Source organism: Streptomyces sp. NPDC041135 (genome assembly GCF_055592085.1).
The window spans coordinates 170,910-226,491 of the sequence record NZ_JBVIYZ010000002.1; the positions used below are offsets into that span (position 1 = coordinate 170,910).

Annotated in this window: 47 protein-coding genes (2 of these 47 only partly in view); 21 read left to right on the forward strand and 26 right to left on the reverse strand. The window is 74.2% G+C overall.

Features of this window, described 5'->3' with window-relative positions; all coding sequences use genetic code 11:
• Both ACZ6CZ_RS05040 and ACZ6CZ_RS05045 read right to left on the reverse strand, forming a co-directional pair.
• Window positions 1–232, reverse strand: the start of a protein-coding gene (locus ACZ6CZ_RS05040; protein ID WP_469014799.1) for an FAD-dependent oxidoreductase. It extends 1,133 nt beyond the left edge of the window; the window shows 232 of its 1,365 coding nt (coding positions 1–232); its start codon is at window positions 230–232; its stop codon lies off the left edge, out of view.
• A gap of 172 nt (window positions 233–404) precedes the next feature.
• Window positions 405–1,697, reverse strand: coding sequence for a C40 family peptidase (locus ACZ6CZ_RS05045; RefSeq protein ID WP_469014804.1), 1,293 nt, complete (start codon window positions 1,695–1,697; stop codon window positions 405–407).
• A gap of 466 nt (window positions 1,698–2,163) precedes the next feature.
• Here ACZ6CZ_RS05045 and ACZ6CZ_RS05050 point away from each other — a divergent pair, with 466 nt between their 5' ends.
• The gene (locus tag ACZ6CZ_RS05050) at window positions 2,164–4,251 is read left to right on the forward strand and encodes a DUF1996 domain-containing protein (protein WP_469016533.1); all 2,088 of its coding nucleotides are present in this window, start codon (window positions 2,164–2,166) and stop codon (window positions 4,249–4,251) included.
• A 144-nt stretch (window positions 4,252–4,395) separates the two neighbouring features.
• Window positions 4,396–5,019 (forward strand): GNAT family N-acetyltransferase, encoded by a 624-nt coding sequence (locus ACZ6CZ_RS05055; protein WP_469014809.1) that lies wholly within the window; start codon window positions 4,396–4,398, stop codon window positions 5,017–5,019.
• A gap of 21 nt (window positions 5,020–5,040) precedes the next feature.
• Here the strand turns inward: ACZ6CZ_RS05055 and ACZ6CZ_RS05060 are convergent, their stop codons facing one another.
• The 5 genes from ACZ6CZ_RS05060 to ACZ6CZ_RS05080 all read right to left on the reverse strand — a co-directional run bounded on the left by ACZ6CZ_RS05060 (window position 5,041) and on the right by ACZ6CZ_RS05080 (window position 9,784).
• Window positions 5,041–5,760, reverse strand: a complete 720-nt coding sequence (locus tag ACZ6CZ_RS05060) for a lipoprotein (RefSeq protein ID WP_469014815.1) — start codon at window positions 5,758–5,760, stop codon at window positions 5,041–5,043.
• A gap of 71 nt (window positions 5,761–5,831) precedes the next feature.
• Window positions 5,832–6,476: a class I SAM-dependent methyltransferase gene (locus ACZ6CZ_RS05065; RefSeq protein WP_469014821.1), complete on the reverse strand. Its 645-nt coding sequence runs from the start codon at window positions 6,474–6,476 to the stop codon at window positions 5,832–5,834.
• A gap of 121 nt (window positions 6,477–6,597) precedes the next feature.
• Complete coding sequence (locus tag ACZ6CZ_RS05070; RefSeq protein ID WP_469014824.1) at window positions 6,598–7,053, reverse strand: flavodoxin family protein; 456 nt, start codon at window positions 7,051–7,053, stop codon at window positions 6,598–6,600.
• Window positions 7,054–7,119: 66 nt separating this feature from the next.
• Window positions 7,120–9,582: a helicase associated domain-containing protein gene (locus tag ACZ6CZ_RS05075; RefSeq protein WP_469014831.1), complete on the reverse strand. Its 2,463-nt coding sequence runs from the start codon at window positions 9,580–9,582 to the stop codon at window positions 7,120–7,122.
• A 1-nt stretch (window position 9,583) separates the two neighbouring features.
• Window positions 9,584–9,784 (reverse strand): hypothetical protein, encoded by a 201-nt coding sequence (locus tag ACZ6CZ_RS05080; protein ID WP_469014833.1) that lies wholly within the window; start codon window positions 9,782–9,784, stop codon window positions 9,584–9,586.
• A gap of 624 nt (window positions 9,785–10,408) precedes the next feature.
• Between ACZ6CZ_RS05080 and ACZ6CZ_RS05085 the strand changes: the two genes are divergently transcribed.
• Entirely contained in the window at window positions 10,409–10,915 is a 507-nt protein-coding gene (locus ACZ6CZ_RS05085) for a hypothetical protein (RefSeq protein ID WP_469014837.1), read from the forward strand.
• A 121-nt stretch (window positions 10,916–11,036) separates the two neighbouring features.
• Here the strand turns inward: ACZ6CZ_RS05085 and ACZ6CZ_RS05090 are convergent, their stop codons facing one another.
• The gene (locus tag ACZ6CZ_RS05090; RefSeq protein WP_469014841.1) at window positions 11,037–12,182 is read right to left on the reverse strand and encodes a PP2C family protein-serine/threonine phosphatase; all 1,146 of its coding nucleotides are present in this window, start codon (window positions 12,180–12,182) and stop codon (window positions 11,037–11,039) included.
• 254 nt (window positions 12,183–12,436) lie between these two features.
• On the opposite strand from ACZ6CZ_RS05090, the gene ACZ6CZ_RS05095 reads away from it, so the two are divergent.
• The 3 genes from ACZ6CZ_RS05095 to ACZ6CZ_RS05105 are packed head-to-tail and all read left to right on the forward strand — an operon-like array spanning window position 12,437 to window position 14,210.
• Window positions 12,437–13,138 carry a nucleotidyltransferase family protein gene (locus ACZ6CZ_RS05095; RefSeq protein WP_469014843.1) on the forward strand — a complete coding sequence of 234 codons (702 nt, stop codon included), beginning with the start codon at window positions 12,437–12,439 and terminating at the stop codon, window positions 13,136–13,138.
• Window positions 13,135–13,458, forward strand: coding sequence for a BON domain-containing protein (locus ACZ6CZ_RS05100; RefSeq protein ID WP_469014846.1), 324 nt, complete (start codon window positions 13,135–13,137; stop codon window positions 13,456–13,458). Before ACZ6CZ_RS05095 ends, ACZ6CZ_RS05100 begins: the two co-directional genes overlap by 4 nt.
• Window positions 13,455–14,210, forward strand: a complete 756-nt coding sequence (locus ACZ6CZ_RS05105; RefSeq protein ID WP_469014849.1) for a metallophosphoesterase family protein — start codon at window positions 13,455–13,457, stop codon at window positions 14,208–14,210. Before ACZ6CZ_RS05100 ends, ACZ6CZ_RS05105 begins: the two co-directional genes overlap by 4 nt.
• Window positions 14,211–14,249: 39 nt before the next feature.
• Here ACZ6CZ_RS05105 and ACZ6CZ_RS05110 read toward each other — a convergent pair whose 3' ends face one another.
• On the reverse strand, window positions 14,250–15,512 hold the full coding sequence (locus ACZ6CZ_RS05110; RefSeq protein WP_469016536.1) for an MFS transporter: 1,263 nt from the start codon (window positions 15,510–15,512) through the stop codon (window positions 14,250–14,252).
• 520 nt (window positions 15,513–16,032) lie between these two features.
• Between ACZ6CZ_RS05110 and ACZ6CZ_RS05115 the strand changes: the two genes are divergently transcribed.
• The 4 genes from ACZ6CZ_RS05115 (at window position 16,033) to ACZ6CZ_RS05130 (ending at window position 19,556) form a co-directional block, all read left to right on the forward strand.
• On the forward strand, window positions 16,033–17,118 hold the full coding sequence (locus ACZ6CZ_RS05115) for a YhjD/YihY/BrkB family envelope integrity protein (RefSeq protein ID WP_469014852.1): 1,086 nt from the start codon (window positions 16,033–16,035) through the stop codon (window positions 17,116–17,118).
• Window positions 17,119–17,318: 200 nt separating this feature from the next.
• Entirely contained in the window at window positions 17,319–17,780 is a 462-nt protein-coding gene (locus ACZ6CZ_RS05120; RefSeq protein ID WP_469014857.1) for a DUF6325 family protein, read from the forward strand.
• Between the two features lie 49 nt (window positions 17,781–17,829).
• Entirely contained in the window at window positions 17,830–18,132 is a 303-nt protein-coding gene (locus ACZ6CZ_RS05125) for an SHOCT domain-containing protein (RefSeq protein ID WP_469016539.1), read from the forward strand.
• A 17-nt stretch (window positions 18,133–18,149) separates the two neighbouring features.
• The gene (locus ACZ6CZ_RS05130) at window positions 18,150–19,556 is read left to right on the forward strand and encodes a chloride channel protein (RefSeq protein ID WP_469014860.1); all 1,407 of its coding nucleotides are present in this window, start codon (window positions 18,150–18,152) and stop codon (window positions 19,554–19,556) included.
• A 12-nt stretch (window positions 19,557–19,568) separates the two neighbouring features.
• On the opposite strand, the gene ACZ6CZ_RS05135 is transcribed toward ACZ6CZ_RS05130, so the two are convergent.
• Entirely contained in the window at window positions 19,569–20,222 is a 654-nt protein-coding gene (locus tag ACZ6CZ_RS05135) for an ATP-binding protein (protein ID WP_469014864.1), read from the reverse strand.
• A 134-nt stretch (window positions 20,223–20,356) separates the two neighbouring features.
• Here ACZ6CZ_RS05135 and ACZ6CZ_RS05140 point away from each other — a divergent pair, with 134 nt between their 5' ends.
• Together ACZ6CZ_RS05140 and ACZ6CZ_RS05145 are read left to right on the forward strand one after the other, a co-directional pair.
• Window positions 20,357–20,959: a TetR family transcriptional regulator gene (locus ACZ6CZ_RS05140; RefSeq protein WP_469014868.1), complete on the forward strand. Its 603-nt coding sequence runs from the start codon at window positions 20,357–20,359 to the stop codon at window positions 20,957–20,959.
• Window positions 20,960–21,391: 432 nt separating this feature from the next.
• Entirely contained in the window at window positions 21,392–23,218 is a 1,827-nt protein-coding gene (locus ACZ6CZ_RS05145; RefSeq protein WP_469014871.1) for a cation:proton antiporter, read from the forward strand.
• 34 nt (window positions 23,219–23,252) lie between these two features.
• Here ACZ6CZ_RS05145 and ACZ6CZ_RS05150 read toward each other — a convergent pair whose 3' ends face one another.
• From ACZ6CZ_RS05150 to ACZ6CZ_RS05185, 8 genes are all read right to left on the reverse strand, one after another.
• Window positions 23,253–25,091: a glycoside hydrolase family 15 protein gene (locus tag ACZ6CZ_RS05150; RefSeq protein WP_469014873.1), complete on the reverse strand. Its 1,839-nt coding sequence runs from the start codon at window positions 25,089–25,091 to the stop codon at window positions 23,253–23,255.
• 153 nt (window positions 25,092–25,244) lie between these two features.
• Window positions 25,245–26,234 carry an aldo/keto reductase gene (locus ACZ6CZ_RS05155; protein ID WP_469014877.1) on the reverse strand — a complete coding sequence of 330 codons (990 nt, stop codon included), beginning with the start codon at window positions 26,232–26,234 and terminating at the stop codon, window positions 25,245–25,247.
• 176 nt (window positions 26,235–26,410) lie between these two features.
• Entirely contained in the window at window positions 26,411–27,658 is a 1,248-nt protein-coding gene (locus ACZ6CZ_RS05160) for a cytochrome P450 family protein (RefSeq protein WP_469014884.1), read from the reverse strand.
• Window positions 27,655–28,878: a cytochrome P450 gene (locus ACZ6CZ_RS05165; RefSeq protein ID WP_469014887.1), complete on the reverse strand. Its 1,224-nt coding sequence runs from the start codon at window positions 28,876–28,878 to the stop codon at window positions 27,655–27,657. The genes ACZ6CZ_RS05160 and ACZ6CZ_RS05165 overlap by 4 nt, the downstream gene beginning before the upstream one ends.
• Window positions 28,875–29,501, reverse strand: coding sequence for a GTP-binding protein (locus ACZ6CZ_RS05170; RefSeq protein WP_469014891.1), 627 nt, complete (start codon window positions 29,499–29,501; stop codon window positions 28,875–28,877). Before ACZ6CZ_RS05170 ends, ACZ6CZ_RS05165 begins: the two co-directional genes overlap by 4 nt.
• Window positions 29,482–29,829: a DUF742 domain-containing protein gene (locus tag ACZ6CZ_RS05175; protein ID WP_469014898.1), complete on the reverse strand. Its 348-nt coding sequence runs from the start codon at window positions 29,827–29,829 to the stop codon at window positions 29,482–29,484. Before ACZ6CZ_RS05175 ends, ACZ6CZ_RS05170 begins: the two co-directional genes overlap by 20 nt.
• Window positions 29,826–30,233 carry a roadblock/LC7 domain-containing protein gene (locus ACZ6CZ_RS05180; protein WP_469014901.1) on the reverse strand — a complete coding sequence of 136 codons (408 nt, stop codon included), beginning with the start codon at window positions 30,231–30,233 and terminating at the stop codon, window positions 29,826–29,828. Before ACZ6CZ_RS05180 ends, ACZ6CZ_RS05175 begins: the two co-directional genes overlap by 4 nt.
• Window positions 30,230–31,834 (reverse strand): sensor histidine kinase, encoded by a 1,605-nt coding sequence (locus ACZ6CZ_RS05185; protein WP_469014905.1) that lies wholly within the window; start codon window positions 31,832–31,834, stop codon window positions 30,230–30,232. Before ACZ6CZ_RS05185 ends, ACZ6CZ_RS05180 begins: the two co-directional genes overlap by 4 nt.
• Before the next feature lie 533 nt (window positions 31,835–32,367).
• Between ACZ6CZ_RS05185 and ACZ6CZ_RS05190 the strand changes: the two genes are divergently transcribed.
• Complete coding sequence (locus ACZ6CZ_RS05190; RefSeq protein ID WP_469014909.1) at window positions 32,368–35,742, forward strand: pyruvate carboxylase; 3,375 nt, start codon at window positions 32,368–32,370, stop codon at window positions 35,740–35,742.
• Window positions 35,743–35,830: 88 nt separating this feature from the next.
• Here the strand turns inward: ACZ6CZ_RS05190 and ACZ6CZ_RS05195 are convergent, their stop codons facing one another.
• From ACZ6CZ_RS05195 to ACZ6CZ_RS05210, 4 genes are all read right to left on the reverse strand, one after another.
• The gene (locus ACZ6CZ_RS05195; RefSeq protein WP_469014915.1) at window positions 35,831–36,811 is read right to left on the reverse strand and encodes an NHL repeat-containing protein; all 981 of its coding nucleotides are present in this window, start codon (window positions 36,809–36,811) and stop codon (window positions 35,831–35,833) included.
• A gap of 198 nt (window positions 36,812–37,009) precedes the next feature.
• Window positions 37,010–37,462: a hypothetical protein gene (locus ACZ6CZ_RS05200; RefSeq protein WP_469014918.1), complete on the reverse strand. Its 453-nt coding sequence runs from the start codon at window positions 37,460–37,462 to the stop codon at window positions 37,010–37,012.
• Window positions 37,463–37,555: 93 nt separating this feature from the next.
• Window positions 37,556–38,332: a polysaccharide lyase family 7 protein gene (locus tag ACZ6CZ_RS05205; RefSeq protein WP_469014920.1), complete on the reverse strand. Its 777-nt coding sequence runs from the start codon at window positions 38,330–38,332 to the stop codon at window positions 37,556–37,558.
• Between the two features lie 123 nt (window positions 38,333–38,455).
• Window positions 38,456–39,682 carry a carbohydrate-binding protein gene (locus ACZ6CZ_RS05210; RefSeq protein WP_469014924.1) on the reverse strand — a complete coding sequence of 409 codons (1,227 nt, stop codon included), beginning with the start codon at window positions 39,680–39,682 and terminating at the stop codon, window positions 38,456–38,458.
• Window positions 39,683–39,892: 210 nt separating this feature from the next.
• Between ACZ6CZ_RS05210 and ACZ6CZ_RS05215 the strand changes: the two genes are divergently transcribed.
• On the forward strand, window positions 39,893–40,150 hold the full coding sequence (locus tag ACZ6CZ_RS05215; RefSeq protein WP_469014928.1) for a hypothetical protein: 258 nt from the start codon (window positions 39,893–39,895) through the stop codon (window positions 40,148–40,150).
• Between the two features lie 8 nt (window positions 40,151–40,158).
• Here the strand turns inward: ACZ6CZ_RS05215 and ACZ6CZ_RS05220 are convergent, their stop codons facing one another.
• Complete coding sequence (locus ACZ6CZ_RS05220) at window positions 40,159–41,181, reverse strand: Ppx/GppA family phosphatase (protein ID WP_469014932.1); 1,023 nt, start codon at window positions 41,179–41,181, stop codon at window positions 40,159–40,161.
• A 203-nt stretch (window positions 41,182–41,384) separates the two neighbouring features.
• Between ACZ6CZ_RS05220 and ACZ6CZ_RS05225 the strand changes: the two genes are divergently transcribed.
• The gene (locus ACZ6CZ_RS05225) at window positions 41,385–42,650 is read left to right on the forward strand and encodes an FAD-dependent oxidoreductase (RefSeq protein ID WP_469014935.1); all 1,266 of its coding nucleotides are present in this window, start codon (window positions 41,385–41,387) and stop codon (window positions 42,648–42,650) included.
• A 271-nt stretch (window positions 42,651–42,921) separates the two neighbouring features.
• A complete protein-coding gene (locus tag ACZ6CZ_RS05230; RefSeq protein ID WP_469014940.1) occupies window positions 42,922–45,480 on the forward strand; it encodes a discoidin domain-containing protein in 2,559 nt (852 codons plus the stop codon).
• A gap of 103 nt (window positions 45,481–45,583) precedes the next feature.
• Here ACZ6CZ_RS05230 and ACZ6CZ_RS05235 read toward each other — a convergent pair whose 3' ends face one another.
• Window positions 45,584–46,537 carry an AraC family transcriptional regulator gene (locus tag ACZ6CZ_RS05235; protein WP_469014945.1) on the reverse strand — a complete coding sequence of 318 codons (954 nt, stop codon included), beginning with the start codon at window positions 46,535–46,537 and terminating at the stop codon, window positions 45,584–45,586.
• Between the two features lie 193 nt (window positions 46,538–46,730).
• Between ACZ6CZ_RS05235 and ACZ6CZ_RS05240 the strand changes: the two genes are divergently transcribed.
• Window positions 46,731–47,156 (forward strand): ANTAR domain-containing protein, encoded by a 426-nt coding sequence (locus ACZ6CZ_RS05240; protein WP_469014949.1) that lies wholly within the window; start codon window positions 46,731–46,733, stop codon window positions 47,154–47,156.
• Between the two features lie 11 nt (window positions 47,157–47,167).
• Here ACZ6CZ_RS05240 and ACZ6CZ_RS05245 read toward each other — a convergent pair whose 3' ends face one another.
• Window positions 47,168–48,391 carry an amidohydrolase gene (locus ACZ6CZ_RS05245; RefSeq protein WP_469014952.1) on the reverse strand — a complete coding sequence of 408 codons (1,224 nt, stop codon included), beginning with the start codon at window positions 48,389–48,391 and terminating at the stop codon, window positions 47,168–47,170.
• Between the two features lie 213 nt (window positions 48,392–48,604).
• On the opposite strand from ACZ6CZ_RS05245, the gene ACZ6CZ_RS05250 reads away from it, so the two are divergent.
• From ACZ6CZ_RS05250 to ACZ6CZ_RS05265, 4 genes are all read left to right on the forward strand, one after another.
• Window positions 48,605–50,068, forward strand: a complete 1,464-nt coding sequence (locus ACZ6CZ_RS05250) for an aminotransferase class I/II-fold pyridoxal phosphate-dependent enzyme (protein WP_469014955.1) — start codon at window positions 48,605–48,607, stop codon at window positions 50,066–50,068.
• Between the two features lie 453 nt (window positions 50,069–50,521).
• Window positions 50,522–52,795: a catalase gene (locus tag ACZ6CZ_RS05255; RefSeq protein WP_469014962.1), complete on the forward strand. Its 2,274-nt coding sequence runs from the start codon at window positions 50,522–50,524 to the stop codon at window positions 52,793–52,795.
• A gap of 108 nt (window positions 52,796–52,903) precedes the next feature.
• Entirely contained in the window at window positions 52,904–53,146 is a 243-nt protein-coding gene (locus ACZ6CZ_RS05260) for a chaplin (RefSeq protein ID WP_469014968.1), read from the forward strand.
• 159 nt (window positions 53,147–53,305) lie between these two features.
• Window positions 53,306–53,794: a MarR family winged helix-turn-helix transcriptional regulator gene (locus ACZ6CZ_RS05265; RefSeq protein ID WP_469014972.1), complete on the forward strand. Its 489-nt coding sequence runs from the start codon at window positions 53,306–53,308 to the stop codon at window positions 53,792–53,794.
• Between the two features lie 105 nt (window positions 53,795–53,899).
• Here the strand turns inward: ACZ6CZ_RS05265 and ACZ6CZ_RS05270 are convergent, their stop codons facing one another.
• Window positions 53,900–55,582, reverse strand: the 3' portion of a protein-coding gene (locus tag ACZ6CZ_RS05270; protein WP_469014978.1) for a PP2C family protein-serine/threonine phosphatase. It continues 27 nt past the right edge of the window; only the last 1,683 of its 1,710 coding nucleotides appear in the window; its start codon lies beyond the right edge, outside the window — the gene reads right to left on this strand; it ends in the stop codon at window positions 53,900–53,902.

Genomic DNA, 55,582 nt, shown 5'->3' on the forward strand with positions numbered 1-55,582 from the left:
GCCGGATCTGCGGCTTGTCCAGCACCTGGTGCAGGGCGGTGATGATGCCCTTGATGCGGGGGTGGTCGGGCGCGACGCCGTACCGGATCAGACCGAAGGGGGCCGGCATCCGCTCGAAGAGGTCGATGGACACGCCGGGCTCGGCGGCCACCGCGGACTTGAGCAGGGCGTCGGCGGCGTAGATCCCGGCGGGGCCGGCTCCGACGATGGCTACCCGCAGGGGGCGCGGCATGATCAGGTTCCCTTCGAGCGATGACAGGTAACTCGAACGGGAAGCCTAAACTGAGGCTGTCCTAACTTGCTACGCGGGTCGGGTCTATGACCCCATAAGCGGAGCTTATGAGCCGCGCCGCACCCGGCTCACGCGGACCCTGCCGCCCGGTCGTGCGGGTGATGCCACTGGGTCACGCGGGTCGCACCACCCGGTGGATGGCCGACTCCCCGGCGCCGAAGACCGACTCCTCGCGGATGGTGGCCCCGGGGCCCGGCGCGTGGATCATCAGACCGTCGCCGGTGTAGATGCCCAGGTGGTTGCCGGTGTCGAAGAAGAAGACCAGGTCGCCCGGCTCGATGCGGTCGAGGGTGACCCGCGTGCCCGCCTCCGCCTGCTCCCGCGCGGTACGGGGCAGGACCACCCCGGCGGTCCGCCACGCGGCCCGGGCGAGGCCCGCGCAGTCGTAGGAGTCCGGGCCCATGGCACCCCAGACGCACGGCCGGCCGATCTGCGCCCGGGCGAACGCGATCGCCTTCGCGGCACGTGCGGCGGACGACGACTCACCGGCCGCGGCGGGCCAGGCATACGCGGGAGCGTCCGCCGGGGCGGGCCAGGGATACGCGGCGGTCACTGCCGGGGCGACCGGTGCCTGCTGGGCCGGTGCGACGGCCGTGGCGGGCGGGATCTCGGCGGTGGGCAGGGTCTCCGGGATGAACAGGGTCTCCGATATGGGCAGGGTCTCCGGGGCGGGCAGGGCGAGACCGGCCGGGATGGCGGGAGGGAGCGGCGCCGGCGTGGCCCACTGGGCCGTCTGACGGAGCAGCAGCTCCCGGGCCGCGGCCAGCTTGCGCCGGTTGCGCTCCTTGGCGGTGGCGAAGGCCGGGCGCCGGTTCTCCGCGTCGGGGACGGGGGCGGGCGCGGGCAGCGCCTCCAGCGCCGGGCGGACCGGTTCGGCGGGCGGCGGCGCGGAGGGTGCGGGCAGGGCGGGCAGCGCGGGGGACGGGATGGACGGGGTGGAGGTGGTGAACGGGGCGGAGGCGGCGGGGAGGGCCGCGAGGGCCCCGTGCGGAGGCAGTTCGGGGACCGGTCCCGCGGTCGGCTCGGCGACCGGCCGTGCGGACAGCTCGCGGGCCGGCACCTCGGGCAGCAACACGCCCTCGATGACCTCCGGTTCACGTGCTTGACGCTGTTGACGCGGTTCACGCCCGCGCCCCGGGGCGGGCCGGCCCGGCAGCCGGTCGGCCGGCAGCGCGGCGGGAACGGTCGGGCCCACCTGGGCCCGGACCACGTCGAACCACTGCCGGGCCATGTCGTCGAGCGCCGGATCGACGCTCCCGCCCGGCCGCTTGGCCAGCGGAACCCCGCGCCGGCGGGTCCCGGCCGTCATGGCCCGGGTGGCGTTGAAGTTCCCGGTGGCGTTCTCGGCCCGGTCGTAGAGCGTGTCGATCAGCTGCCGAACCTCGTCGCGGCTCTCCGGCGCCATAGGAGGCGTACTCCTTCCGTGCTCCGCCTGCCGGCAGCGCTGAAGGTCCCGCGGAACTGCCGCGGAACGCCGGGGTTCCGGCGGGGGAGCGGGGCGGCTGCTCCGGGCGTCAGGACGGGCACCGGACTCGGCGGAGGCCACGCGGCCCGGCGGGGTTCGCCGGGGGAAGCCGGGCGGCCTGGCCGTCAACCTAGCCAACGTGTGTCCCTCGTGTGAAGGTCGGGGCGTGATATGTCCGTTACGTAGGTGTGATGTTCGCCGAGACGTTCGGCGTGCCACGTCGTTCCCGTGAGATTGCCGTGAATCCGGGCGGCCGTTGAACACCTTCGCGCCCGGATCCGTACCTGTGCGGGGGAAGTCCATGTCCGCTCGCCCGCACACGACTCGCAGGGGTACGACCTTGGTACGCAACAGGCGCAGACGACCGACCGGCGCACAGCGCGCGACCTTCGCGGCAGTCGCCCTGATGCTGGGCGGAGGAGGGCTGGTCGTGGCGAACGTCTACGCCTCGGCCACCGAGAGCGGATGGGACGGCTCCGGCGGCACCGACCGGGTGCTGTCCGCGGGCGCGGCCACCGTCTACTGCCCCGACGTCGGCAACCGGCTGACCGCCGTGCCCGAGGCGGCGCGCGCGGACGTCGACCGTGAACTCGCCCAGCTGGACCAGCAGACGGCGGGCGCCTACCAGCAACTCCAGCAGTCCGCGGACGCCGTTCGGCAGGACCCCGCTTCCGCCGACAGCACGATCATGAACCCGCTGAAGGAGAAGCGGGCCGCGACGATCGGGCGCATCGCCGACGCCATCGACCGGGTCGGGGACCGGCCGCAGGGGCTGGACACCCTCGCCGCGTGCACCCTGCACTCCACCGGCGACGGCACCGGGCAGGACGCGAACGGCGCCCAGGGCACCGCCTCGCCGGGCACCGGAGACCAGGGCGGCGCCGGACAGGACCAGAACGGCGGCGGCGAGAACGGCGGCGGCCAGACCGGTGCGGGACCGGCCGGTACGGGGCAGGGCGGCAACGGGCCCGTCGCCTCCGACTACGCGGACATCACCACCGTCCAGCCCGGCGCCGCCGCCCCGGCCCAGCAGGACGGCGCCTCGCGGGGCAGCTTCAGCTCCAGCTGCGGCGTCAACGCCAACGGCCGGTTCAACTCCGACAACGTCATCGTCGCCCCCGGCGTCACCAACGGCGCCCACCACTTCCACGACTACATCGGCAACCAGGCCAACAACGCCTTCGCCTCCGACGACGACCTGGCCCGGGGCGACACCAGCTGCGTGGACCGGGGCGACAGGTCGACGTACTACTGGCCGGTGCTGCGCCTGCAGAACGGTACGCAGGAGCGGGACGCCGGTGCTCCCGGCGGCGGCACCGAGGGCAACGCCGGGCGGATCGTCACGCCGAAGGAGGTGACGCTCACGTTCGTGGGCAACCCGCGCGGTGAGGTGACCGCGATGCCCCGCCTGCTGCGCATCATCACCGGTGACGCCAAGGCCTTCGTCAACGGCCCCGCCAACGCCAACGCCTCCTGGAGCTGCACCGGGTTCGAGGACCGGCAGCTCAAGGACAAGTACCCGCTCTGCCCGTCCGGCAGCAAGGTCGTGCGGACCTTCAGGTTCCAGAGCTGCTGGGACGGCCGGAACATCGACAGCGCCAACCACCGCACCCACGTGGCCTTCACCGACGCCGACGGCGCCTGCCCCCAGGGCTTCAAGCCCATCCCGCAGCTCGTGCAGCGCATCGTCTACGACGTCGCGGCGCCGAGTCTCGGGGACGGCGGGCGGACGGTTCCGCTGTTCGCGGTCGACTCCTTCCCCGAGCAGCTGCACAAGCCGGTCACGGACCACGGCGACTTCATCAACGTGTTCGACGAGAAGCTGATGCGCGAGATGGTCGACTGCATCAACAGCGGCCGGACCTGCGGAGCCGGCGGCGGCGACGACGCCACGCCCCCTCCCGGCGACGACGGCACGCAGAACCCGGGTGACGACGCCACGGCGAACCCCGGTGACGACACCACGGCGAACCCCGGCGATGACACCTCCGCGGGCCCGGGCGACGACGGCACGCAGAACCCCGGCGACGACGCTTCCGCGAACCCCGGCGACGACGGCACACAGCCCGCGCCCTCCGCCTCCGCATCCGTCCCCGCGTCCTCCGCCTCCGCATCCGCATCCGCCTCCGCCGAGCCCACCGCACGGCAGCCGCGGGTGTACGTGACCTCCTCGCCCACCCAGGCGGCCGGAGGGGGTGAGCCCGCCGAGTCGGCCAAGGCGGCGAAGCCGGCCCGTGGGACCGGCGGATCCGGTTCCGCCGCGGCCTCCCCGGAGGCCACCGTGGGCGACGCCGCCACCGGTGAGCCCGCCGAGTCCGCCCAGGCCGGCGGGGCGGGCGGGCTCCCGCAGACCGAGCCGCGGACCGAGCCCCAGGCCGCGGCCCAGGGCGGCCTCGCGGAGACCGGCGCCCACCTGTGGCCCGCCGCCCTCGGTGCCGTACTCCTGACCGGCGGTTTCCTGCTCCTGCGCCGCACCCGGCGCGCCTCCCGGTAACCGGCGGACCGGGGGAACCGGTCGACCGGAGCCTCAGGAAGAGGGGTTGCGGAGAATGGGGGACCCGCGCGGGTCCCCCATTGCGCTGCCCGCCGGCCCCTCCACCCCTTGTGGGAGCGCTCCCACCTGCCGCAGGATGTCCGCATGGAACCCCAGCCCGGCATCCGCCCCTACCGCCCCGCCGACCGCGCCGACGTCGCCGACGTGTGCGTCCGTACCGCGGACAACGGGGGTGACTCCCGCGCCCGCTACCCCGACCAGCGGCTCATGCCCGCCCTCTTCGCCGAGCCCTACTGCCACCTGGACCCGGACCTCGCCTTCGTCCTGGACGACGGCCGGGGGCGCGCCGTCGGCTATGTCGTCGCCACGGCGGACACGGAGCGGTTCGTCGAGGAGTTCCGCCGGACCTGGCTGCCCCGGGTGGCCGACCGCTACCCCGAGCCGGTGGCGCCGCCGCGCACGCCCAGCGAGGAGATGATCGGCCTGCTGCACCGGCCGGAGCGGATGCTCGTACCGGAACTCGCGTCCTATCCGGCCCACTTGCACATCGACCTGCTGCCGCAGTGGCAACGCCGCGGCTACGGACGCCGGTTGATGACCACGCTGCTCAACCGGCTGCACGAGCGCGGTGTCCCGGCCGTGCACCTGGGCATGGTGACCGCCAACACCGCGGCCCGTGCCTTCTACGACCGCGTCGGCTTCCACGAGATCGCGGTGGCCGACGCCGGGCCTCTCACCTACCTGGGCCGGCCGACCGGGTCCGGCTGAGGTGTCCGCCCCCGTCGGCGTTCACGCCACCCGCAGGGTCCGCCTGGCCAGTTCGTACGCGGGGCGCATCTGCTCGTGCTCCTGGGTGTCCATGCCCCCGAGGTGCACGACGACCGGGCCGTCCGGGGTGACGACGGCGAAGGCGCTCTCCGCCTTGGTCTCGTCCAGGAGCGTGCTGGTGCAGAGGTAGTCGACCTCGGCACCGGTGAGTCCGCCGGCCGTGAAGGTGCGGTACTTCGCCTCGCTCGTATGGTCCTCGGCGGTCACGAACGCCTGGAGGACGGCACGTGCGTCGTCCGTGCCCGGAGCACCGGTCCACACCCGCAGGAAGCCGATGTTCCCGGCGGGCTTGGCGTCGATCTCGCACACGGCCGTGACCGGGCCCTGGCGCAGCAGGGCGTCGGCGACGGCGTCGGACAGGTCGTCGCGGGCACCCGAACCGCCACCGGTACCTGTGTCGATGGCCTCCGCCTTCCAGTCCTCGGCGACGTCGAAGGTGACCGGCAGTGCGCAGGCGGAGCCCTTCGCGCCCAGGGTGCCGCCGCTCACGGCGACCGGCCGGGCCCCGGAGGAGGCGCTCGGGGCCGCCGACGGCGTGCTCCGTCCGGTGGGTTCGGCGTGTTCCGCGTGGTGCGCGGGCGACCGGGTACAGCCGACCAGCAGACCCGCCAGCACCGCCAGCACCGCCGGCACCGCCACCTGAGCCACTCTCGCCCGCACCCGTCCCACCCCTTGCTGCATCGCTTGCCGCACCGCTCGCTGTCCCCGGCCCCCGCCGGCGGCACAGCGTAACCGGGCCCGCCTGCCGTGCCTCAGCCCGCCTCCCGCCGGCAGTGCAGGAACAGCTGCGGCTCGGGCCCGCCGTCGGGATGGTCCGGGGTGAACAGGACGTGCTCCTCGGCCAGTACCGTCAGGCCCGCTCCGGCCGCGAGTGCCGCGAAGTCCGCGGCGGCGAAACTCGTCAGCCGCACCGGCTGCCCCATGAAGACACCCGCCACGTCCTCCACGTCGAGGGGGACGGTGGCGAGGACGGCATGGCCGCCGGGCCGGACCGCCCGCGCCAGCTCGCCGACGACGGCGGACTGCTCCGCGCGCGTCATCTGCAGCAGCGTGAAGTACACGCACACCGCGTCGAACGAGGCCTCGGCGAGTGGCAGTTCGCGGATGTCGGCGCGGCGGAACTCCGCCTCCGGCACCTGCCGCGCGGCCAGTTCCAGCATGACGGGGGAGACGTCGACCCCGACCACGCTGTGCCCGGCCCGGGTCAGGGTCGCGGCGGTGGGCCGGCCGGTGCCGCTGCCCACGTCCAGTACCCGGCTGCCGGGCTCCAGCCGGCCCAGCAGCCAGTCCAGCGACGCACGGTGCGCCTCGGACCCCGCGAACGCCCGCTCGTAGGCGAGCCCCAGCGCGTCGAACACCGCCGCGGCGTCGGGCACCTGCTGACCGTCGTCGGCCACGGCCTGTCCTCCCGTCGTACCTGCGTCCCCTGCCTCACGCGGACGGGTGGGCGCATCCTCCCACCGCGCGCACCGCTGCACCATGCCGTCGCGGCGGGCCGGGTCCGCGCCCGGGGGCCGGTCAGGCGTCGGCCAGGCCCGCGGCGACCGTGGCACCCAGCTCCCAGCACGCCTCCAGACCGGCCCGGCCCGGTTCGCCGGTCAGGGTCACCGCCTCGGCCGCGCGGCGCCAGCCGAGGCCGGTGGTGACCGCCTCGATGCCGCGGACCGCGCCGGTGACGTCGTTGCCGCCGTGCACGTAGTAGCCGAACGGGCGACCGCGGGTGTCGTCGAGGCAGGGGTAGTAGACCTGGTCGAAGAAGTGCTTGAGGGCACCGGACATGTAACCGAGGTTCGCCGGAGTGCCCAGCAGATAGCCGTCGGCGCCGAGCACGTCGGCGGCGGTGGCGGCCAGGGCGGCCCGCCGCACGACCCGGACGCCCTCGATGTCCGGGGTCGTCGCTCCGGCGACGACCGCCTCGAACATCGCCTGGCAGTTCGGCGAGGGGGTGTGGTGGACGATCAGCAAGGTAGGCACACCCCGAACCCTGCCGTGCCGCCCCGCCGCCCGCAAACGCCACCCGCCCGGCGGCGCCGTACGGCGTCAGGTCCACCTCATGCCGAGCGCGGTCAGCTGCTCGGCCCGCTCGGGCGCCAGCGAGGCGGCCCGGCTGCGCTGGTTGCTGATCCAGGCGCCGAGCCGGACCGGCCGGGGTCCTCCCGCCCCACCCGCGTCGACGCTCTCCACATGCCCGCGCGGCACGCTCAGATGGCCCTCGCGCGCCCGGAACTGCCGGGCGGCGGCCAGGTTGAGCGCCCACCTGTCGGCGTGCGGGACGCGGGGCGGGGGCACCTCCCGGGCGGAGGCGGGCCCGGCACCCAGGACGTGGGCGCACAGCCACTGCTGCCCGGCGCTCAGCCGGTCCCAGCCCAGCCGCTGCGCGCGGACCCAGCGGCCGAGGTCCTCGCCCTGCCGTACGGCCGCGCCGGGCGCGGTCGGCAGCCGTCCGCCCTCCCGCAGGTGGAGCCGGGTGAGGTGGAAGCAGCGCTGCCACTCCACCGGCCAGGCCGGGCACCAGGACGGGTCGATGTCGTCCAGCGCCTCCCGCCGCTCCTCGGACAGCCCGCCGGCGGCACCGGTCGCGTGCGTCCCGGCCCGGCGCGCGGCGGCCCGCTGGTTCTTCAGCCAGATGCCCACCTTGAACCCCTGGTGCGTGGCGTCGTGCGGGGCGAGGAGGTGGCCGTGCTCGGCCGCCCAGGCGCGCGCCGCCGCCAGTCCCTCCTCCCAGGCGACGTCGAAGTGGGACCAGACCATGCCCAGGTCCTCCAGCCGGCGCACCCGGTCCGCGGCGAGGGTGCCGCGGGTGTGGAAGCGGCGGGCGTCGGCGATCCACTGGCCGAGCGGGAACCCGGCGAGCGCCGCCGGCCAGCCCGCCTCCCGGGCCTCCTCGCCGCCCGGCACCCGAAAGGTGAACGGCACCCGCAGACCGCGGTGGACGCGGGCGTACAGGGTGGCCGCCTCGACACCGCGCCGCCAGTGCGCCCGCTCGGGGTTGATCACCCGCAGTTCGATGAACGCGGCCAGCTGGGCCGGGTCCCGGGGGGTGGAGAACTTCAGCAGGGCCCGTGCCGGGGCGCTCACGCCGGGCGGCCCCCCGGCGAACTCCTCCTCGTCCCCGGCCTCGTCCCGCGCGGTGCGTCCCTTGGACGCGCGGCTCGGTGCCTGCGGCTCGGCGAGCCGCTCCACCAGCCGCGCGTCGTGGGCGCGCAGCGCCTCCAGCAGCCGGGCCAGGCCCGCGTAGGCGCGGCTGGTCAGCAGGGAGCCGGGCGCCTCGCCCGGTCCCAGCAGCACCGGGACGACCAGCGACGCCGTCTTGCCCTCACCGGGGTGCAGCCGCAGGGCCCGGCCCACGGCCTGGACGAGGTCCGGCATGGAGCCGCGGACGTCGGCGAAGTACACCGAGTCGCAGTGCTTGGTGTCCACGCCCTCGCCGAGCACCCGCACCGAGCTGAGGAACGCCCGGTGCCGGGTGCGGGCGAACGCGTCCAGCACCACGCGCCGGTGCGCCGGAGGATGGTCGCCGCACAGCCAGTCCGCCCACACCGCGCGCGGGTAGCGCCGGGGGGACTGTGCGCGCAGCCGTGCGGCCACCTCGGGCAGCCCGGCCGCGAAGGCCTCGGCCTCCCGCACCAGGTGGTGGAAGACCAGGGTGCGCCGCAGCCCCTCGGCGCCCGCCGCCTTCACCAGGGCGGCCTGCAGCGCGGCCAGCCGCGCCCCGCGCACCTCGTCCGTACGGCCCTCGACACCGAGCAGCTGGGCGGCCTGGAGGTGGGTGTCGGTGACGTCGACGCACACCACCTGGTAGGGCGCGCAGATGCCGCGGTCGATGGCCTCGGACAGCGTCAGGGTGTGGCAGCGGGCGCCGAACGGGCCGGCCGGGTCGTCGTCCATGGAGGCGACCAGCTCGCCCGGCGCTCCCGGCGCGGCCCCCTCCTGCTCCTCCTCCGGCTGCCACAGCCGGGGGGTGGCCGTCATGTACAGGCGGCGCAGCGAGGGGATGCGGGCGTTGTCGTGGACGACCGCCCACGGCTTGCCGATCCGTCCCGAGGTGCGGTGCGCCTCGTCGACGACGATCAGGTCCCAGCCCGGCAGCCCGGCGGCGTGCGCCCGCTCCAGAGTGCCCAGGCCGAGGGAGGCGTACGTCGCGAAGACGGTGACCTTGTCGAAGGGGCGTACCCGGGCGACCAGTTCGGACACGTCCGTGGTGTTCGGGAAGCCGGCCTGATCGCCGCGCAGCGACGACACCCCGATCACCGGGCCGGCCCGGCCGCCCGCGCGCCAGGCGGCCTCGGTCTGGGCGAGCAGGTCCAGCGAGGGCACCAGGACCAGGACGCGGCCCGCCCGCAGCTCCTCCGCGCTCCGCACGGCGACGAGGGTCTTGCCGGACCCGGTCGCCATCACCACCTGGGTGCGCAGCCCCCGCGGCGGCAGGGTCCCGGCGGCGGGCAGTCCGAGCGCTCGGACCACCGCGTCCACGGCTTCTCGCTGGTGGGGGCGGAGTCTCACGTCACAGACGATAGACGAGCGGGGTCATGGCGTGTTCCGGCCGCGGATCGGGCGACGGCTGTGTGTGCGGCACGGACGCGGTGACGGCGGTGCGGCCCGTGCGGCGCAGCGCGCTCGGCGGCACGCCGGGGCCGGGTTTGGGGCGGGTACCGGTCCAGGAGGGATCGGCGGCGGACGCGGGGCTCGGAGGCGGTCGGTCCATGGGGAGGGCATCCTTCGGACGAGTGGGGGACGGTCCGGGGCCGGGTGCGGGGGGAAGCGGGTGCGGAGGGCGGCCGGGCCGGGGCCGCGGCATCCGCGGGGACGGTCCGGTCGGCGCTGCGGCGGGGGGCCGCGCGAAGAAGGAGGGGGAGTCGTCGTCGTGGGCCTCCCGTCCGGCCTCGCGTCGTGGGTGTCGGGCGGTCCCGGAGCGCGTGGGGGGAAGGGACGGCGGATCCCTCGCGGACGAGTCCGGACAGGGCCCGGACGCGTCCGGGCACGGCCCGGTCCGGCCCCGACCGGACCGGTCGCCGCCCCAGGGGCCGGGCGGAGCGGCCGTTCCACTGTGGCATCCGCCGACAGCGCCTCGCAACGGGGCAGTTGAACATTGCAGGAGACGCCGCGCGGCGGACCGGTACCGGTCCGAGCACGGGGAATTCCCGGCGACGAGCGTCCGGTGACCGAAAGGAAGCGGAAAGGCGTCCAGAATTCGGCACAACCTTTTCCCTGTTCGGGCGGGGCGGAAATTCCCCTGAATGGGACGGAACCGGCGCGGGCGCACCGCGGTCTTAGGGTCCGCCGACGGCCGGGAATCAACCCGGCCGCGAGACAACGGGGGAAGATCCAGATGTCCGACCGCATCCGCACCCGCAAGACCCTGCTCACCGCCGTCACCGTCGCCGCCGGCCTGTCGCTGGCCGCCGTCACGCCCGCCCTGGCCGGAACCGGGGCCGCGCCGAGCACCCGCACCGCCGCCGTCTCCACCACGCAGGGCGACCCGCGTGACGTCACCCAGCGCGTCGCCGACTTCTACGGCGCCTACATCGACTCCGTCTGGGACAACGAGGACCCGGCCGCCGGTGCGAACGGCGACGCGCTGCGCGCCTTCTACCTCTCCGCCGCCGCCCGTCAGAAGGTGGCCGCGTACGAGGCCAAGGAGCACGCCGACGGCATCCTCTTCGCCCAGAACGTGCCGGTGAAGTGGAAGGTCACCTACACCGGCTCCGGCGCCGGCCACGCCACCAGCCGGGTCACCCTGACCTGGAGCGACGGCAGCGGCGCCGAGGTCAGCAAGATCGACGTCCAGTCCGACCTGGCGACCCGCAAGATCACCGACCTCAAGCCGGTCGGCTGACGCCGGGTCACCGCGCCACGCCGCCGCCCCGGGTCCCGCCCCGTCCCACTCGGGGCGGGACCCGGGGCGGCGGCGGCTCCGGAAGCGGCCGGGAGACGGCCGGCGGCCGGTGTCCGCCGGGTCAGTCCCGGTGGCCTCCCGCCGCACGCGGGTGGTGGTGGCGGGGGACGGCGGCAGGGCGGTGGAGGGCGACCAGGGCCGCGTCGTCGCCGAGCCGGCCGCCGACGTGGGCGAGGAGGTCGCGCCGCAGGTGGTGCACCAGCGCCTCCGGCGTGTCGTCCGTCCACCGCGCGGCCCGCTCCGCCAGCGGATAGAAGCGGCCGCGGGCGTCACGGGCCTCGACGACACCGTCGGTGTAGAGCAACAGGGTGTCGCCGGGCTGGAAGGAGACCACGTCCAGCGGATACTGCGCGGGACCGGCCACCCCCAGCGGCGGCGCCGGGTGCACGCCCGGGACGGTCACCACGTGACCGGGGCTCAGCAGCAGCGGGGGCGGGTGACCGCAGCTGGTCATCCGGGTCACCGGGTCCCGGTCCGGCACCTCCACCAGCAGCGCGGTGGCGAAACGCTCCCCGTCCTCCCCGGTCCCCTCGGGCGACTCGCAGTCGACCGCGTAACGGGTCACGCTCTGCTCCAGCGCGGCCGCCAGGTCCGGCAGGCCCACCTGCCGGTGCGCGCTCTCGCGGAACCCGCCCAGCAGCAGCGCGGCCTCGCCGACGGCGGCGAGCCCCTTGCCGCGCACGTCGCCGATCAGCACGCGTACCGCGTCCGCGCAGCGGGTCGCCGCGTACAGGTCGCCGCCGATCTGCGCCTCGTCCTCGGCGGCCAGGTACAGCGAGGCGATCCGCAGCGGCCCGATCCGCTGCGGCAGTGGCCGCATCAGCACCTGCTGGACGGCCTCCGCCACCATCCGCACCTGCGCCAGCTGGGCGGTGCGCCGGTCGCGGACCGCGCAGTAGACCACCACCAGCACCGACAGCAGGGTCAGCACGATCAGCTGCACGATGTGGTTCACGGTGCCCAGCCCGCCGTGCAGCGCGGCGATGACCAGCTGGGCGGCCACCGCCAGCGCCCCGATCAGCGCGGTCGTGCGCGGACCGGCGAACGACACGGTGATCGCGGGGGCGATCACCAGGGCGGGGCCCAGGTGGATGTCCTCGGGCGAGCGGACGTCCACCAGCGTGATCACGACGATGAGCAGGACCGGGAACAGCAGCAGCGCGCGGCCCGGCTGCCACGGACCGGCACGGCTCTCCCGGGGCCCCATGGAAACAGGGTGCGCCCCCGCCTCCGGGCGGGCCACTCACCGTCGGCGTACCGGGTGACGGCCCGCCGCCGTCCGTGTCTCCCCGCCGGTGGCCGGGCCGCCGTACACGTCCGCCTGCCGGTGGCCGGGTCGCGTACCCGCCCGTCGGCCCGGCCGGTGTGCCGTGTCGTCGCGCGGGCCCGGGGTACCCGCATGGTCCCGGCGGGTCCGAGCCGCGCGGGAGTGATGCCCGATGGGCGGTGAGGGGAGTGGTGATGACGCAGAACGGGGAGGAGACCACGCTCGCTTCACGGGCGGAGGTGACCGGCCTGCGCCTGGCGCGCGAGGACCAGGGGAGAGGACCGGACGCCACTCCCGAGCTGCCGCAGGACCGCAGCCAGGCGATCCTGGAGGCGGCCAAGCACGTGGGCGCCATCCTGAAGAAGCGGCACCCGTTCGCGCTGGCCGGAAGCGTGGCCGTCTACGCCCACGGCGGCGGCCGCTACCTCCAGCACGACGCCGACTTCTGCGTGCTGCCCGAGGACGCCCAGGCGGTGGCGGACACCCTGCGCGAGGCCGGCCTGAGCGTGCGGACACCGCCCGAGGACTGGCTGCTGAAGACCACCTCGCACGGGCAGGACGTCGACATCATCTTCGAGCTGGGACACCGGCCCGTCACCCGGGACATGCTCGACCGGGCGCGGTACATCTCGGTCGACTCGGTGCAGATGCCCGTCCTGGCACCGACCGACCTGCTGCGCAGCCTGATCACCGCGTTCTCGGAGCACCACTGCGACTTCGGGTCCGTGCTCCCCGTGGCCCGGCTGCTGCGCGAGAAGGTCGACTGGGACGCCATCCGGGACAGCTGCGGCGAGGAGCCCATGCCGGCCGCCTTCCTCTTCCTGCTCGAACGGCTGGACGTGATCGGCCCGCGCGGGACGGCGGGGACGGGCGACGACCGGGAAGGACAGCCATGAGCGAGGACGACACGGCACGGCCGCCGGCCGGCCCGCACGCCCCGGACACCGCACCGGCGGCCCCGGCGGCCGAAGCGGAGAACCTCGACTACCGGGTCGCCCACCTGGCCGACCGGCTCGCCTCCGGGTCCCTCGCGGAGCTGGGGGTGCGTCTGGTGACCCACGGCGACTCGGTCCTGCTGACCGGTACCGTGCCGTCCGCGCAGTGCCGTGACGAACTGCTGGCCATCGCCCGTGCGGAGCTGGCGGGGCACCCGGTCCACTCCGACATCCTCATCGCCGGAACCTCCTCGCCCGACCACGCGGAGGACCTGTCATGATCCGGATCGCGGCCGTCGGGGACATCCACATGGGCCCCGAGAGCCAGGGCACGCTCCGCCCCTCCTTCGAGACCCTGCCCGAGCACGCGGACGTGCTGCTGCTGGCCGGTGACCTGACCCGGCACGGCACCCCGGAGGAGGCCCAGGTGGTCGCCCGGGAGATCAAGGACCTCGCGGTGCCCGTCGTCGCGGTGCTGGGCAACCACGACCACCACGCCGAGGTGCCCGAGGAGGTCACCGCGATCCTCCGGGACGCCGGCGCGCACGTGCTGGAGGGCGAGGCCGCCGTGGTCACGGGCGACGGCGGCCACCGCATCGGGGTGGCTGGCACCAAGGGCTTCGGCGGCGGGTTCGTCGGGCGCTGCGCCGGGGAGTTCGGCGAACCGCTCATGAAGGAGTTCGTCCGCTACTCGCGCCGGCGCGCCGACGGGCTGCGCGCGGCCCTGCGGGAGCTGGACGACGCCGACTGCGACGTGCGGATCGCCCTGACCCACTTCTCACCCGTGCCGGACACCCTCGCCGGGGAGCCGCCCGAGATCTACCCGTTCCTGGGCAGCTACCTGCTGGCCGAGGCGATCGACACGGGCGGCGCCGACCTCGCCGTGCACGGCCACGCCCACGCGGGCACCGAGCACGGGATGACCAGCGGTGGCGTCCGCGTGCGCAACGTGGCCCAGCCGGTGATCGGGCAGGCCTTCCACGTCTATCAGCTGCCCTCGCGCGAGCGGGCCCGAGGGGCACCGGCCGGCTGAGGCGGTGCCGGGCGCCGGGCCCCTCGGGGCCGCAGCGGCTCACGCAGCCGTACCGAGCGCCTCCCGGCCCGGGACGCCGGCCTCCAGCGCGGGCACGGCGACCGGTGCGGCGGCCGTGCGGGTGCGTGCCAGCAGCCCCGCGCCGATCGCGCCCGCGATGAGCAGCCCGCCGGTCACCAGGGCGCCCCGGGCTCCGGCCAGCTCCATCAGCAGACCGAGCGCGGGCGGGCCACCGAGGCTCCACACCGTGCCGACGCTGCTCCACACGCCGAGCACCCGGCCCCGCAGCCGGGCCGGCGGATCGGTCTGGAGGACGGCCGTACCGGCGGTGTCGGACACCGACTCCACGACCGCCATGGGCAGGACCAGCACCAGCAGGACGGCCAGCGACGGGGACAGCCCCGCCACCGCCTGGAGCAGCCCGCCCGCCGCGGCGAGCAGTCCCACGGTCCGCACCGAGGGGCGGCGCAGCCGGGCGCCCAGCACCGCGCCGACGATGCCCCCGGCGGCGAGCACGGTGGAGACCGTGCCGAAGGCACCGGCGCCGCCCGCGAGCGGTCCGGTGACCAGGACGGCGAGGGTCAGGGCGTAGTTGCGGCCGAAGACGGAGCTGATCCCGTAGATGCCCGCGAGGGCGACCAGCCGGGGCCGGCGCACGAAGAAGACCAGCCCCTGGCGCACCCCGTAGTCCTTGCGGGCGGGCGCGGCCGCGGGCCCGGCTCTCCGCCCACCGGCCGCGGGAGGTACGGCGGCGCCGGCCACCGGCCGCAGGAACGGCACGACCGACGCGACGAACAGGAACGACAACCCGTTGGCGGCGTAGGCCGAGGCCGTGCCGAGGGAGCCGACGGCCACACCGGCCAGGGCGGTACCGGCGAGGCGGCCCGCGCTGTGCACGAGCGCGCCCACCCCGATGGCGGACGGCACGTCCGGCACGGGGACGAGGTCGTTGCCGAGCAGGGCGCACGCCGGCGCGTCGACGGTGGCGATGAGACCGGTGACGGCGGCCAGCACCAGCAGCGACGTCATGTCGAGGCGGTCAAGCGCGACCAGCAGCGCCGTCACGAAGGCGACGGCGCCCAGCAGGGCCTGGCTGACGGCGACCGTGAGCCTGCGCGGCCAGCGGTCCACCGCCGCGCCGCCCAGCAGGCTGACGAACAGCGCGGGCGCCGCCTGCACCGACATCGACAGACCGGTGGCCGCCGCCGAGCCGGTGATCTGCAGCACGAGCAGGTTCTGCACCGTCAGCTGCATCCAGGTGCCGGCGTTGGAGACGAGGTTGGCGGCCGACCACCAGCGCATGCCGCGGTGCCGCAGGGACCGCCAGGGCGAACGCGAGGTGTCCGGTGACGGGGCACCGGCGGCGGCGGGCACGGCGTGGGGCACGGCGGAGGGCAGGGTGGAGGCAGGCACAGTGAAGGACTCGGCAGAAGGGGGTGACCAGGGACGCGGGGAGGTGCGGGGGCGGACGGGGACGGCGGACCACGCATGCGCGGCTGCGCTGCGCGGCCGTTCCACCGCGTCGGTCACGGCGCGGACCATCGTGACAGACGGGGCGGCCGGGCCCGCGCGGGCCGCCCGGCCGCCGGAGCCGTCCGGGTGCCAAGTCGCCTCCGGATGCGCGCACTTGGCGGCCGCGTGGGGTTGCTCACAGGGGAACCCGGCGCCGCCGCGCCGCAGGCCGCCCGGCCCCGTCGCGGTGCCGCCCGCCGCGTCCCCGGAGTGCCGCCCGCCGGGTCATCCGGCACGCTGGACGCAACGGAAGGAGCAGCACCATGGCGACGTCCGACGGGGTGCCGGCGACGGGCCGGAGCCGCTCGTGGTGCCGCGACGTCGTGTGCGCCGGCTGACACCGCGCCGGAGGAACGGCCGCGACCGGGCCGGCGACCCGAGCCAGGACCGGAGCCCCGGCCAGGAGAGCAGTCCCGGCCAGGAGGCCGGCCCCGGCCAGGGAGGCGATTCCGGCCAGGGGACCGGCCCGGCCGAGGCCGACAGCAACGGCGAGGCGGACGGGCGGTGGCGGAGCCGGGCCGCCGCGCTCACCGAGCGGGCCAGGACCACACAGGACCAGGCCCGCACCCGCTTCCCGGTGATCATCCGCCTCGCCGACCGGATGGTGTCGGTGAACATCTTCGACTCGGCCACCCGCCTGGCCTCCGAGTGTTTCCTGACGGCCGTTCCGCTGCTCTTCGTGGTCGCCGCGTACGCCCCCTCGGCGGTGCGCCACCAGATCGTCAGCTCCGTCACCGCCTTCTTCGGCCTGTCGGGAGACACCAAGAGCCAGTTGGACAAGCTCTTCAACGCACCGGACGGCAACCTGCGGCAGGCCACCGGCGTGGTCGGGGCGGTGGTGGTGCTGCTCTCGGCGACCGCGGTGAGCCGGGCCGTGCAGCGGCTGTGCAAGCGGGCCTGGCAGGTGCCCAGGGCCGGAACCCGGATCGCCCCGTGGCGGTGGCTGGCCTGGATCGCGCTCTGGCTCGGGGTGCTGGTGGCGCAGGCGCCGCTGCGCGACGGGTTCGGCATCGGCATGTGGCTCGGGATTCCGGCCACGCTGGTGACCGACACCCTGCTGTGGTGGTGGACCCAGCACCTGCTGCTGGGCGGCCTGATCCGCTGGTCGCTGCTGCTGCCCGGCGCCGTCATCACGGCGTGCGCCGTCACGGCCGTCTCCGTGAGCGCCCACTTCTACATGCCCCGGGCGCTGGGCCGGGCCATGGGCGAGTACGGCTCCCTGGGCCCGGTGTTCGTGCTGCTGTCCTGGCTGATCGTCGTGTGCGTGGCGGTCACCCTCGGGCTCACCGTCGGGGCCGTCGCCGCCGGGGAACCGTGGATCGCCGCACGCCTGGAGTCGCTCCCGTCCCGCCGGGGCCGGCCGGACGGGAGCGACGCGGGCACGCCGCGAGAGTGACCCGAGGGGGCCGCGGGATGACCTGACGGCGCCGCGGGCCGGCCGGCCGGGGCACGTTCCGCACCGGGCGGACGCGAGGTGCGGGGCCACCCGGCCGATGGTGCAATGGCTGGGTAAGTCGTCCCGGGCCGCCGGCGCGCCGGCCCGCATGTTCCGGCTCCGGATGCCACGCCGGGCCGTATCCGCTTCTGGGAGTGGCCATGATGGAAGACGTCGAGGACATGGGGCCCGTCGACTACCTGGTCGTCGAATTCCCCGGCAACCGCATGACGGGCGAGGGCTTCCCGCTCCTCGTCGACCTGGCCGAGCGCGGCATCATCCGCATTCTCGACCTCGTGTTCGTCCGCAAGGACACCGACGGGTCGGTCTCCGGGCTGGAACTGCAGGAGATCGGGGACGAGATCGACCTTACGGTGTTCGAGGGGGCCGCCTCCGGTCTGCTGGACCAGAGCGACCTGGACGATGCCGCCGCCGCCCTGGAGGCCGGAAGCTCCGCCGCGATCCTCGTGTACGAGAACACCTGGGCCGCGCCGCTGGCCCGGGCGCTGCGACGCGGCGGCGCGCAGCTGGTGGCGGGCGGCCGCATCCCCGTGCAGGCGATCCTGGCCTCCCTGGACGCGACCGAGCCCACCACTCCGCCGAGCGGCCCCGTGGCCGCCTGACGTTCGCCCGCACCGGCGTTCACACCTCAGGACTTGGGAGATGACCAGCATGCCAGGACTCCTTCGGGGCGTCGCACGGACCGCCGTGATCTCCGGTACGGCCACCGCGGTGTCCAACCGCGTCTCCCGGCGGCAGGCGGGCCGCTGGGCCCAGCAGGACGCCGCACAGCAGGCCGCCTACGCGCAGCCGCCGGCGCCGCCCGGTCCCGCGACCCCCGCCGCGGAGGCACCGACCGTCGCCGACGACATGAGCAGCAAGATCGACCAGCTGAAGCAGCTCGCCGACCTCAAGGCCCAGGGCATCCTCACCGACGAGGAGATGCAGGAGCAGAAGCGCCGCATCCTCGGCTGACGCGACAGGAGCGCCACGTGACCCGGTCGGACCCGTCCACGGCACCCGCCACGAGCGCCGAGCCCTCTGAGGCACCCTCCTCGGGCACGCAGCCCGAGGAGGCGGACCGGCTGCGGGACCTGCTGCGCGGGCCCGGATACCAGAAGGCGCTGCTGATCTCGGCGATCCTCGGCGTGCCGGTGTCGCTGGCGGCGTTCTGGTTCCTCGCCGGTCTGCACGGGCTGGAACACCTGCTGTGGGCCGGGCTGCCGGAGAACCTGGGGTGGCACACCCCTCCCTGGTGGTGGCCGCTGCCCCTGCTGGCCGTCGCGGGCCTGGTCGTCGGCCTCGTCGTGCGGTACCTGCCCGGAGCCGGCGGACACGTCCCGGCCGGAGGGCTGCACTCCTCGGGGATGGCGCCGTCCGTCCTGCCCGGGGTGATCCTCGCGGCCGCGGCCAGCCTCCCGCTGGGCGCCACGCTCGGCCCCGAGGCCCCGCTGCTGGCCCTGGGCGGCGGGCTGGCCCTGCTGTTCCGGGATCTGGTCCGGGCACCCGCGACACCGCGGAGTTCGGCGCTGCTGGGCGCGGCCGGAGCGGCGGCGGCCCTGTCGGCGATCTTCGGCAACCCGCTGATCGGGGCGGTGCTCCTCATCGAGGTGGCCGGCGTGGGCGGACCTCAGCTGTTCGCGGTCATGCTCCCGGCGCTGCTGTGCAGCGGGGTCGGCTCGCTGGTCTTCACCGGCTTCGGCCGCTGGACCGGGCTCGCGACGGGGAGCCTGTCGCTGACGCTGGGAGTGCCGTCCCCGCACCTCGACGCCGGTGACGTGATCTGGTCGGTGCTGATGGCGGCCGGCCTCGGCGCAGGCGTGCACCTGCTGCTGTCCGCCGGGCGCCTGTCCGCGGTGTTCCTCGCCCCGCGGTCCGTGCCGCGTACGGTGCTCTGCGCCCTCGGCGCCGCGGTGTGCGCCGCGGTGTACGCGCTGGCCACCGGTCGCTCGCCGGCGGACGTGGCGTCGTCCGGCGAGGCCGCGCTGGCCCGGCTCGCCGCGGACCCGCACGCGTGGGGAGCCGGTGCGCTGGTCACCGTACTCCTGTGCAAGTCCGGCGCCTACGCGTTGTGTCTGGGCAGTCTGCGCGGCGGTCCGGTCTTCCCCGCGGTGTTCCTCGGCGCCGCCGCGGGCGTGCTGCTCGCCCCGCTGCCGGGCCTGGGCGTCGTACCGGGCATGGCGGCGGGCATGGCGGCGGCCGTGACGGCCGCGCTGCGGCTGCCGGTCAGCGGCGTGGTCCTGGTCGTCCTGCTCCTGGGCAGCGCGGAGATGATCCCCGTGGTGATCATCGCCGCCGTGGTGAGCTTCGTGACGGTCGAGCTGCTGCCGCCCGGCCGCCCGGTGCCCGCCATGGGCAGAGGCGCCGCCCCGGCCGGCGGCGGCGAGCGGACGGGCTGAGACGGCCGAGGGTCAGCGGGACGCACACGACCGCAGCGCCACGCCGTCGGCAGCCGCGTCACCAGCGGCCTCGTCGTCGAGCGTCACGCCGCCGGGAACCGTGCCGTCGGACGGGGCCGCCAGTTCGAACCAGGTGGTCTTGCCGGTCGCCGTCCCGTAGCTGCCCCAGGCGGCGCTGAGCAGGTCGAGCAGCTCGGTGCCGCGCCCGTCCTCCGCGTCCGGGGTGGTGGTGCGCCGTACCGGAGCGGCGCAGTTGGTGTCCTCGACCTCGACCCGCAGCCGGTTGCCGTCCCCGTCCCCGGTCACCCGCAGATTGAGCCGCACCGACCCACGCGCGTGCCGCAGCGCGTTGGTGACCAGCTCGCTGACGAGCAGCTCGGCGGTGTCGGACAGGTCGTCCAGCTCCCACTCTGCCAACTGCCCCGTCACCGCGCGCCGGGCCGTCCCCGGCGACCTCGGGTCCCGCGCCAGGGGCCAGGACGCCTCCAGGTCCGTGGCGCGTGCCGCGGGGGCGTCCAGGGGGCGCAGGGGGGCCAGCGTCCGGGCCCACAGGCCGAAGTGCCGTGCGAACCAGGACGTCGAGGCGTCCTTCGCCACCCATGCGCCCCGAGGGGTGTGTGTACGGATCTCCGGGGAGCCGGAGAGTCCGGGGGTGGGGCGGCGCATGACGAGTCGTTCCCTTCGGGAGTGGCGGAGGCTTCCGTGTAGCACTCGCTACGTAAATAACCATACCTGTAGCGAGTGCTACGGTAAAGGGGTAGATGGGGCAAATCCGGAGATAAGGTGCATGGGAGGGCGTCATGGCGCGCACGGCCGACCCGGTCAGACGCCAGGAACTGCTGGACCGGGTCCGTGACTACCTGCTCCGGCACGGACTCGCCGACCTGTCCTTGCGGCCCATGGCACGGGAGCTGGGAACCAGTGACCGGATGCTCCTCTACTACTTCGGGACCAAGGAACAACTGATCTCGCGGGCACTCGCCCTGGACGAGGACCGGCCGCTGTACCGGGTCCGGGAACTGCTGGAGAGCGTGGGCGCGCCGCGCGACGCCGCCGGACTGCGCCGCTTCCTCGAGGAGCTGTGGCAGCGGTTCGGCACCGACGACCGGCGCGCCGTGCTCCCGCTGTACCTCGAGCTGCTCACCGCGGGGCTGCGCCACCCCGACCGTTACGGCTCGGTGCTGCGGGACGCCCTCACCGGCTGGACGCAGCTGCTGACCACCATCTTGCGGGGCTTCGACCTGCCCGCGGAGCGGGCCGTGCGCGAGGCGACCCTGCTGGTGGACGCCGTCTTCGGGCTGCTGACCGCGCCGCTGTCCACCGGCGACTGGGAAGCGGCCGGGCAGGCCTTCGGGCTCCTGCTCGACCGGCTCGAACCGGGCTGGCGCGTGGCACGCGGGTGAGCCGCGCACGGCGGCCGGACCGGACGAGGATCGTCCGCCACCGGCCCGGCCGGCCCGTCAGCCGGGCGGCGCAACGCGGGGCCGCCCGGCGTGCCGCCGCCCGCGCCCGGTGGTTGTGTGGCGCCTGAGACCTCCGGGCCACGGCCCGGCCGCCGGTCCGGGCCACCGCAGTGGAGGAGTGAGTCATCGTGGGTTCCCCCCGCAGGCGCACCGCACGACGTCGTACCCGCCCACCTGCTGAAGGGCCAGAAGGCACTGGTCACCGGCGCCGACTCGGGGATCGGCCCCGGCTTCGCCACCGGAGGCTGATCCGCCCGCCCGCGCCGGCCCCGGGGAGACTCGCATGCACAGCACGGTCCCGTTCCCGGCGGACACACCGCCCCACTCGCTCACCGCGCGGGACCGGCCCGCACCCGGCGAGGCGGGCGCCGGATGAGCGACGACCAGATCCTGCTGGGCATCGGCCTGACCGTCGCCCTCGCCGTCGGCTCCCAGATCCTGGCCGGCCGGCTGCGCATCCCGGCCCTGATCCTTCTGCTGCCCGCCGGATTCACCGCCGGCGCCCTCACCGAGGTCGTCCACCCCGACAACCTGCTCGGCGCGGCCTTCCCGCCCCTGGTGTCCCTCTCGGTCGCGATCATCCTTTACGACGCCGGGCTCGGCCTGGACCTGCGCCACCTCAAAGGGGCGACCCGCGGCGTCGTCCTGCGGCTCATCGTGTCCGGCGTGCTGCTCACCTGGGGGGCCGTCATGCTCCTCGCGCCCGCCCTGTTCGGGGTGCCGGCGGCCACCGCCAGCATGATCGGCGTGATCCTCGTGGTGTCGGGGCCCACCGTCGTCGGCCCGCTGCTCGAACACGTCGGCCCGTCCGACACCGTGCGGCGCATCCTGACGTGGGAGGGGTCGCTGATCGACCCCGTCGGCGGCATCCTCGGCGCCGTCGTCTTCCACTCCCTCGTCTCCGGCGGACTGCAACCCGGGCACTTCCGCCTCGGGGCCTTCTTCGCCGGCCTCGTCGTGGGAGCCGCCGGCGGAGTCGTCGGCGCCGCGCTGCTGTGGTGCACGCTGGGGCTGCTGCGCCTCGGCGAGACGCTCGGCACCCTCGCCCAGCTGGCCACCGTCGTCGTGGTCGCCGCCGGCTGCGACATGGCGTACGACGACACCGGGCTGATCGCGGCGATCGTCACCGGGCTGCTGGTGGCCAACCTGCCCCGCTTCGACATGCCGGCGCGCCGTCCGTTCTTCGAGGTCACCGTCCAGCTGATCATCGGCCTGCTGTTCGTGTCCATCTCGGCCACGGTGGCCCCGGCGGCCGTCCGCCCGGTGCTGCTGCCCGCCCTCGTCCTCGTCGCCGTACTGGTCCTGGTGGTCAGGCCGCTGGCGGCCTGGCTGTCCACCCTCAGGACGGACCTGCTGGGCGGCGAGCGGGCGTTCACCGGCTGGATGGCGCCGCGCGGCATCGTCGCCGCCTCCACCGCCACGACCTTCGCCGCCTCCCTCACCGCCGCCGGACTGGCCGGCGCCGGCACGATCCTGCCCGTCACCTTCCTGGTGATCGTCGGGACGGTCCTCGTCTACGCCCTGACCGCGGGGCCCGTCGCCCGCCGGCTGGGCGTCGCGCGGCCCGCCCGGTTCCGCCCGCTCCTGATCGGCGGCGAGCCCTGGGTCGTCGACCTGGCCCGGTCGCTGCGCACCGCGGGGCTGGACGTGCTGATGTGGGCGGGCTCCGCCGGGGAACGCGAGCGGATCGAGCGGGCCGGGATCGAGCTGGCCGCCGGTGAGTTCATGGCCGTGGCCGCCGATCCCCAGGCCCGGCTGGAGGGCGTCACGTCGGTCTTCCTGCTCACCGACGACGACGACTTCAACGCCCTGGCCTCGATCGTCATGGCGGACAGCGTCGACGGCCCCGTCCACCGCGTCCGTCCGGCTCCCGACAGCCCCGGCGTGGTGGCCCCCTACACCGGCGGCGCCGTCCTGTTCGGGCCGCGGCTCGCCCGCCCCGGCCTGGCGGCCCGCCACCGGCGCGGCGCCCGCTTCCAGGTCCGCCCCGCCTCCGCCCCGCCCCCGCCCGGCTGCGACACCCTGTTCGTGGTACGCCGGGACGGGCGGCTGGAAGCGGTCGGGGAGGCCGCCCCGGCCGACACGGCGGCCGGTGACACGCTCGTGCTCCTCGGCCCCGCCCCGGCCCCCGGCGACACGTCCGGCGACACGTCCGGCGAGGAGCCCGGGGAGGAGCCCCGCGGAGCGCCGGAGGCCTGAGCGCCGCCGCACCAGGGCCAGTTCGCGACCGGACCTACGTCCGGTCCAGGGCCGCGTTCAGGGTGAGGGCCGCGTCGATGAGGGCGAGGTGGGTGAACGCCTGCGGGAAGTTGCCCAGCTGACGGCCCGTCGGGTCGATCTCCTCGGAGAACAGGCCCAGATGGTTGCCGTAGCCCATCATCTTCTCGAACACCAGCCGCGCCTTGTCGGTGCGTCCCGCGCGGGCCAGGGCGTCGACGTACATGAACGTGCACAGCGAGAACGTGCCCTCGCAGCCGCGCAGACCGTCGGGGGAGGCCTCCGGGTTGTAGCGGTAGACCAGGCTGTCGCTGACCAGATCCTCCTCCATCGCGTCGAGCGTGGAGCGCCACATCGGGTCCTCGGGCGTGATGAAGCCGACCGTCGCCATCCGCAGCAGGGAGGAGTCGAGCACCTCACCGCCGTAGTGCTGGACGAAGGCCTGGCGTCCCTCGCTCCACCCCTTGGTCATCACCTGCTCGTAGATCTCGTCCCGGGCCGCCTGCCAGCGGGCGGCCGCGGCCGGCCGGCCGTTGTCCGCGGCCAGCCGCAGCGCACGGTCGAACGCCACCCACGACATGACCCGGCCGTACGTGAAGTCCTTGCGCCCGCCGCGGGTCTCCCACAGGCCCTCGCCCGCCTGGTCCCAGTGGTCGACCAGCCAGTCCAGGTTCGTCAGCAGCGAGGTCCACCCCCGGTGCCCGACCCCGAGCCCGTGCCGGTGCGCGAAGTAGATGCTGTCCAGCGCCTCGCCGTAGATGTCCAGCTGGAGCTGCGTCGCGGCGCCGTTGCCGATGCGGACCGGCGCGGACCGCGCATAGCCCTCCCAGTGGCCGAGCAGCTGTTCCTGGAGCTCGGAGGAACCGTCCACGGTGTACATGATGTTGAGCGGCCCGGAGTCCCCGTCGCTGCCGGCGCGCTCCTTCACGCGGTCCGCCAGCCAGCCGATGAACGCCCTGGCCTCCTCGGTGAAGCCCAGCCCCAGCAGCGCGTACACGGAGAAGGAGGCGTCCCGGATCCAGGTGAAGCGGTAGTCCCAGTTGCGCTCGCCGCCCAGCTGCTCAGGGAGCGCCGTGGTGGGGGCGGCCACCACCGCACCGGTGGGCGCGTACGTCATCAGCTTCAGGGTGATCGCGGACCGCTCCACCGCCTCCCGCCAGCGTCCCGTGTACCGCGACTGGCTCAGCCAGGTCCGCCAGTACGCGACGGTGTCGTGGAAGATCCGCTGGTACTCGGGCAGGTGGATCTCCCGGGGCGGCCCCTCGGCGGCCCACTCCAGCACCATCCCGCGCTCCTGGCCCGCCTCCAGGGTCAGGGTGAAGTGCAGGTCGTCGTCCCGCTCGGTGAGGACGTCCAGCACCCGTCGGTCGCCCGGCTCGCGCACCGGATGCACGGTGAGCCGCGAGCCGTCGTCCGCGGCGAACACCGCGCCCTGCTCCGCCAGGTGCAGCCGGTGACCGGTGCGCCCGTAGTCGAACCGCGGGGCGATCTCCACCGCGAAGGTCATCCGGCCGCGCACACAGCGCACCATGCGCACCAGCCGGTGGGCGGCGGTGACCGTCGTCCCGGTGACCGGCATGAAGTCCAGGACCTCACCGGCGCCCGCCTCCGTCATGAACCGGGTCACCAGGACGGCCGTGTCCGGGAGGTAGAGCTGCTTGGTCGCGTAGGTGGCGTGCGCCGGCCGGACCGTGCAGTGGCCGCCCTTGTCCTTGTCCAGCAGGGCGCCGAACACACTGGGCGAGTCGAACCGCGGGGCGCAGAACCAGTCCACGGTGCCGTCGGTGGTGACCAGCGCCGCGGTCTGGAGGTCGCCGAGCAGTCCGTGGTTCTCGATCAGGGGGTAGTCGTCCATCGGGGGCGTCCTTCCGGCCTGCGGTTCACCCGAGCGCGACCCCCCGCTCAGCGTAAGCCGGGGGCGCGACCCCGGCGCGCCGGACCACGGGCCGGCCCCCGAGCGGTCCGGGGGCGGCCCACCGCGGGTCGTGCGGCGCCGGGGGGACGGCCCCTAGTGGTTCAGGGCGCGCATGCCGGCCTCGTCGTAGCGCTCGCCCGCGGCGCGGGGCAGTTCCGCGTCGATGCGGGCGAGGTCCTCCTTGCTCAGCTCGACGTCGACGGCGCCGGCGTTCTGCTCCAGGTAGGTGCGGCGCTTGGTGCCGGGGATCGGGACGAGGTCCTCGCCCTGGGCGAGCACCCAGGCGATCGCCAGCTGGGCCGGGGTCACGTCCTTCTCCGCGGCGATCTCCTTCACCTTCTGCGCGAGCCGGAGGTTCGCCGCGAGGTTGTCGTCGCTGAAGCGCGGGTTGTTGCGGCGGAAGTCGTTCTCGTCCAGCTCGTCGGGAGAGGTGAACCGGCCCGCGAGGAAGCCGCGGCCGAGCGGGGAGTAGGGCACGAAGCCGATGCCCAGCTCTCGGCAGGTCGGCAGCACCTCCGCCTCGACGTCCCGGGTCCACAGCGAGTACTCGGTCTGCACCGCGGTGACCGGGTGCACGGCGTGCGCGCGCCGGATGGTCTCCGGTGCCGCCTCGCTCAGGCCGATGTGGCGCACCTTGCCCTCGGCGACCAGCTCGGCCAGGGCGCCGACGGTCTCCTCGATCGGCACCTGCGGGTCGACGCGGTGCTGGTAGTACAGGTCGATGTAGTCGGTGCCCAGGCGCTGGAGCGAGCCGTGCACCGAACTGCGCACGTGCTCGGCGGAACCGTCCTGCCGGCCCACCGTGCTCATGTCGCCGGGTATCGCGTCGTCCATCCGGTAGTTGAACTTGGTCGCGATCACGTATTCGTCGCGGTGTCCCCGGACCGCCTCGCCGACCAGTGTCTCGTTGGTCAGCGGCCCGTAGACCTGCGCCGTGTCCAGGAAGGTGACGCCCAGGTCAAGGGCGTGCCGGATGGTCCTGACACCCTCGTCCTGGTCGGCGGACCCGTAGAAAGCGGACATCCCCATGCAGCCCAGGCCGATGGCTGATACCCGCAGGTCCCGCAGAGTGCGCTGTCGCATGTGCGTGCCAGCCTTTCCTCGTTCGTCGGCAGTCCGCCCCGGTGCCGTTCGACGTCACCGGAACACTCCCGACGCTACGACTTGGAGCGCGCTCCAAGTCAAGATCGGCCCCCGGAGCCCCGCGACCGCGCCCACCGGGTGCCGGCCGGTGCCCGGGGCACCGGCCGGGGCCGGGCTCAGCCGCCGAGCCGCACCGGCAGCTCGAACAGGTCGTTCTGGGTGACCACGGGCTTGTGACGCAGCTCGGACGCCGGCACGGCCAGGTCCAGGGCGGGGAAGCGGGCGTAGAGGGCGGGCAGGGCGACGCCGGCCTCCAGGCGGGACAGGGCCGCGCCGGGGCAGACGTGCGGGCCGTGACCGAAGGAGATGTGCCGGTTGCGGGTCTCCCGGGTGATGTCGAAGTCGCCGGCCGTCGGCCCGTGCGCCTCCTCGTCCCGGCCGAGCGCGCCGTACGACACGATCAGCGCGTCCCCGGCCGGCAGGACCTTGTCGCCGACGGGCACGTCCTCGGTGGCGAAGCGGATCAGGACGTGCGAGGTCGGGGTGGACCAGCGCAGCGTCTCCTCGACCACCGCCGACCAGTCCGCCTGCCCGGACAGCACCAGGGCGCGCTGCTCGGGGTGGGTGGAGAGGTTGACCACGGCGTTGACGATCAGCGAGATCGTCGTCTCGTGCCCCGCGGCGACCATCAGCTGGAGGGTGGAGACGATCTCCTCGTCGGTGAGGTGGTCGCCGTCCTCGGAGGCCAGGATCAGGGCGCTGGTCAGGTCGTCGCCGGGCTCGGCCCGCTTCGCGGCCACCGTCCGCCCCATGATCTCGGCCAGCTCGGTGAGGGTGGCGAGGACCTCGGCGGGCGGGGTCTGGGTGGAGAAGAACTTCTCGAACAGCACCTTCAGCCGGGGAAGCAGCGACTCCTCGATGCCCATGAGGTCGGCGATGACGTACATGGGCAGCGGGTAGGCGAACTCCGCCTTGAGGTCGATGACGTCCGCGCCGGCCGGCAGCCGGTCCAGCAGGGTCCGCGTCAGCTCGGTGATCCGCTCCCGCATCCGCTCCACCCGGCGCGGGGTGAGCGCCTGCGCCACCAGAGCGCGCATCCGCCGGTGGTCGGCGCCGTCCACGGTCAGCATGGAGCGGCCGGGGTTGGCCAGGCCGATCAGCGGCCAGTCGGCCGGGATCTCGCCGCGCCGCCAGGCGCCCCACACCTCGATGTCCTTCACCAGCCGCGGGTCGGTCAGCAGCGCCTTGGCCTCGGCGTGCCGGGTGACGGCCCACACGGGGACGCCACCGGGCAGCTCGACGGCGGCGAGCGGACCGGCCGCGCGCAGCCGGGCGCTCTCGCCGTCCAGGTCGGTGACGAAGGGGTCGAGCGCGATCCGGGTCTGTTCGGCTCCGGTCGTCGTTCCGTCGGTTCCGGTCGTCATCGGGGCGTGCCTCCCAGGGCAGGGGTCGGGGTGAACCGCACGGGCAGCTCGGTCAGTCCGCGCAGCCAGGGCGAGGGCCTGCGGGTGAGGGACTCGGCCGGCACCGCCAGGTCGATGTCCGGCAGCCGGTCCAGGACGACCTCGATGCCGGTGCGCGCGATCACCTCGGCGATCTCCTGCGCGGGGAAGGGACAGCGGTGCTCGCCGTGCCCGAAGGAGAAGTGCGCGTTGTTGCCGCCGGTCAGCGCGCTCGCGTCGGTGCGGACCTGCGGATCGGAGTTGGCGCCCTGCAACCCGAGCAGCAGCAGGTCGCCGGCGCGGACGCGGCGGCCGCCGAGGTGGGTGTCGCGCGAGGCCCAGCGGCCGGCCACGTTCTGGGTGGGCGTGTCCTCCCAGAGCACCTCGTTCATGGCCTCGGCGACGCTGTTGCGGCCGCCGAACAGGGAGGCGGCGAACCGCGGGTCGGTGAGCATCAGCCGGAGCGAGTTGCCGATCCAGTCGGCGGTCGGCTGGTGCCCGGCCGCCAGCATCACCATGAGGTCCTGGGCGATCTCCTCGTCGGTGAAGCCGCTGTCGTCGGCGAGCATCCGGGAGACCACGTCCTGCGCCGGCTCCTTGCGGCGGTCGGCGAGCAACCGCGCCATGGAACCGCCCAGATGGGCCTGACCGGCCAGGGCCCGCTCCCGCCCGTCGATCATGTCGTTGAGGGCGGTCACCAGGGCCGGGCCCTCCTCGTCGGAGAAGCCGTACAGCCGGGCCAGGACCCGCACCGGCAGCAGCATCGCGAAGTCGCCGACCAGATCCGTCTCGCCGGTCACGCACACGGCGTCGATCAGCTCGTCGGCGAACCGCTCGGCGTGGTGCCGCAGTTCGAAGGGGTCGACCGCCTCCAGCGCGTCGCTGATCATCGCGGCCCGCTGCCGGTGCCGCTCGCCGACGGTGTAGAGGATCGACGGCTGCTTGCGCCCGATCATCGGCAGCAGCGGCCAGTCGGCCGGGATGGCGTCCCACTGGTTCCACAGGTCGGAGTCCCGGCTGAACAGCACCGGGTCACCGGTGACCTGGTGCAGCTCGCGGTAGCCCAGCACCAGCCAGGCCGGTACGTCACCGTCGAGCAGCACCGGGGCGACGGCGCCGTGCTCGCGCCGCATCTCCCGGTACAGCCGGGCGGGATCGGTGCGGAACCGGTCTCCGCCGAGGGGCACGGCATCGGGGGTCACACGAACTCCTGTCGGGGCTGGGCCGCCGCCGCGGCCGGACCGGCGTACCGGTTCTTGACGTGCTGCACCAGCGTGATCAGCACCTGCTTGCCGGAGGCGCGGGAGCGGGCGTCGCAGTCGAGCAGCGGCACGTCCGGGTCCAGGTCGAGGGCGGCGCGCACGTCCTGCGGGGCGTACACCGGGCCGCCGAAGTCGTTGCAGGCCACGATGAACGGAGTGCCGTGGTGCTCCAGCCGGTCGATGGCGTACCAGGAGTCGTCGATCCGGCGGGTGTCGACGAGCACGACCGCGCCGAGCGTGCCGGAGAACAGCCGGTCCCACAGGAACCAGAACCGCTCCTGGCCGGGCGCGCCGAACAGGTACAGCACGTTGTGCGCGTCCAGGCTGATGCGGCCGAAGTCGAACGCCACCGTGGTCGCGGTCTTGCCGCGCACCTGCCGGATGTCGTCGACCGCCTCCCCGGCCTGGGTCATCGTCTCCTCGGTGTTGAGGGGACGGATCTCGCTGACCGAGCGGACCAGGGTGGTCTTGCCGACGCCGAAGCCGCCCACGACCACGATCTTCAGGCCGTTGTCGGCGGCGGCACCCAACGGGGTGCGCGCGTCAGAGGTTGCGGAGTCCAACGAGCACCTGCTCCAGGATGTCGGGGTCGGTTATGGCCGGTCTGCGCGGGTGGCGGGCGCTGACCCGGCCCGCCGCCAGCAGGTCGCACAGCAGCACCTTGGTGATGCTCACGGGCAGCCGCAGCTCGGCGGCGATCTCCACGACGGAGGTCGGGAACTCGGCCATGCGCAGGATCGCCGTGTGCTCGGACTGCATGCCGGCGACCGGCTCCGACTCGGCCACGACCAGCGTCACCAGGTCGAAGGGGTTGTCGGCTCCGGTCCGGCTGCGGCCCTGGGTGATCGTGTAGAGGCGGTCGGGAGCGTCGTCCCTGCCGGGACGGCTCATGACGTCCGCGGCTGAGCCGTCAGATGCTCGCCGAGCTGCTCCACCAGTTCGCTCATGTTGTGCCCGACGAGCCCGGCGTCCGCGTCCTCGGTGGTGATCACCGCCAGGTGGGCGCCGTCGCCCGCCTCCACGATGAACAGCACGCCCCCGTAGAACTCGGTCATCGCCGACCGCACGCCTCCGCTGCCGTCACCGAACTCCACCGACGCCCCGTGCGACAGCGACTGGATGCCGGCGGCGATGGCGGCGAGCTGGTCGGCCTGGTCGACGCTCAGCTCCGGGGTGCGGCACAGCTTCAGCCCGTCCCGGGAGAGCACGAGCGCGTGCCGGGCGCCCGGGGTGCGCTCCAGGAGCCCTTCGATGAGCCACGTCAGCTTGTCGTCGGCGGTGGTCCTGCCGGTCATGAGGTGGTGTCGCCTTCCGGGTGCGCGTGCGAATGGGAGGAACGGGAGGAGTCGGAGGACTGGGGGGAGCGGGAGGAAGCCGCCGTCGACGAGGGCCCGGCGTGCTCGCCGCTCCCGGTGTGCCCGCCGTGCCCGCCGTGCGGGGTGTCGTCGGGGGAGGAGGGGCGGACGGCCTGGCGGAAGCTGCTGAACCGGGCGGCGCGCACCCGGGCGTCGTCGGCGGCGGGCGCGGGCCTCGGCTCGCCGCCGTGCTGCCCGGGCCTGGACCGCTCGGCCTCGGCGAGCGTACGGCCCCGGCGCCGCCTGGGCAGCCCGGCGGGCCCCACCGCACCGTCCGCCGCGTCCGTCCCGTCCGCCCCCTCCGGCCCGGCCGGCTCGTGCACCGGGCTCGGACCGGGCGCGACCGGTGCCGGGTGGGACCGCTGCGGCCCGGGGTGCTCGGCGGCGGGCGGCCGTTCGGCCACGGCGGGGCTGGTGAGGATGTCCTGCGGGATGAGCATCAGCACGCCGGTGCCGCCGCGGGCGGAGGGCCGGAAGGACACCTTCAGCCCGTACTTGCGGGCCAGCCGGCCCACCACGGCGAGGCCGAGCCGGGTGCCGCTGAGCCCGCCCAGGCCGGTGACGTCGCCCGCGACCGCGCGCTCGGCGCGCCGCAGCTGCACGTCGCCCATGACCAGTCCGCTGTCCTCGACGGAGACGATGACGCCGGCCGGCACCTCCTCCACGTACACGTGCACCTCGGCCGTGGGCGGGGAGAAGTTCGCGGCGTTGTCGAGGAGTTCGGCGAGCGCGTGCATCACGCCCTCGGCGGCGTGACCGGCGACGGCCGCCTCGCTGACCGAATGGACGCGCACCCGGCGGTAGCCGCTGATCCGGCCCATGGCGCCGCGCAGGATCGACTCCATGCCGATCGGACGCGCCCAGCGCCGGCCCGACCGGGCGCCGGTGAGGACGGCCACGGAGTCGGCGAGGCGGCCCGCCTGGGCGGTGCGGTGGTCGAGGTGGAGCAGGTCGGCGAGGACCTCCTCGTCGGTGTGGCGCTCCTCCATGGCCCGCAGGTCGGCGAGGGTGGCGGTGGCCAGGGCCTGCATCCGCCCGGCGGCGTTGGAGGTCGCCGCGATCGCCGCCGCCCGCTCCCGGGTGGCCCGCTCCAGCTCCGCGGTCAGCCGGGCGTTGTGCCGCGTCAGCCGCTCGGCCTCACTCGCCTGTCCCTGGCTGAGCCGGGCTCGCTCCCGCTCGAACGACTCGGTGAACTCGGCTCGCTGCTGCGCGAGTTCGTCGATCAGCCGCTGCTGTTCCTGGCGGGCTTCCTCGGTGCTGCGGGCCTGCTGCTGGAGGAGCCGGCCGATGTCCTGGGTGACTGTCTCCAGCCGCCCGCGGGTGCGGCGCGCGCTCAGCACGGCCTGCACGGCCGTGGTGACCGCCGCGCACAGCACGAGCGCCGCCGCGCCGCCGCCCAGGGCGAGCGGGGCGCGCACCGGGCCGGGCGCGGCGGCGACGGCCACGACGACCACGAGCGCCGAGACGACGGCGGTCAGCGCGAAGGCGGGGGCGAGCGTGCGGAGGGAGGGTCGGTCGCCGGGGTGCGTGGGCGCGGTCATCGGTCCGGTCTGGTCCTCGGAGCAGGGGGTGGCGGGAGGCCTGGGTGCGTGAGACGTGACACTCGGTTGGAACTCGGCGTCACTATACGAGAGTTCGTGATCGAAATAGAAAGGATCTGAGGCCATCTCATGAAGCGGATGGTCAACGGTGATCGAAAGCAGGTCACTTGCCCCTGTCATGCGCGGTCTGGCGCAGGCAGCAGGCCTCCTGACGAGCCGTGGTGCATGTCGTCGCTCGCCGCCCCGGGGCCGGCCCACCGCCCGCGCCCGGCGCCACGCCCGCGGCCCACCCGCGCCGACGGCCTGGCATCTCGGCGGCCCGGCGTCGGTCCCCGGTGCCCCGGGCGTCCCGGGGGCCGGCGCGCCCCTGGCCGGACCGGTCCCGAACGGCGGAGGCAACACGCCCACCGACGGCGTCAATGTGACGGTTTTCGCACTTCAGTCAGGGCGGCCACCCCCTAATGTGGCGGCGAGCAACCCAGGGCAGGGCTGACACCATGGTGTCCGTCGCCGGCAGGCTGAAGGGATCCAGGATGTTCCGCAAGGTGCTGGTCGCCAACCGTGGCGAGATCGCGATCCGCGCGTTCCGGGCGGGCTACGAACTCGGCGCGCGAACCGTCGCCGTCTTCCCGCACGAGGACCGCAACTCGCTGCACCGGCTCAAGGCCGACGAGGCCTACGAGATCGGCGCACCGGGGCATCCGGTGCGCGCCTACCTCTCCGTGGAGGAGATCGTGGGCGCCGCCCGCCGGGCCGGGGCCGACGCCGTCTACCCGGGCTACGGGTTCCTCTCCGAGAACCCGGAACTGGCCCGCGCCTGCGAGGAGGCGGGCATCACCTTCGTCGGCCCGAGCGCGGCCACGCTGGAGCTGACCGGCAACAAGGCCCGCGCGGTCGCCGCCGCCCGGGCCGCCGGCGTACCGGTGCTCGGCTCCTGCGCACCCTCCACCGACGTGGACGAACTGGTGCGGGCCGCCGAGGAGGTCGGCTTCCCCGTGTTCGTCAAGGCGGTCGCCGGCGGCGGCGGCCGCGGCATGCGCCGCGTCGAGGAACCGGCGCAGCTGCGCGAGTCCATCGAGGCGGCCTCCCGGGAGGCCGCCTCCGCGTTCGGCGACCCCACCGTCTTCCTGGAGAAGGCCGTCGTCGAGCCCCGCCACATCGAGGTGCAGATCCTCGCCGACGGCGAGGGCAACGTCATCCACCTCTTCGAGCGGGACTGCTCGCTCCAGCGCCGCCACCAGAAGGTCATCGAGCTGGCCCCGGCCCCCAACCTGGACCCGGAGCTGCGCGAGCGGATCTGCGCCGACGCCGTGCGCTTCGCCCGCGAGATCGGCTACCGCAACGCGGGCACCGTCGAGTTCCTGCTCGACCGCGCCGGCAACCACGTCTTCATCGAGATGAACCCGCGCATCCAGGTCGAGCACACCGTGACCGAGGAGGTCACCGACGTCGACCTCGTCCAGGCCCAGCTGCGCATCGCCTCCGGCGAGAGCCTGGCCGACCTCGGCCTGTCCCAGGACACGGTCACCCTGCGCGGCGCCGCCCTGCAGTGCCGCATCACCACCGAGGACCCCGCCAACGGCTTCCGCCCGGACACCGGCCGCATCAGCGCCTACCGCTCGCCCGGCGGCTCCGGCATCCGGCTCGACGGCGGCACCACCCACGCCGGCACCGAGATCAGCGCCCACTTCGACTCCATGCTGGTCAAACTCACCTGCCGCGGACGGGACTTCAAGTCCGCCGTCGGACGCGCCCGGCGGGCCGTGGCCGAGTTCCGCATCCGCGGCGTGGCCACCAACATCCCCTTCCTCCAGGCGGTCCTCGACGACCCCGACTTCCAGGCCGGCCGGGTCACCACGTCGTTCATCGAGCAGCGCCCGCACCTGCTCACCTCCCGGCACTCCGCCGACCGCGGCACCAAGCTGCTCACCTACCTCGCCGACGTCACCGTCAACAAGCCGCACGGCGAGCGCCCCCAGCTGATCGACCCGGTCACCAAGCTGCCGCCGCTGCCCGCGGGCGAACCGCCCGCCGGCTCCCGCCAACTGCTCGTCGACGTCGGCCCGGAGGGCTTCGCCCGCCGGCTGCGCGAGTCCCCGACCATCGGCGTCACGGACACCACCTTCCGCGACGCCCACCAGTCGCTGCTGGCCACCCGGGTGCGCACCCGGGACCTGCTCGCCGTCGCCCCGACCGTCGCCCGCACCCTGCCGCAGCTGCTGTCCCTGGAGTGCTGGGGCGGCGCCACCTACGACGTCGCCCTGCGCTTCCTCGCCGAGGACCCCTGGGAGCGGCTGGCCGCCCTGCGCGAGGCCGTACCGAACATCTGCCTCCAGATGCTGCTGCGCGGCCGCAACACCGTCGGCTACACGCCGTACCCGACGGAGGTGACCGACGCCTTCGTGCAGGAGGCCGCCGCCACCGGCATCGACATCTTCCGGATCTTCGACGCGCTCAACGACGTGGGCCAGATGCGGCCCGCCATCGAGGCCGTACGGGAGACCGGCACGGCGGTCGCCGAGGTCGCCCTCTGCTACACCTCCGACCTGTCCGACCCCCGCGAGCGCCTCTACACCCTCGACTACTACCTGCGGCTGGCCGAGCAGATCGTCGAGGCGGGCGCCCACGTCCTGGCCGTCAAGGACATGGCCGGACTGCTGCGCGCCCCGGCCGCGGCCACCCTGGTGTCGGCGCTGCGCCGCGAGTTCGACCTGCCGGTGCACCTGCACACCCACGACACCGCCGGCGGCCAGCTCGCCACCTACCTCGCCGCGATCCAGGCGGGCGCGGACGCGGTGGACGGCGCGGTGGCCTCCATGGCCGGTACGACCTCGCAGCCGTCGCTGTCGGCGATCGTCGCCGCCACCGACCACTCCGACCGGCCCACCGGCCTCGACCTCCAGGCCGTCGGCGACCTGGAGCCGTACTGGGAGAGCGTCCGCCGGATCTACGCCCCCTTCGAGGCGGGCCTCGCCTCCCCGACCGGCCGCGTCTACCACCACGAGATCCCCGGCGGGCAGCTGTCCAACCTGCGCACCCAGGCCGTCGCCCTCGGCCTCGGCGACCGCTTCGAGGACATCGAGGCGATGTACGCGGCCGCCGACCGCATCCTCGGCCGGCTGGTCAAGGTCACCCCGTCGTCCAAGGTGGTCGGCGACCTCGCCCTGCACCTGGTGGGCGCCGGTGTGGCGCCCGGGGACTTCGAGGCGACCCCGGACCGCTTCGACATCCCCGACTCGGTCATCGGCTTCCTGCGCGGCGAGCTGGGCACCCCGCCCGGCGGCTGGCCGGAGCCGTTCCGCACCAAGGCCCTGAAGGGCCGCGCCGGGGCCAAGCCCGTGCCCGAGCTGTCCGCCGAGGACCGCGACGGCCTGCTCAAGGACCGCCGGGCCACCCTGAACCGGCTGCTGTTCCCCGCCCCGACCCGCGAGTTCGACACCCACCGCCAGAGCTACGGCGACACCAGCGTCCTCGACAGCAAGGACTTCTTCTACGGCCTGCGCCCGGGCAAGGAGTACGCCGTCGACCTGGAGCCCGGGGTGCGGCTGCTGATCGGGCTGCAGGCGGTCGGCGAGGCCGACGAGCGCGGGATGCGGACCGTGATGTCCACGCTCAACGGCCAGCTGCGCCCGATCCAGGTCCGGGACCGGGCGGCGGCCTCCGACGTCCCGGTGACCGAGAAGGCCGACCGCGGCAACCCCGGCCATGTGGCGGCGCCGTTCGCGGGTGTGGTGACGCTGGTGGTGGCCGAGGGCGCGGAGGTGGTGGCCGGCGCGACGGTGGCCACCATCGAGGCCATGAAGATGGAGGCCACGATCACGGCGCCGAAGGCGGGCCGGGTCTCCCGGCTGGCCATCAACCGCATCCAGCAGGTGGAGGGCGGCGACCTGCTCGTCGAGATCGCCTGAGGGACCGTCCTCGGGGCTCACCCGGAACAGTGCTCGCCGCGACCGGTCCCGGTCGCGGCGAGCGCCGTTCCGGGCCACGTGCGCGCCGCTACACCCGGCCCAGGAGATGCCGCAGGCTGGCGAGCAGCAGGTTCGGGTCCCGCCCGTCGGCGTACGCCGCGCTGGGCACGTACACGGTGCGGCCGCGCACCGTCACCGAGGTCGGCCCGGACAGCCCGTCGCCGCGGGTGAGCAGGACGCTGCGGGTGCCGTCCGGGCTGACCAGGACGACCTCGTCGCGTGCGTTCAGCGCGGCCAGCACGGTGCCGCCGCGGCCGGGGAAGGAGAAGTCGTCGATCCCCTCCAGGCCGCCGGCCCGGGTCTCGGTGGTGTCCGCCGAGCCGTCGGGGCGGACGGGGACGCGCAGCAGCGTGCCCCGGTCGGTGTTGGACACCCATACGGCGCCCCGGTGGACCGCGATGCCGTTGGCGCCGATCCCGGAGGCGGGCGCCGGGAGCCCGGTGAACGCGGTGCCGGTGGCCCAGGCGGTGGCCCGGCCACCTTCCCGGGGCACCTGCCAGATGGTGCCGCGCACCGAGTCGGCGGCGTAGAGCACGCCCCGCTGCTCGTCGAGGGCCAGCCCGTTGGGCATCCCGTCGGCGGGCAGCGCGGCGATCCGTACGGGTGCGCCGCCGCCCGGGGTGACGCGCCAGACGCCGGTGGCGGCGGAGGTGCCGGTGGCGTAGTTGACGTAGAGGGTGCCGTCCTGGGCGCGGGCGATGCCGGTGACGACGGCGCCGTGGACGAGCGGGGTGCGCGGGTCGGGGACGGCCGGCAGTTCCGCGAGGGGGGTGGTGGTGCCGTCGACGCCGATGCGGACGACCCGGCGGGCGAAGGCGAGGGTGACGTCGGCGGAGCCGTCGCGCTCCAGCACGATGTTCTCGGGCGTCTGCCCGGCGGCGGGGTCGAAGTGGGCGACGATGTGCGGGGCGGTGACGAGCGGCTCGTCACCGGTGGCGGGTGCGGCGACGGCCAGACCGAGCGCCAGGGCGGTCGTGGCGGCACCGGCCAGGCGGGGGAGTCGGGGCATGTGACCTCTTTCCGGTCGGCGCGCGGGGCGCCGGCGTGCGGGGCCACACCAACATGACGGGGCGGGGGGTGCCGGTTGCGGGAGCCGGGCCGCAGGATCGCCCGCGCGGCCCAGGCCGGACCGCCACGCGGCACACGCAGGGGTGACGCACGGGCCCGGCCGCCCGGTCCGGGGCGGTCCGTCCGGGGCCGGAGGCGGTCAGTCCCAGAGCGGGTAGGTCGTGACCTGCTGGAAGCCCTGCGGACGGGCGCCGTCGTAGGTCAGCACGATCCGGGTCCAGTGCTGGACGGCCGGGTCCTTCTTCCAGGCCTGCGGGTGGTCGAGCCGCACCCGCACCTGGTAGTAGCGGAAGGTGCCGGCCGCGCAGTACGGCTTGCAGTCGTTGACCGCGTTCACGCCCACGGCGGTCGCGGCGTCCGGGCCCCACTGCTTCCACTGGAGCCCGGTCAGGCGGCTGTTGCCGTCACCGCAGGCGAGGATGAAGTCGGTCGGGCGGATGTCGCGCTGCCACTGGCAGTCGACGAGCACGGGCGGCGGCGGAGCGGCCTCGGGTGCCGTGGTGGCCGGGCCGGCCGAGGCCGTGGTCATGGCCGCGGTGAGCAGCGCTCCCGCCGCCAGGGTGACCGCCGTTCCCGTCAGTGATGCGCGCATGGTCGCTCCCACCCGTCGAACCGTCCCCGAGCGCTGCTCCCGACGCTACGACCGCCCGCCCGGATGCACCAGTCGCGCAGGTCGGAGCATGTGTCAGCCGTGTGAGACGGTCAGGCCGTAGAACGCCACCCGCGCCCCCGCGGTGGTGCTGTCGGAGGAGGACTGGTTGTAGGAGCCGGCCTTGAAGTACTGGTGGTAGGGGCTGAAGGAGGACGGGATGCCGTAGTGGGTGGTGGTGCCGTTGACGGTCAGGTCGACGGTGTTCCCGCCGGAGACGGCGATGGTGTAGTTCCAGGTCTTGCCGATGGACACGTGGCCCACGGTGTGCGTGGTCTGGCCGCCGGACGGCGAGTTCTCGGTGCCGAGCACGATGTCGCCGTTCGCGTGGTAGTACAGCTCGACCAGCGGTTTCGTGGAGGTGCCGCCGGAGCCGAGGTGGATCTGGCCCACGCACACGTTCTTGGTCACGGAGACGACCCGCAGGGTCGCGCTCATCCGGTGCGAGCCGCCCAGGGCCCAGTCCGCGGCGCCGCCGTCGCGGTTCATCTCGCGCAGCTCGGAGCGGGCGTAGTTGGAGTTCGGCGTGGTGACGCCCTTCTCGGGCGCCCAGAAGGTCATCGCGCCGTCGCGGGTGTCGGTGTAGAAGTACGCGTCCTGGTAGCCGTTCGCGCCCTGGAGCCGGGAGGAGGGGATGGTGGTGGGGGAGCCGGGGGAGCCGACGGGCTCCTGGAGCTGCCAGACGGAGAGGTCGAAGTTGCCGCCCGGGGCGACGCTCGGATCGGCCGCGTGCGCGCCGCCGGTGCCGAGGGCGGTGAGGGCGAGGGCGAGGCACGCGGTGGCGCTCGCCGTGAGGAGCCGGGATCGGGTCATGTGGGGGTCCCTTTCGTCGGACCGGTACACGTTCGGCGCTCGTTCAGCCAGCTGAACGCCGAACGCATCCGTGGTCACCGGTGACCGAGAAGCTAAAGGTCCGGACCTGACCCGTCAAGGGGTTCAGCAGGCGCCCTCGTCCTGCCACGGTCCCCACTCCGAGGCGCCGGGCGCCTCGTTCTGGGTCCACCACTTGGCCTTCCAGTTGTGCTTGTTGTACGAGACCTCGTTGCCGGAGGTGTACACCGCGCTGGAACTCCACGCCGTCTTGCACGAGTTCGGCGTCGGAGTGGGCGTGGGCGTGGGTGTGGGGATCGGCGTCGGGGTGCCGGTCGGCGGGGTGACGCCGGCGAACTTCACCGAGTACTTCGCGAAGTCCCAGGCGTTCTGGGCGACGCTGGAGCAGGTGCCGGAGGTCCGGCCGCCGTTGTCGGCCGGGGTGCACTGCCGGTCGCGGTTCAGCGACCAGAACGTGAACCGGTCCATGTGGTGGCTCGTCGTGTAGTCGAGCACCGTCTGGAAGTCCGCCTGGCTGAAGTACTCGCCCGTGTCGCTGCGCCCGTTCATGCCCGAGAAGCCCTCGTGCGCGTACGCCGTCGCCTGGTCCCAGCCGAAGGTGGACTGCAGGATCGAGTTGAAGTTGGTCAGCGCGGCGGTCTGGCTCGCCGCCCCGTTGAAGCCACCGTCGAACGGCATGATGGAGAAGTTGTTCGGGGTGAACCCCTGCGACTTGGCCTCCAGCAGCATCTGCTTGCCGAACCAGCCGGTGCCGTCCGCCGTGCCGGCCGTGGTGACCGAGACGTACAGGCCGGGGTTGTTCTGCTGGAGGATCTTCGCGGCGCCGATCTCGTTGTGGATGGCCGCCGTGTTCTCGTACTCCGGCTCCTCCAGGTCGAAGTCGATCGCGTGCAGGCCGTACTTGGTGATGACCTGCTGGTAGGCGGCCGCCGTGGCGGCCGGGTCCGCGCAGGCCTGGCCGAGCTTGGTGCCGCCGTAGCCGCCGATGGAGACGGAGACGTCACCGCCCTTGGCGCGGATGGTGTTGATCACCGACTGCACGGCCGTGTCCGAGGAGACCGGCGCCGTGCCGCCCCAGGTGGGCGAGCAGCCGCCGCCGTTGGGCGCGAGGACGAAGGCCAGCTGGAAGGCCTTCAGGCCGGTGGCGTCCATGATCGCGCCCGCGTCCGGCGGGTCGTTGTCCAGCGGCATCAGATAGGGGGCGGCGGCGTACCACCGGTTGCTGAGCGCGGTGGTGGCGCCCGAGGCGCTGCCCGCGACGAGCGCGGTCGTGCCCGCGGCGGCGAGCGTGACGGCGGCCGCCGCGCCCAGACATGCGCGAAGACGTCTCACTGGAGCCTCCAGAGGGGGTGGGGTGGGGAGGTGCCCCAGCCTCTGACGGCTGTTGGGATCATGTCAATGGATTGGACTAGACCAAGTTGGCTTTTGGACTAGACCATACGATTTCTTTGCCGTCCGGCGCGGGTCGGCGCCGGGGGACCGGCCGGGTACCGCCCGCCCGGGCACCGGACCGCCGCGCCGCCGGCTGGTCAGGGTCACTGCATGGCTGACGCGGATGAGGGGATCGTGCACCCCGGTGAGCGGGCGTCGCCGCGCAGGCGGTGGCCGCCGGGGCGACGGTCCGGTGCGGCAGCCGGGACCTTCACCCGCTGGACTTCGTACAAGGACGATCCGACGGTGACCGCCGCCCGGCTCCTCGCCGCGCTCACCTCGGCGGACGACGGGCCGGGACCGGGACGGCACGAGCCGCCGCACGCCGGTGCGGGGCAGGGCGCGGCGGCGGACCGCGACGACGGGTAGGGCCCGCGCTACGCGGAGGGCGTGGCGATGCGCAGGGCCGGCGCGGGCGGGGTGAGGGCGCCGGAGCCGGGGCCGGTGGCGCAGTCCGCGGTGGTCCGCGTCCACCAGTCGGCGCCGTCCTCGATGTACCGCAGGAGGATGCCCTCGCGGATCGCCCACGGGCAGACGACGACCCGGCGCAGCCCCATCAGCTTCAGCGCGGTGTGCCCGACGACGGCGCCGGCCAGGCTCTGCCCGGCGCGCGGCGCCGAGATGCCGGGCAGCTGGGCGCGCTCGGCGGCGGGCACGGCGGCCAGGGTGCGGATCGCCTCGCAGAGGTCGCGGCGGAGCATCTCGCGCCGGACGAAGGGGCCGTGCCGCCCGGGCGCGGCGCCGCACAGCCGGGCCAGCTGCTGGAAGGTCCGGGAGGTCACCGCCGCGGTGCGCGGACCCTCCCAGCGGATGCGGGCCGCCACGTCCCGCAGCTCGTGGCGGACCCGGCGGCGCAGCTCCTTCAGCTCGCCCTGCCCGGGCGGGTCCTGGACGCCGAGGTACTCCTGCGTCAGCCGGTTCGCGCCCAGCGGCAGGGAGGCGGCGAAGTCGGGCAGCCGCCCGCGTCCGAAGGCCACCTCCAGCGAGCCGCCGCCGATGTCCAGCAGCGCCAGCGGGCCGGCGTTCCAGCCCAGCCAGCGGCGCGCGGCCAGGAACGTCAGCTCGGCCTCGGTCTCCCCGGGCAGGGTGCACATGGTGATCCCGGTCTCCGACGTCACCCGGTGCAGCACCTCGTCCCGGTTGGGCGCGTTGCGCACGACGGCGGTGGCGAAGGCCAGCGGGCCGGCCGCCTTCCAGCGCCGGGCCGTGCTGCCCGCCGCGGCCACCGCCCCGACCAGCTGCTCCACCGCCTCCTCGCCGATGGTGCCGTCGGGCTCGACGTGCTCGGACAGGCGCAGCTTCCACTTGACCGTGTGCACGGGCAGTGGGACACCGCCCTCCGCGTCCGCGACCACCAGCCGGACCGTCTTCGAACCCGCGTCCACCACACTCACCCGCATGGCCCGGCACGTACCCGCTGGGCCGCCGGAAACGCCTCGCCGCGGCCGTCGGACACACCGCGCACGGACGTGACGTCCCGGTTCGCCGTGCGCCCCCGCCCACGGGTGCGGACGAAGGCCCTGTCCGGATCTCGCCCCCGTGCGCGCCCGGGAGCCGCCGCTGCTCTTGGATGGAGGTGTCACACGGCCGACGGGAGCTGGGCATGACGCGCGTGGTGGTGATCGGCGCCGGGATCGCGGGCACGGCGGCCGCGCTGGCCCTGCACAAGGCCGGCCTCGAGGTCAGCGTCCACGAAGCGCATCCCGGTACGGCGGAGGACCTCGGCGCGTTCCTGACGCTGGGCAGCAACGGCATGCGGGCGCTGGCCCAGCTCGACGCCTCGGACGCCGTCACGGCAGTCGGTTTTCCGCTGACTTCGATGCGCGTGCTGGACGCCCTGGGCGCCGAACTGGCCCACGTCCCCCTCGGCGAGGCCGGCGACCCGGTGCTGCGGTACCGGTGCGTGCGCCGGGGGGAGCTGAACGCCGCGCTCCAGGCGGAAGCCGTGCGCCGGGGCATCCCCCTGCGCCACGGCGCCCGGCTGGTGTCCGTGGCGGACGGCCCGGACGGCGTGAGCGCCCACTTCGCCGACGGCACCCGCTCGACCGGTGACCTGCTCGTCGCCGCGGACGGCCTCAACTCCACGGTCCGCGGCCTGACCGCCCCGGCCGCCCGCCCGGTCTACGCCGGCCAGCGCGTCTTCTACGGATACGGATACGGATACGGCTGCGGGGACGGCCATGGGGACGGCTCGGAGAGTGGCCGCATCACCATGATCCGCGGCACCGGCCCCGCCTTCGGCTACGCGGTCTCGCCCGCCGGGGAGACGTACTGGTTCGCCCGCGTCAGCGACTCCCCGCTGACCGCGCCGGAACTCGCCCGGCCCACGCCCGCCGCCTGGCGCGACCGGCTCGTCGAGCTGCTGCGCGCCGACCGCACGCCCGCCGCCGGCATCGTCGCCGCGACCGGTGCGGGGCTCATGGGCGTCAACGCCACCGAGATGCCGCTGGGCACGCCCTGGCGGTCGGGCCGCGTCCTCCTCGTCGGGGACGCCGCCCACGCCGCCTCCCCGGCGACCGGACAGGGCGCCTCGATGGCGCTGGAGGACGCGGTGATCCTCGCCAAGGCACTGCGGGACACGCCCGGCACGCAGAGGGCGCCGGCCCTCTACGAGGCGCTGCGGCGCCCGCGCGTGGAGCACAACATCACCGTCAGCGGCGGGTTGTCCCGCGGCACCGGCACGCCGGGCGGCCGCCCCGCCCCCGCCCCGGCCGGCCGGCAATCCGTGCCGGCCGACCGGCAATCCGTGCCGGCCGACCGGCAATCCGTGCCGGCCGACCGGCCGCCCGGGAGCGACGACCTGGTCCAGCGGCTGGACTGGAACACCGACCTGCGCACCCTGCGCCCCCGCTCCGCCGCCCGGGACTGAGCGGCCCGGCCGGGCAGCCCACCCGGGCAGCCCACCCGGCGCCCCCGGCCCCGGCGCCGGACGCCACCGACGACGCGGACATGCCGCTTTTGCCGGTGAAGGTCACGAAGCGCGTCGGCACGGCCGCCACAGTGGTTGAAGTATTTCGCTTCCGAAGGCTTGCCCCGCGGTTGGCTCACCACTTAAATCAAAACATGAACTAAGCGATGAGATCAGTCCGTTGCCCGCTCGGGACAGCTCGTCGTTTTTCCGCCACCGCAGGAGCCGCAGCATGAGACTGAGATCCCTGGGGATCGCGCTAGCCGCCACGGCAGCGCTGATCGCCCTGCCAACCGCCCACACTCCGGCCGCAGCGGCCGCCGACGCCGCGACGCCCCTGTCCCAGGGGAAGACGGCCACCGCGTCGTCCCAGGAGAACGCCGGCACCGCCCCGGCCTACGCCGTGGACGGCAACACCGCCACCCGGTGGTCCTCGGCCGCGACCGACGACCAGTGGCTCCAGGTCGACCTGGGCGCCACCGCCTCGGTCAGCCAGGTGGTCCTCAACTGGGAGGCCGCGTACGGCAAGGACTACAAGCTCCAGATATCGCCGAACGGGTCCTCCTGGACCGACCTGAAGTCCGTCACCGGCGGCGACGGCGGCGTGGACACCGTCGACGTCTCCGGGCAGGGCCGTTACGTGCGCGTGCAGGGCGTGCACCGCGCCACCCAGTACGGCTACTCCCTCTGGGAGTTCCAGGTGTTCGGGACCACCGGCACCACCACCCCGCCGGCCTCCTGCGACACCGCCAACGCCGCGCAGGGCAAGACCGCCACCGCCTCCTCCACGGAGAACGCGGGCACCCCCGCGTCCGCCGCGTTCGACGGCAACACCGGTACCCGCTGGGCCAGTCAGGCCGCCGACCCGCAGTGGCTGCGGGTGGACCTGGGCTCGGTCAAGGACCTCTGCAAGGTCGACCTCAACTGGGAGGCCGCGTACGGCAAGGACTTCCAGATCCAGGCGTCCTCCGACGGCACCACCTGGAACACCCTGAAGACCGTCACCGGCGCGACCGGCGGCACCGCCTCCTACGACGTCAGCGGCTCGGGCCGGTACGTCCGGATCTACGGCACCGCCCGCGGCACCGGCTACGGCTACTCGCTGTGGGAGGTGGCCGTGCACACCGGCTCCACCGGTGGCACGCCCCCGATCGAGGGCGGCGGCGACCTCGGCCCGAACGTCATCGTCGTGGACCCCTCCACGCCGAACCTTCAGCAGAAGTTCGACGACGTCTTCGCCAAGCAGGAGTCCAACCAGTTCGGCTCCGGCCGCTACCAGTTCCTGCTGAAGCCGGGCACCTACAACGGCATCAACGCCCAGATCGGCTTCTACACCTCCATCTCCGGTCTCGGCCTGAACCCCGACGACACCCAGATCAACGGTGACGTCACCGTGGACGCCGGCTGGTTCAACGGCAACGCCACGCAGAACTTCTGGCGTTCGGCGGAGAACCTGGCGATCACACCGTCCAACGGCACCGACCGCTGGGCCGTCGCCCAGGCCGCGCCGTTCCGCCGCATCCACGTCAAGGGCGGCCTCAACCTCGCCCCCAACGGCTACGGCTGGGCCTCCGGCGGCTACATCGCCGACTCCAAGATCGACGGCACCGCCGGACCGTACTCCCAGCAGCAGTGGTACACCCGGGACAGCTCCGTCGGCGGCTGGTCCAACGGCGTGTGGAACATGACCTTCTCCGGTGTCCAGGGCGCTCCCGCGACCAACTTCGACAGCGGCCCGTACACCACGCTGGACACCACCCCCGTGTCCCGGGAGAAGCCCTTCCTGTACCTGGACGGCTCCACCTACAAGGTGTTCGTCCCGGCCAAGCGCACCAACGCCCGCGGCGTCTCCTGGCCGGCCAACGCCGGCACCTCGCTGCCGCTGGACCAGTTCTACGTCGTCAAGCCCGGCGCGACGGCCACCACCATCAACGCCGCTCTCGCCCAGGGCCTCAACCTCCTCTTCACCCCGGGCGTGTACCACCTCGACCGGACCATCGACGTCACCCGCGCCAACACCGTCGTCCTCGGGCTCGGTCTGGCCACGCTCGTCCCGGACAACGGCGTCGACGCCATGCACGTGGCCGACGTCGACGGCGTCAAGCTCGCCGGGTTCCTGATCGACGCCGGCTCGGCCAACTCCGACACGCTGCTGCGCATCGGCGCCCCCGGCTCCACCGCCGACCACTCCGCCAACCCCACCACCATGCAGGACGTGTTCGTCCGCATCGGCGGTGCCGGACCCGGCCTCGCCACCAACTCGGTCGTGGTCAACAGCAACAACGTCATCATCGACCACACCTGGCTGTGGCGCGCCGACCACGGCAGCGGAGTCGGCTGGGAGACCAACCGGGCCGACTACGGCCTGCGCGTCAACGGCAACGACGTCCTCGCCACCGGCCTGTTCGTCGAGCACTTCAACAAGTACGACGTCTACTGGGCCGGCGAGCGCGGCCGGACCATCTTCTTCCAGAACGAGAAGGCGTACGACGTCCCGAACTCCGCCGCCATCACCCACGACGGCATCGTCGGCTACGCGGCCTACAAGGTCGCCGACACGGTCACCACGCACGAGGCGTGGGGCCTGGGCAGCTACTGCAACTTCACGGCCGATCCCTCGATCGTCCAGGCGCACGGCTTCCAGGTGCCGACCGGCTCGGGCATCAAGATGCACGACCTGCTGGTGATCTCCCTCGGCGGCATGGGCCAGTACGCCCACGTCGTCAACAACACGGGCGCTCCCACCTCGGGCACCAGCACCACGCCCTCCAAGGTGACGCTGTTCCCGTAACCGCATCACCGCATCACCGCATCACCGCGTGACCCGGTCACGCCGCAGTACCGAACGACCGCGTCCCGGGACGGAGCACCTGCGTCCCGGGACGCGCCGTTCCTCAGCCGCCCAGCGTCCGGTGCGGAGCGCGCCGGTAGGTGTCGCGGTACAGGGCGGCGAAGCGCCCCGGGTGGTAGAAGCCCCAGCGGGTGGCGACCTCGGTGACCGTGACCCCGGTGCCGGGGTCCGCGGCCACCAGGTCGTGGTGGGCGTGGGCCAGCCGCACCCGGCGCAGATGGGCCAGCGGGGTCGTGTCCAGGTGCCGCCGGAACGCGTACTGCAGGGCGCGCACGGTGACATGGGCGGCCGCCGCGATGTCACCGACGCTGACGGGCTGGTCGGCGTGGTCGTCGATGTAGGCGAGCGCGCGGCGCAGCGCCTCCGGGCGGGCGTCGCCCCGGTCCTGGCCCGTCGCCTCGGTGAGGGCGGTGTTGGGGAACGTCGCCAGGACGCAGGCGGCCAGGTGCTGGGCGGCCGTCGAGGCGACCAGCGGCTGGTCCGCCAGCGTGGCGTCGCTCAGCACGTGGTCGCGCAGATAGCCGATGGTGCCGCTCAGGCGCCGGGCGGCGGCCGCGTCGTGCGGCCGGTGACCGGTCAGCCGTACCGGCCGGGTCCGCTCCGGTCCCGTGGCGGCCACCTGGGTGAGCAGGGCCGGATCCAGCATCGTGATGGTGTAGCGGGCGTCGCAGATGCGCCCGGAGTACGGCAGGTCCGGCGGCGCGAGCTGCACCACGTCACCGGGGCCGAAGGCGTCGTCGACGCCCTGGAACCGGTGGTCCCGGATCGTTCCGTCATGGACGACGCACAGACAGATCCGGCCGAGCGGGGTCACCGCGTAGCTCATCTCGAAGTCCAGGTCGAGTTCGTCGACAGTGAGCGAGGGGATCCCGGTGCGGCGGACCCGGGCACGGCTCGCCTCCGGCGTCGCGCTGCCGATACGCATCCGGGCGTAGGCGCGGCTGAGGAAGTCCTCGGTGACGTCCAGGTCGTCACTGTCGAAGGTGAGCGTGTCCATGGAGGCCCAAATTCCCCCGAAAGCCACCCGCACGCTCGCGTGACCAGGTGCTCTTCGTTTTCTGTACGACGGCTCGCCGAACTGTTCGCCTGGCGGCTGTCGCCGGGGGCGCGCGCTGCGGAGGGTGAGCTGGAACGTGACGTCCGCGCTCCCCTCGGCGCGGACCGTCGGGCGAAAGGAGAGGGCGACTGCAATGACCGGACGCGACGAGCAGGCGGACCGCCTCACCGCCCTCGAGGAGGAAGTGAGCCAGCTCCGCTGGGCCGTGGTGTCTCACGCCCTCGTCGACCAGGCGATCGGAGTGGTCGTCGCCGTCGGCGGCCTGCGCCCCGAGCAGGGCTGGGACGTCCTCAGGGAGATCTCGCAGCGCACCAACACGAAACTGCGGGAAGTGGCGAGCTGCCTGGTGCGGTGGCCGTCCGGCGGGCAGCTGCCCGAGGAGATCCGGCGGGCGCTGCCCGCCGCGGTCGACCTGGTGCGCGGCAGCCCGGACGCCGCCCCGGCCGCCCCGGCCGCCGCGTCCGGCGCCGGCGGCACCGGGGCGGCCGACGGGGAGAAGGTCTGGTTCGGGCGGCCGGAACTGCGGTCGGCGCTGCGGCGGAGCACCGCCTGGCAGTGACGGGCCGGGGGTCAGGAACCGCCGGCCCCCGCCCCCTGTGCCGCACGTCCGGCGACTAGCCGGTCCCGGGCGCGGGTGCGCAGGTCCGGCTCCCGCAGCACGTCGACGGCCGTGCAGGCCAGCGCCTCGACCACTGCCGTCAGTACCTGGCGGCCGCGCTCCGAGGCGGCGGCCGCGGCGAACTCCGGGGTGTGGTCGGAGCCGCTGTCGTCCATGATCGCGACGAACGGATGGATGGCGGGCACCCGGCCGCTGACGTTGCCGATGTCCGACGAGCCCAGGTAGACGCCGGGCGCGGGCGGGGTGAGGGTGATCCCGGCGCGGCCCAGATGCCCCGCGAACCGCTCGGACAGCACCTCGCTGTCGCGGAAGTGCTCGTAGCGCACGCTCGCGGGCTCCACCTCGACGGCCGTGCCGGTGGCCCGGGCGATGCCCTCGGCGGCGGTGCGCAGCAGCGCGGCCAGCTCGTCCAGGGCGCCCGTGGTCAGCGCGCGCAGGCCGAACCGGCCCTCGGCGTACTCGGGCACGATGTTGGTGGCCGTGCCGCCGTGCGTGACGATGCCCTGGACGTGGGAGCCCTCCGGCAGCCGCCGACCGAGGCCGGCGAGGACGTTGAACAGCTCGATCAGGGCGGCCAGCGCGTCGATGCCCTCGGTGGGGTTCCCCGTGGGGTGCGCGGCCCGGCCGCGGAAGCCGACCCGGTACTGCTCCTGCGCGGTCAGCGGGGCCCGTACCCAGTCGTACACGCCCGGATGGAACATCAGGGCGGCGTCGACGTCGTCGAAGACGCCGGCCGCCACCTCCAGCGCCTTGCCGCCGCCGCCCTCCTCCGCGGGCGTGCCCACCGCCAGCACCGTGCCGTCCGTCCCCTCCAGCACCGCGTCGGCGACCAGGGCGGCGCCCAGCCCGGCGGCCGCGATCAGGTTGTGCCCGCAGGCGTGGCCGAGACCCGGTAGGGCGTCGTACTCCAGCAGCAGCGCCACGGTGGGCCGGCCCCGGCCGGAGCGCGCGGTGAAGGCCGTCGGCAGGTCAGCCACGCCCCGGCGGACCTCGAAGCCCGCGCGCTCCAGCTCGCCGGTGAGCAGCGCGGCCGCCCGGTGCTCGGCGAACGCGGTCTCCGGGTCGGCGTGCAGGGCCGACGCGACGCCCCACAACGCCTCGGCGCGCTCTGCGGCCTCGGCCCGGACACGGCGGTGCAGGGGCTCGGGACCGGACGGCACGGGACTGGACGGCACGGGACCTCCTGGGGCTCGGGCGGCTCGCTCCACGCCCGGCCGGGTTCCACCGAACGGGTCGCCGACACCGGCCCGTGGGTTTGGAGTGCCCGGCGGGTGCAACACGGTCGGTGCTGCGCCGGGCACCACGCACGCGCCGCGCACCACGCCCCACGGGCCGGGGTGCGCGGCACGGCCGCCCGGTGGCCCCGGACCAGTGGAGGAAGGACAGCAATGGATCACTCGCGCGTACCCGTGCTGGAGGCCCTGCAGGAGTTCCGGCGCCGGGGGGACGTGGCGTACGGGCCACCGGGCCACAAGCAGGGCCGGGGTACGGACCCGCGCGTCACCGACGTCCTCGGCATGGACGTCTTCCGCTCGGACGTGCTCTCCCTGAACGGGCTCGACGACCGCCGCCAGTCCCAGGGGGTGCTGGAGCAGGCGCAGGAGCTGATGGCCGACGCCGTCGGTGCCCAGAAGGCCTTCTTCTCGACCTGCGGCAGCTCCCTGTCGGTCAAGACGGCCATGCTCTCGGTCGCGGGTCCGGGGGAGAAGCTGCTGCTGTCTCGCAACGCGCACAAGTCGGTCATCGCGGCCGTGATCATCAACGGGGTCGTCCCGATCTGGGTGCACCCGAAGTTCGACGCCGACCGCCACCTGGCCCATCCGCCGGAGCCGGACGACGTGCGCCGGCGCCTGCGCGAGCACCCGGACGCCAAGGGCATGCTGCTGATCACCCCCACCGACTGGGGCACCTGCGCCGACGTCCGGGGCGTGGCCGACGTCTGCCACGACTTCGACGTGCCGCTCATCGTGGACGAGGCCTGGGGCGCCCATCTGCCCTTCCATCAGGACCTGCCCGCCTGGGGCATGTACGCGGACGCGGACCTGGTCGTCACCAGCGTGCACAAGATGGGCGGCGCGATCGAGCAGAGTTCCGTCTTCCACCTCCAGCACGACCGGGTGGCGCCCGAGGTGCTCAAGCAGCGCGAGGACCTGCTCGGCACCACCAGCGCCTCCACCCTGGTGTACGGCGCCCTGGACGGCTGGCGGCGCCAGATGGTGGAGCAGGGGCACGACCTGCTGGACGCGGCCATCCGGCGTGCCGAGCGCGTCCGGGACGCGGTGGCCGACCTGGAGGGGCTGCGGGTGATGGGCCGCGAGATCGTCGACGAGGGCCTGGCCGCCGCGTTCGACCCGTTGAAGATCATCATCGACGTAAGGGGCCTCGGTGTCAGCGGTATGCAGGCGACCGAGTGGCTGCGGGCCAACTGCCACGTCGACCTGGGCGGCTCCGACACCTGCCGGATGAGCGCCTCGATCACCCACGCCGACGACGACGAGACCGAGAAGCTGCTCGTGGAGTCCCTGCGGTCCCTGGTGGAGCACGCCGGTGACATCGAGCGGCAGCCCGCCGTCCACCTCCCGGCCCCCGAGGACCTCGAACTGGAGCAGGCCGTGCTGCCGCGCGACGCCTTTTTCGGGCCCACCGAACAGGTGTCCGCAGAACAGGCGGTGGGCCGGATCGCCGCCGAGACGATCAGCCCCTATCCGCCCGGCGTGCCGGTCGTCGCGCCGGGCGAGGTGATCACCGCGGAGGTCGTCGACCACCTGCGCAGCGGTCTCGCGCACGGCTTCCTGATCTCCGACGCGGCGGACACCTCGCTCGACTCCTTCCGGGTGGTGGCGCGCCGCTGACATGGAACGCCCGGACTGCGTGCCCCCGGCCCAGCGCCTAAGGTGTCGTAAGCGGAGGGCCGGTACCTGCCCGCCGACGGGTCAAGAAGCCGGCCCTCGCCCCACGCCCGTCCCGGCGGCGTACGCCGGGCCGACGCGCCGCATCCCGCCGCGGCAGCCGGACGCCCGGCAACCCGCCCTGCCCGGGCGGGACTTCCCGCCCGGCCGCCCGACGCCACCCGGGGACGCCGGACTTCACCCGTGACCGGCGGACCGTTCGCGAGGACGCCGCACCTCCACCGGTTTCGGATGCCGTGGTCCGGGGACCCCGGGTGGGGGCTCACGCCCCGGTTCGAACCTGTTTGTTCACTTTGCCGGCCTGCGCACTGAGGCGCGCGGGCCGGCCGCCCGCGCCGCCCGGCACGCCCCGGCTGTGCCGGGCGCACCCCTGTGACCAGCGAAGGAATGGTAGTGATGAGCGAGAGCAACCCCCTCAAGCGGGCGGCGGACAAGGTCGCCCAGGCGGTGCAGGGCACGGGACCGGAAGAGGGGATCCCCGGCAAGCCGGGACCGCAGTCGCCGTCGGTCGCCGAACCCACCGAGCCCCGCGAGCCGCTGCCCCCGAAGCCCGACCAGACGGGGCCGGACACCTACTCCCCGACCGGCCGGCCCACCGGCGCCGACCAGGGCCGGATGGCGCAGGGCGGCGCCTACCTGACCGACGCCCAGGGCACCCGGCGGTACGACACCGACCACTCGCTGAAGGCCGGACCGCGCGGCCCGGTCCTCCTTCAGGACCACCACCTGCGCGAGAAGATCATGCACTTCGACCACGAGCGCATCCCGGAGCGCGTGGTCCACGCCCGGGGCTCCGGCGCGCACGGGGTGTTCCGCAGCTACGGCACCGCGGCCAACGTGACGAAGGCGGCGTTCCTCGCCGAGGACGTGGAGACACCGGTCTTCGTGCGCTTCTCCACCGTCCTGGGGTCCCGGGGCTCCGCCGACACCGTCCGCGACACCCGGGGATTCGCCACCAAGTTCTACACCAGCGAGGGTGTCTTCGACCTGGTCGGCAACAACATCCCGGTCTTCTTCATCCAGGACGCCATCAAGTTCCCGGACGTCATCCACGCCGGCAAGCCGCACCCGGACCGCGAGATCCCGCAGGCCCAGAGCGCCCACGACACCTTCTGGGACTTCGTCACCCTGCACACCGAGGCCACCCACCACACCCTGTGGAACATGTCCGACCGGGGCATCCCGCGGTCGTACCGCACCATGGAGGGCTTCGGCGTCCACACCTTCCGCCTGGTCGACGCCGAGGGCGGGACGGTCCTGGTGAAGTTCCACTGGAAGCCGAAGCTGGGCGTGCACTCCCTGGTGTGGGAGGAGGCGCAGATCATCAACGGCGTCGACCCCGACTTCCACCGCCGCGACCTCGCCGACGCCATCGAGGCGGGCGCCTATCCCGAGTGGGAGTTCGGCATCCAGGTCTTCCCCGACACCCCCGACCAGACCTTCGAGGGCATCGACCTGCTCGACCCGACCAACATCGTGCCCGAGGAACTCGCCCCCGTGCAGCCGATCGGGCTGCTCACCCTCAACCGCAACGTCTCGAACTTCTTCGCCGAGACCGAGCAGGTCGCCTTCCACGTCGGCCACCTCGTACCCGGCATCGACGTCACCGACGACCCGCTGCTCGCCGGCCGCCTCTTCTCCTACCTGGACACCCAGCTCACCCGCCTGGGCGGCCCCAACTTCCCGCAGCTGCCCATCAACCGGCCGCACACACCGGTCAACGACATGCTGCGCGACGGCTTCCACCAGACGGCCGTGCACCGCGGAGTCGCTCCCTACCGCCCCAACTCCCTCGACGGTGGCTGCCCGTTCACGGCCGGTGCCGACATGAGCGCCTACGTCGAGACGCCCGTGCGGGTCCCGGAGGGCACCAAGGTGCGCGAGGCGCCCGAGTCGTTCGCGGACCACTTCAGCCAGCCCCGCCGGTTCTGGCTGAGCATGAGCCCGGTGGAGCGCGAGCACATCATCCACGCCTACACCTTCGAACTCGGCAAGTGCTACGAACAGGCGATCAAGGAACGGGCCCTGCAGGTCCTCGCCAACATCGACCCGGAGCTGTGCGCCGACGTCGCCGCGGGCCTCGGCCTGCCCGCCCCGCGGCCCACCGTGCCCCTGGCGGACGTCGAACCCAGCCCCGCGCTGTCCCAGATCGGCCAGGTCTGGCCCACCGACGGGCGCATCATCGGCATCGTCACCGGCCCCGACGGCGACCTGGACGGCGTACGCGCCGCCCGGCAGGCGATCCTCGACGGCGGCATGGTCCCGCTCGTCGTCGCCCCGGCCGGCGGTGTCCTCGGCGACGGCTCCGACGCGCTGACCGTGCAGCGCACCTACACCACCGCCCGGTCCGTCGAGTTCGACGCCCTGCTGCTGGCGGGCACCCCCGGCGTCGGGGACGACGCCTACGGCGCCCGGGACGCCAAGGCCGGCCTGACCGCGGCGCGGCCCGCCGTCCACGACCCCCGGGTCGGCCTGCTGCTCAACGAGGCCTTCCGGCACGGCAAGGCCATCGGCGTCAGCAAGGGCGGCGAGGCGGTCCTGGAGACGGCCGGCGTCCCCACCGGGGCGCCCGGTGTGGTCGTCGCCGACAGCGCCACGAGCGCGCTGCAGCAGCTCACCCAACTGCTGGGCACGCACCGCGTCTGGGAACGCTTTCCCGCCGCGGCCTGACGGCCGGCGCGGCGGCGGCCGGTCCGGACGGCGTAGCAGGACAGGCGGGCCCGCGCCGGGTCGGGTGTGATGGAAGCGTCCTTCCCCCGACCAGTGAGGTCCCCTGTCATGCGTATGCGAAGCTTCGCCACCACGACCGTCCTGGCCGCCGCCCTCGCCCTCGCGGGTGCGACGTCCGCGCAGGCCGGCGACGGCCCCGGCCCGACCGGTGTCGCCGTCGGCAGCCCCGGTGTCCTGTCCGGCAACGTGGTCCAGATCCCCGTCGACCTCGGCCTCAACGTGTGCGGCAACAGCGTCAACGTGGTCGGCCTGCTGAACCCGGCGATCGGTAACAGCTGCGTCAACCACTGACGGTCCCCGGCGGGCCGGCCCTCCTCACGGGCGGGCCGGCCCGCTTCCGCGTGGTCTCGCTTTCGACACGGGTTGCTTGGCCCCGCGCTCCTCGGGTAGTCCGAGTGCTGAAGGGAGACACCCGCGTAGTGCACGGAGACTGCTGAAAGTGATGTGTTCGTGACCCGTCTCGGCGACCCTGGGCAGGGAAGGGAAGAGGGCGACGGCCCGGAGGCCGTCGCGCGGGAGACGGCGGATGCCGTGGAGAGCCTGACCGACCTGTGGTCACTGACCGCACAGGACCCGGCACTTCGGCTGTCCCCGCACCAACTGCGCGCCATGCGCACCCTGCAGACCACGCCCGGACTCAACCTCACCGGCCTGGCGGACTGCATGGACATCGGGCTGCCCACGGCCAGCCGGCTGTGCGACCGGCTGGAGGCGGCCGGCCTGCTGGAGCGGGCACTGCACCCGCACCGGCGCCGCGAGGTGCAGCTGCGCCTCACCACCCGGGGCGTGCGCGCGCTCGCCGACGTCACGGCCCGCCGGGTCCGCGCCCTGGCCGCCGTGCTCGCCGCGATGGAACCCGCCGAACAGGCCGCGTTCACCCGCGGGATGCGGGCCTTCCACGCCACCCACCGGTCGGCGGGCAGAACCGGGTTCCCCTAGGGCCTGTCGTTCGGATCATGTCGGCGTCCGAAAGGCGCAGTTCCTCTCAGCCGACCTGATCCGAACGACAGGCCCTGGGCGAGCGCCCGTTTCGCCGGGGTGACGTCAGCCGTCCTGCGGTGCCGTGCGGCACAGCAGCAGGCACACGTCGTCGTCGTGCTCGGAGTCGTGCAGCATCGGCTTCAGCAGCGACTCGGCGGAGGCGCCCAGATCCTCCAGCTCCGCCGCGTTCAGCATCCCCAGGGCCCGGGCCAGCCGGTCGATGCCCGCGTCGATGCCCGCGGCCCGCCGCTCCACCAGACCGTCGGTGTACAGGGCGAGGGTCGATCCGGCGGGGAGGGCGACGGTGTGCTCCTCGTACTCGTACGGCACCGGAACGCCCAGCATGATCCCCGGCTTGGCGTCGAGCACCCGTACCGTGCCGTCCGGGTCCCGCACGATCGCGGGCGGATGCCCGGCGGCGGCCCACACCAGCGTCGGCTCGCCCGGGGTGAAGCGGACCACGGCGCACGTCGCGTACAGCTCGGGCGACTGGTGGCACAGCATCCGGTGCAGCCGGGTGAGGATCGCGGCGGGGCCGTTGCCGTCCACCGCGTAGGCGCGCAGCGCGGTGCGCAGCTGCCCCATGATGACGGCCGCGCGCAGCCCGTGCCCCGTGACGTCCCCTATCACCGCCAGCACGCTCCCATCGGGCTGGCGGAAGGCGTCGTACCAGTCGCCGCCGATGTTCAGCCCGTGCGTGGCCGGCAGATAGCGGGCCGCCAGCGACAGCCCCGGCGTCGCCGGCAGATCGGTGAGCTGGGCGCGCTGAAGGGCCTCGGCGACATCGCGGTGCTGCTCGTACTGGCGGGCGTTGTCCAGGGCGATGGCCGCGCGCCGGGCCAGCTCGATCAGCATCACGGAGGTGTCGGGATCGAAGCGCGGGCCGGGCGCCGTCAGGGTGAGGACGCCGACCACGGCGCGCGCGCCCAGCGGGATGCACAGCAGCGGCCGGTCCGGCGACAGGGCGGACGGCGGCAGGTCGTCGACGCCCGGCAGTTCCCCGGGGTGTACGCCGGCGTGCTGGGGGCGTCCGGTGCGGGCGGCGGTCACCGCGGCGGCCGCGCGGCTGCCGGAGGCGGGCACCTGCTCGTCGCCGTAGAGCCAGATGTCGACACCGGCCGCGTACTCGGGCACCAGCAGCCCGGGCAGCCGGCGCAGGATGTCCTCGTGGTCGAGGGAGGCGTTGAGGGAGGCGCTGGCGTTCGCCAGGAAGGTCAGCAGGCGCCGGGCGTTCTGCGCCGCGGCCAGGGCGGCCCGCTCGGCGTCGAGGAGTTCGCGCTGCGCCAGGGCGGCGGCCTCCAGCTCGGCGTGCAGGGCCAGCACGCCCTGGTTGGTCTGGTGCAGCTCCTCCCGGTGGAAGCGGAGCAGCTCCTCCTTCTCGGACAGGCTGTCCAACAGCCCGGCCGCGTCCTCGTCGGCCCGCAGCAGCGCCTCGGCCAGCTCCTCGCCGTCCAGGTCCTCCGGGCGGGGCAGCGGGCGGGCGACCGGCTCGGAACAGGGCAGCGTGCGCTGCCACCGGTCGCCGCCGGGCACCTGCGCAACGCACACCCGCAGTTCGCCCGCGCCGTCACCGTCGGGCCGGCGGACGGTGAGGGCGAGTTCCGCGCCGCCGTGCCGCAGGCAGTGCCGCAGCCGCGCGGTGAGGCCGGCCAGGAAGCGGACGCGCTCCGGCGCGGGCACGCCGGCCTGCGCGGTGAGCCGCGCCAGCAGGGCCCGGGCCCGGCCCGCGCCGGCGGTGGAGTCGAT

Bases quoted from the DNA above. Each gene is read 5' to 3' on its own strand.
- ACZ6CZ_RS05045 (WP_469014804.1), bottom strand. From the start codon at position 1,697: ATGGCGCCGGAGAGCCGCGACGAGGTTCGGCAGCTGATCGACACGCTC.
- ACZ6CZ_RS05050 (WP_469016533.1), top strand. From the start codon at position 2,164: ATGCTGGGCGGAGGAGGGCTGGTCGTGGCGAACGTCTACGCCTCGGCC.
- ACZ6CZ_RS05055 (WP_469014809.1), top strand. From the start codon at position 4,396: ATGGAACCCCAGCCCGGCATCCGCCCCTACCGCCCCGCCGACCGCGCC.
- ACZ6CZ_RS05060 (WP_469014815.1), bottom strand. From the start codon at position 5,760: ATGCAGCAAGGGGTGGGACGGGTGCGGGCGAGAGTGGCTCAGGTGGCG.
- ACZ6CZ_RS05080 (WP_469014833.1), bottom strand. From the start codon at position 9,784: ATGGACCGACCGCCTCCGAGCCCCGCGTCCGCCGCCGATCCCTCCTGG.
- ACZ6CZ_RS05085 (WP_469014837.1), top strand. From the start codon at position 10,409: ATGTCCGACCGCATCCGCACCCGCAAGACCCTGCTCACCGCCGTCACC.
- ACZ6CZ_RS05090 (WP_469014841.1), bottom strand. From the start codon at position 12,182: ATGGGGCCCCGGGAGAGCCGTGCCGGTCCGTGGCAGCCGGGCCGCGCG.
- ACZ6CZ_RS05095 (WP_469014843.1), top strand. From the start codon at position 12,437: ATGACGCAGAACGGGGAGGAGACCACGCTCGCTTCACGGGCGGAGGTG.
- ACZ6CZ_RS05100 (WP_469014846.1), top strand. From the start codon at position 13,135: ATGAGCGAGGACGACACGGCACGGCCGCCGGCCGGCCCGCACGCCCCG.
- ACZ6CZ_RS05105 (WP_469014849.1), top strand. From the start codon at position 13,455: ATGATCCGGATCGCGGCCGTCGGGGACATCCACATGGGCCCCGAGAGC.
- ACZ6CZ_RS05110 (WP_469016536.1), bottom strand. From the start codon at position 15,512: ATGCGCTGGTGGTCGGCCGCCAACCTCGTCTCCAACGCCGGCACCTGG.
- ACZ6CZ_RS05120 (WP_469014857.1), top strand. From the start codon at position 17,319: ATGATGGAAGACGTCGAGGACATGGGGCCCGTCGACTACCTGGTCGTC.
- ACZ6CZ_RS05125 (WP_469016539.1), top strand. From the start codon at position 17,830: ATGCCAGGACTCCTTCGGGGCGTCGCACGGACCGCCGTGATCTCCGGT.
- ACZ6CZ_RS05135 (WP_469014864.1), bottom strand. From the start codon at position 20,222: ATGCGCCGCCCCACCCCCGGACTCTCCGGCTCCCCGGAGATCCGTACA.
- ACZ6CZ_RS05140 (WP_469014868.1), top strand. From the start codon at position 20,357: ATGGCGCGCACGGCCGACCCGGTCAGACGCCAGGAACTGCTGGACCGG.
- ACZ6CZ_RS05145 (WP_469014871.1), top strand. From the start codon at position 21,392: ATGAGCGACGACCAGATCCTGCTGGGCATCGGCCTGACCGTCGCCCTC.
- ACZ6CZ_RS05150 (WP_469014873.1), bottom strand. From the start codon at position 25,091: ATGGACGACTACCCCCTGATCGAGAACCACGGACTGCTCGGCGACCTC.
- ACZ6CZ_RS05155 (WP_469014877.1), bottom strand. From the start codon at position 26,234: ATGCGACAGCGCACTCTGCGGGACCTGCGGGTATCAGCCATCGGCCTG.
- ACZ6CZ_RS05160 (WP_469014884.1), bottom strand. From the start codon at position 27,658: ATGACGACCGGAACCGACGGAACGACGACCGGAGCCGAACAGACCCGG.
- ACZ6CZ_RS05175 (WP_469014898.1), bottom strand. From the start codon at position 29,829: ATGAGCCGTCCCGGCAGGGACGACGCTCCCGACCGCCTCTACACGATC.
- ACZ6CZ_RS05180 (WP_469014901.1), bottom strand. From the start codon at position 30,233: ATGACCGGCAGGACCACCGCCGACGACAAGCTGACGTGGCTCATCGAA.
- ACZ6CZ_RS05185 (WP_469014905.1), bottom strand. From the start codon at position 31,834: ATGACCGCGCCCACGCACCCCGGCGACCGACCCTCCCTCCGCACGCTC.
- ACZ6CZ_RS05190 (WP_469014909.1), top strand. From the start codon at position 32,368: ATGTTCCGCAAGGTGCTGGTCGCCAACCGTGGCGAGATCGCGATCCGC.
- ACZ6CZ_RS05195 (WP_469014915.1), bottom strand. From the start codon at position 36,811: ATGCCCCGACTCCCCCGCCTGGCCGGTGCCGCCACGACCGCCCTGGCG.
- ACZ6CZ_RS05200 (WP_469014918.1), bottom strand. From the start codon at position 37,462: ATGCGCGCATCACTGACGGGAACGGCGGTCACCCTGGCGGCGGGAGCG.
- ACZ6CZ_RS05205 (WP_469014920.1), bottom strand. From the start codon at position 38,332: ATGACCCGATCCCGGCTCCTCACGGCGAGCGCCACCGCGTGCCTCGCC.
- ACZ6CZ_RS05215 (WP_469014928.1), top strand. From the start codon at position 39,893: ATGGCTGACGCGGATGAGGGGATCGTGCACCCCGGTGAGCGGGCGTCG.
- ACZ6CZ_RS05220 (WP_469014932.1), bottom strand. From the start codon at position 41,181: ATGCGGGTGAGTGTGGTGGACGCGGGTTCGAAGACGGTCCGGCTGGTG.
- ACZ6CZ_RS05225 (WP_469014935.1), top strand. From the start codon at position 41,385: ATGACGCGCGTGGTGGTGATCGGCGCCGGGATCGCGGGCACGGCGGCC.
- ACZ6CZ_RS05230 (WP_469014940.1), top strand. From the start codon at position 42,922: ATGAGACTGAGATCCCTGGGGATCGCGCTAGCCGCCACGGCAGCGCTG.
- ACZ6CZ_RS05235 (WP_469014945.1), bottom strand. From the start codon at position 46,537: ATGGACACGCTCACCTTCGACAGTGACGACCTGGACGTCACCGAGGAC.
- ACZ6CZ_RS05240 (WP_469014949.1), top strand. From the start codon at position 46,731: ATGACCGGACGCGACGAGCAGGCGGACCGCCTCACCGCCCTCGAGGAG.
- ACZ6CZ_RS05250 (WP_469014955.1), top strand. From the start codon at position 48,605: ATGGATCACTCGCGCGTACCCGTGCTGGAGGCCCTGCAGGAGTTCCGG.
- ACZ6CZ_RS05255 (WP_469014962.1), top strand. From the start codon at position 50,522: ATGAGCGAGAGCAACCCCCTCAAGCGGGCGGCGGACAAGGTCGCCCAG.
- ACZ6CZ_RS05260 (WP_469014968.1), top strand. From the start codon at position 52,904: ATGCGTATGCGAAGCTTCGCCACCACGACCGTCCTGGCCGCCGCCCTC.